Annotated in this window: 52 protein-coding genes (2 of these 52 only partly in view); 23 read left to right on the forward strand and 29 right to left on the reverse strand. The window is 64.0% G+C overall.

What is annotated here, in order from left to right; translation table 11 throughout:
* A protein-coding gene (locus ACYCVF_RS04285) for a c-type cytochrome (protein ID WP_459597286.1) crosses the window boundary here: on the reverse strand, positions 1-222 show its 5' portion. It extends 96 nt beyond the left edge of the window; only the first 222 of its 318 coding nucleotides appear in the window; it begins with the start codon at positions 220-222; the stop codon falls past the left edge of the window.
* Between the two features lie 154 nt (positions 223-376).
* On the opposite strand from ACYCVF_RS04285, the gene ACYCVF_RS04290 reads away from it, so the two are divergent.
* From ACYCVF_RS04290 to ACYCVF_RS04300, 3 genes are all read left to right on the forward strand, one after another.
* The gene (locus tag ACYCVF_RS04290) at positions 377-1,090 is read left to right on the forward strand and encodes a helix-turn-helix domain-containing protein (protein WP_459597287.1); all 714 of its coding nucleotides are present in this window, start codon (positions 377-379) and stop codon (positions 1,088-1,090) included.
* A gap of 89 nt (positions 1,091-1,179) precedes the next feature.
* Entirely contained in the window at positions 1,180-1,308 is a 129-nt protein-coding gene (locus tag ACYCVF_RS04295; RefSeq protein WP_459597288.1) for a hypothetical protein, read from the forward strand.
* A 280-nt stretch (positions 1,309-1,588) separates the two neighbouring features.
* Entirely contained in the window at positions 1,589-2,314 is a 726-nt protein-coding gene (locus ACYCVF_RS04300) for a Crp/Fnr family transcriptional regulator (protein ID WP_459597289.1), read from the forward strand.
* 4 nt (positions 2,315-2,318) lie between these two features.
* Here the strand turns inward: ACYCVF_RS04300 and ACYCVF_RS04305 are convergent, their stop codons facing one another.
* Positions 2,319-3,101 (reverse strand): cyclase family protein, encoded by a 783-nt coding sequence (locus ACYCVF_RS04305; protein WP_459597290.1) that lies wholly within the window; start codon positions 3,099-3,101, stop codon positions 2,319-2,321.
* Between the two features lie 303 nt (positions 3,102-3,404).
* Between ACYCVF_RS04305 and ACYCVF_RS04310 the strand changes: the two genes are divergently transcribed.
* The 5 genes from ACYCVF_RS04310 to ACYCVF_RS04330 all read left to right on the forward strand — a co-directional run bounded on the left by ACYCVF_RS04310 (position 3,405) and on the right by ACYCVF_RS04330 (position 9,409).
* Entirely contained in the window at positions 3,405-4,376 is a 972-nt protein-coding gene (locus ACYCVF_RS04310; RefSeq protein ID WP_459597291.1) for a TRAP transporter substrate-binding protein, read from the forward strand.
* Between the two features lie 65 nt (positions 4,377-4,441).
* Positions 4,442-4,990, forward strand: coding sequence for a TRAP transporter small permease (locus tag ACYCVF_RS04315; RefSeq protein WP_459597292.1), 549 nt, complete (start codon positions 4,442-4,444; stop codon positions 4,988-4,990).
* Positions 4,981-6,273, forward strand: coding sequence for a TRAP transporter large permease (locus tag ACYCVF_RS04320; protein WP_459597293.1), 1,293 nt, complete (start codon positions 4,981-4,983; stop codon positions 6,271-6,273). The genes ACYCVF_RS04315 and ACYCVF_RS04320 overlap by 10 nt, the downstream gene beginning before the upstream one ends.
* 22 nt (positions 6,274-6,295) lie before the next feature.
* Positions 6,296-7,102, forward strand: coding sequence for an SDR family NAD(P)-dependent oxidoreductase (locus ACYCVF_RS04325; RefSeq protein ID WP_459597294.1), 807 nt, complete (start codon positions 6,296-6,298; stop codon positions 7,100-7,102).
* A 216-nt stretch (positions 7,103-7,318) separates the two neighbouring features.
* The gene (locus tag ACYCVF_RS04330) at positions 7,319-9,409 is read left to right on the forward strand and encodes a molybdopterin oxidoreductase family protein (protein WP_459597295.1); all 2,091 of its coding nucleotides are present in this window, start codon (positions 7,319-7,321) and stop codon (positions 9,407-9,409) included.
* Here ACYCVF_RS04330 and ACYCVF_RS04335 read toward each other — a convergent pair.
* Complete coding sequence (locus ACYCVF_RS04335) at positions 9,406-10,815, reverse strand: caspase family protein (protein WP_459597296.1); 1,410 nt, start codon at positions 10,813-10,815, stop codon at positions 9,406-9,408. The genes ACYCVF_RS04330 and ACYCVF_RS04335 overlap by 4 nt on opposite strands.
* Before the next feature lie 168 nt (positions 10,816-10,983).
* On the opposite strand from ACYCVF_RS04335, the gene ACYCVF_RS04340 reads away from it, so the two are divergent.
* On the forward strand, positions 10,984-11,766 hold the full coding sequence (locus tag ACYCVF_RS04340; RefSeq protein WP_459597297.1) for an enoyl-CoA hydratase/isomerase family protein: 783 nt from the start codon (positions 10,984-10,986) through the stop codon (positions 11,764-11,766).
* A 312-nt stretch (positions 11,767-12,078) separates the two neighbouring features.
* Here ACYCVF_RS04340 and ACYCVF_RS04345 read toward each other — a convergent pair whose 3' ends face one another.
* A complete protein-coding gene (locus ACYCVF_RS04345; RefSeq protein WP_459597298.1) occupies positions 12,079-12,507 on the reverse strand; it encodes a GlcG/HbpS family heme-binding protein in 429 nt (142 codons plus the stop codon).
* Entirely contained in the window at positions 12,500-15,508 is a 3,009-nt protein-coding gene (locus tag ACYCVF_RS04350; protein WP_459597299.1) for an FAD-binding and (Fe-S)-binding domain-containing protein, read from the reverse strand. Before ACYCVF_RS04350 ends, ACYCVF_RS04345 begins: the two co-directional genes overlap by 8 nt.
* A 204-nt stretch (positions 15,509-15,712) precedes the next feature.
* Between ACYCVF_RS04350 and ACYCVF_RS04355 the strand changes: the two genes are divergently transcribed.
* From ACYCVF_RS04355 to ACYCVF_RS04380, 6 genes are all read left to right on the forward strand, one after another.
* The gene (locus tag ACYCVF_RS04355) at positions 15,713-16,912 is read left to right on the forward strand and encodes a pyridoxal-phosphate-dependent aminotransferase family protein (RefSeq protein WP_459597300.1); all 1,200 of its coding nucleotides are present in this window, start codon (positions 15,713-15,715) and stop codon (positions 16,910-16,912) included.
* A gap of 63 nt (positions 16,913-16,975) precedes the next feature.
* Complete coding sequence (locus ACYCVF_RS04360) at positions 16,976-17,773, forward strand: enoyl-CoA hydratase/isomerase family protein (protein ID WP_459597301.1); 798 nt, start codon at positions 16,976-16,978, stop codon at positions 17,771-17,773.
* Positions 17,774-17,923: 150 nt separating this feature from the next.
* The gene (locus ACYCVF_RS04365) at positions 17,924-18,904 is read left to right on the forward strand and encodes a Bug family tripartite tricarboxylate transporter substrate binding protein (RefSeq protein WP_459598003.1); all 981 of its coding nucleotides are present in this window, start codon (positions 17,924-17,926) and stop codon (positions 18,902-18,904) included.
* A 179-nt stretch (positions 18,905-19,083) separates the two neighbouring features.
* Positions 19,084-19,626 carry a tripartite tricarboxylate transporter TctB family protein gene (locus ACYCVF_RS04370; RefSeq protein WP_459597302.1) on the forward strand — a complete coding sequence of 181 codons (543 nt, stop codon included), beginning with the start codon at positions 19,084-19,086 and terminating at the stop codon, positions 19,624-19,626.
* Between the two features lie 12 nt (positions 19,627-19,638).
* Entirely contained in the window at positions 19,639-21,156 is a 1,518-nt protein-coding gene (locus tag ACYCVF_RS04375) for a tripartite tricarboxylate transporter permease (RefSeq protein WP_459597303.1), read from the forward strand.
* Between the two features lie 166 nt (positions 21,157-21,322).
* Positions 21,323-22,189: an outer membrane protein gene (locus ACYCVF_RS04380; protein WP_459597304.1), complete on the forward strand. Its 867-nt coding sequence runs from the start codon at positions 21,323-21,325 to the stop codon at positions 22,187-22,189.
* 74 nt (positions 22,190-22,263) lie between these two features.
* Here the strand turns inward: ACYCVF_RS04380 and ACYCVF_RS04385 are convergent, their stop codons facing one another.
* Both ACYCVF_RS04385 and ACYCVF_RS04390 read right to left on the reverse strand, forming a co-directional pair.
* On the reverse strand, positions 22,264-23,457 hold the full coding sequence (locus ACYCVF_RS04385) for a CaiB/BaiF CoA transferase family protein (RefSeq protein ID WP_459597305.1): 1,194 nt from the start codon (positions 23,455-23,457) through the stop codon (positions 22,264-22,266).
* Positions 23,458-23,576: 119 nt separating this feature from the next.
* On the reverse strand, positions 23,577-23,891 hold the full coding sequence (locus ACYCVF_RS04390) for a hypothetical protein (protein ID WP_459597306.1): 315 nt from the start codon (positions 23,889-23,891) through the stop codon (positions 23,577-23,579).
* A gap of 224 nt (positions 23,892-24,115) precedes the next feature.
* Between ACYCVF_RS04390 and ACYCVF_RS04395 the strand changes: the two genes are divergently transcribed.
* Both ACYCVF_RS04395 and ACYCVF_RS04400 read left to right on the forward strand, forming a co-directional pair.
* On the forward strand, positions 24,116-27,097 hold the full coding sequence (locus ACYCVF_RS04395; RefSeq protein WP_459606472.1) for a M10 family metallopeptidase C-terminal domain-containing protein: 2,982 nt from the start codon (positions 24,116-24,118) through the stop codon (positions 27,095-27,097).
* A gap of 468 nt (positions 27,098-27,565) precedes the next feature.
* On the forward strand, positions 27,566-29,143 hold the full coding sequence (locus ACYCVF_RS04400; protein WP_459597308.1) for an MATE family efflux transporter: 1,578 nt from the start codon (positions 27,566-27,568) through the stop codon (positions 29,141-29,143).
* Positions 29,144-29,153: 10 nt separating this feature from the next.
* On the opposite strand, the gene ACYCVF_RS04405 is transcribed toward ACYCVF_RS04400, so the two are convergent.
* From ACYCVF_RS04405 to ACYCVF_RS04435, 7 genes are all read right to left on the reverse strand, one after another.
* Entirely contained in the window at positions 29,154-30,362 is a 1,209-nt protein-coding gene (locus ACYCVF_RS04405) for a glycosyltransferase (RefSeq protein ID WP_459597309.1), read from the reverse strand.
* The gene (locus tag ACYCVF_RS04410; RefSeq protein ID WP_459597310.1) at positions 30,359-31,126 is read right to left on the reverse strand and encodes a class I SAM-dependent DNA methyltransferase; all 768 of its coding nucleotides are present in this window, start codon (positions 31,124-31,126) and stop codon (positions 30,359-30,361) included. Before ACYCVF_RS04410 ends, ACYCVF_RS04405 begins: the two co-directional genes overlap by 4 nt.
* Positions 31,123-32,244: a DegT/DnrJ/EryC1/StrS family aminotransferase gene (locus ACYCVF_RS04415; protein ID WP_459597311.1), complete on the reverse strand. Its 1,122-nt coding sequence runs from the start codon at positions 32,242-32,244 to the stop codon at positions 31,123-31,125. The genes ACYCVF_RS04410 and ACYCVF_RS04415 overlap by 4 nt, the downstream gene beginning before the upstream one ends.
* Entirely contained in the window at positions 32,241-32,687 is a 447-nt protein-coding gene (locus tag ACYCVF_RS04420; protein ID WP_459597312.1) for a cupin domain-containing protein, read from the reverse strand. Before ACYCVF_RS04420 ends, ACYCVF_RS04415 begins: the two co-directional genes overlap by 4 nt.
* A 126-nt stretch (positions 32,688-32,813) precedes the next feature.
* Positions 32,814-33,992, reverse strand: coding sequence for a CgeB family protein (locus tag ACYCVF_RS04425; protein ID WP_459597313.1), 1,179 nt, complete (start codon positions 33,990-33,992; stop codon positions 32,814-32,816).
* 4 nt (positions 33,993-33,996) lie between these two features.
* Positions 33,997-35,301, reverse strand: a complete 1,305-nt coding sequence (locus ACYCVF_RS04430) for a hypothetical protein (protein WP_459597314.1) — start codon at positions 35,299-35,301, stop codon at positions 33,997-33,999.
* Positions 35,302-35,341: 40 nt separating this feature from the next.
* Positions 35,342-36,304, reverse strand: a complete 963-nt coding sequence (locus ACYCVF_RS04435; protein ID WP_459597315.1) for a UDP-glucuronic acid decarboxylase family protein — start codon at positions 36,302-36,304, stop codon at positions 35,342-35,344.
* Between the two features lie 204 nt (positions 36,305-36,508).
* Here ACYCVF_RS04435 and rfbF point away from each other — a divergent pair, with 204 nt between their 5' ends.
* Both rfbF and rfbG read left to right on the forward strand, forming a co-directional pair.
* Positions 36,509-37,279 carry a glucose-1-phosphate cytidylyltransferase gene (rfbF, locus tag ACYCVF_RS04440; protein ID WP_459597316.1) on the forward strand — a complete coding sequence of 257 codons (771 nt, stop codon included), beginning with the start codon at positions 36,509-36,511 and terminating at the stop codon, positions 37,277-37,279.
* Positions 37,276-38,340, forward strand: coding sequence for a CDP-glucose 4,6-dehydratase (gene rfbG / locus ACYCVF_RS04445; RefSeq protein ID WP_459597317.1), 1,065 nt, complete (start codon positions 37,276-37,278; stop codon positions 38,338-38,340). The genes rfbF and rfbG overlap by 4 nt, the downstream gene beginning before the upstream one ends.
* Here the strand turns inward: rfbG and ACYCVF_RS04450 are convergent, their stop codons facing one another.
* On the reverse strand, positions 38,341-39,231 hold the full coding sequence (locus ACYCVF_RS04450) for a phosphotransferase family protein (RefSeq protein WP_459597318.1): 891 nt from the start codon (positions 39,229-39,231) through the stop codon (positions 38,341-38,343).
* Positions 39,221-40,174, reverse strand: coding sequence for a sulfotransferase family protein (locus ACYCVF_RS04455; RefSeq protein ID WP_459597319.1), 954 nt, complete (start codon positions 40,172-40,174; stop codon positions 39,221-39,223). The genes ACYCVF_RS04450 and ACYCVF_RS04455 overlap by 11 nt, the downstream gene beginning before the upstream one ends.
* A 155-nt stretch (positions 40,175-40,329) precedes the next feature.
* Here ACYCVF_RS04455 and ACYCVF_RS04460 point away from each other — a divergent pair, with 155 nt between their 5' ends.
* From ACYCVF_RS04460 to ACYCVF_RS04470, 3 genes are read left to right on the forward strand one after another with little or no spacing between them, the layout of a single operon-like run.
* The gene (locus ACYCVF_RS04460; protein ID WP_459597320.1) at positions 40,330-41,247 is read left to right on the forward strand and encodes an NAD-dependent epimerase/dehydratase family protein; all 918 of its coding nucleotides are present in this window, start codon (positions 40,330-40,332) and stop codon (positions 41,245-41,247) included.
* On the forward strand, positions 41,225-42,043 hold the full coding sequence (locus ACYCVF_RS04465; protein ID WP_459597321.1) for a transketolase: 819 nt from the start codon (positions 41,225-41,227) through the stop codon (positions 42,041-42,043). Before ACYCVF_RS04460 ends, ACYCVF_RS04465 begins: the two co-directional genes overlap by 23 nt.
* A complete protein-coding gene (locus ACYCVF_RS04470) occupies positions 42,040-42,963 on the forward strand; it encodes a transketolase family protein (protein WP_459597322.1) in 924 nt (307 codons plus the stop codon). Before ACYCVF_RS04465 ends, ACYCVF_RS04470 begins: the two co-directional genes overlap by 4 nt.
* Before the next feature lie 13 nt (positions 42,964-42,976).
* Here the strand turns inward: ACYCVF_RS04470 and ACYCVF_RS04475 are convergent, their stop codons facing one another.
* The 12 genes from ACYCVF_RS04475 to ACYCVF_RS04530 all read right to left on the reverse strand — a co-directional run bounded on the left by ACYCVF_RS04475 (position 42,977) and on the right by ACYCVF_RS04530 (position 55,980).
* Complete coding sequence (locus ACYCVF_RS04475; RefSeq protein WP_459597323.1) at positions 42,977-43,939, reverse strand: glycosyltransferase family 2 protein; 963 nt, start codon at positions 43,937-43,939, stop codon at positions 42,977-42,979.
* Between the two features lie 28 nt (positions 43,940-43,967).
* A complete protein-coding gene (locus ACYCVF_RS04480) occupies positions 43,968-45,347 on the reverse strand; it encodes a DUF6056 family protein (protein ID WP_459597324.1) in 1,380 nt (459 codons plus the stop codon).
* Between the two features lie 211 nt (positions 45,348-45,558).
* Positions 45,559-46,308, reverse strand: coding sequence for a glycosyltransferase family 2 protein (locus tag ACYCVF_RS04485; protein WP_459597325.1), 750 nt, complete (start codon positions 46,306-46,308; stop codon positions 45,559-45,561).
* 11 nt (positions 46,309-46,319) lie between these two features.
* The gene (locus ACYCVF_RS04490) at positions 46,320-47,723 is read right to left on the reverse strand and encodes a capsular polysaccharide export protein, LipB/KpsS family (RefSeq protein WP_459597326.1); all 1,404 of its coding nucleotides are present in this window, start codon (positions 47,721-47,723) and stop codon (positions 46,320-46,322) included.
* Between the two features lie 4 nt (positions 47,724-47,727).
* Positions 47,728-49,116, reverse strand: coding sequence for a surface carbohydrate biosynthesis protein (locus ACYCVF_RS04495; protein ID WP_459597327.1), 1,389 nt, complete (start codon positions 49,114-49,116; stop codon positions 47,728-47,730).
* 25 nt (positions 49,117-49,141) lie between these two features.
* The gene (locus ACYCVF_RS04500) at positions 49,142-50,074 is read right to left on the reverse strand and encodes a phytanoyl-CoA dioxygenase family protein (RefSeq protein ID WP_459597328.1); all 933 of its coding nucleotides are present in this window, start codon (positions 50,072-50,074) and stop codon (positions 49,142-49,144) included.
* Entirely contained in the window at positions 50,071-50,961 is an 891-nt protein-coding gene (locus ACYCVF_RS04505) for a class I SAM-dependent methyltransferase (protein ID WP_459597329.1), read from the reverse strand. The genes ACYCVF_RS04500 and ACYCVF_RS04505 overlap by 4 nt, the downstream gene beginning before the upstream one ends.
* Positions 50,962-52,485 (reverse strand): MATE family efflux transporter, encoded by a 1,524-nt coding sequence (locus ACYCVF_RS04510; protein ID WP_459597330.1) that lies wholly within the window; start codon positions 52,483-52,485, stop codon positions 50,962-50,964.
* 10 nt (positions 52,486-52,495) lie between these two features.
* A complete protein-coding gene (locus ACYCVF_RS04515; protein ID WP_459597331.1) occupies positions 52,496-53,317 on the reverse strand; it encodes an SDR family oxidoreductase in 822 nt (273 codons plus the stop codon).
* A 13-nt stretch (positions 53,318-53,330) separates the two neighbouring features.
* On the reverse strand, positions 53,331-54,032 hold the full coding sequence (locus ACYCVF_RS04520) for an acylneuraminate cytidylyltransferase family protein (RefSeq protein WP_459597332.1): 702 nt from the start codon (positions 54,030-54,032) through the stop codon (positions 53,331-53,333).
* Positions 54,029-54,934: a Gfo/Idh/MocA family protein gene (locus tag ACYCVF_RS04525; protein WP_459597333.1), complete on the reverse strand. Its 906-nt coding sequence runs from the start codon at positions 54,932-54,934 to the stop codon at positions 54,029-54,031. Before ACYCVF_RS04525 ends, ACYCVF_RS04520 begins: the two co-directional genes overlap by 4 nt.
* Positions 54,931-55,980 (reverse strand): nucleotidyltransferase family protein, encoded by a 1,050-nt coding sequence (locus ACYCVF_RS04530; RefSeq protein ID WP_459597334.1) that lies wholly within the window; start codon positions 55,978-55,980, stop codon positions 54,931-54,933. The genes ACYCVF_RS04525 and ACYCVF_RS04530 overlap by 4 nt, the downstream gene beginning before the upstream one ends.
* 199 nt (positions 55,981-56,179) lie before the next feature.
* On the opposite strand from ACYCVF_RS04530, the gene ACYCVF_RS04535 reads away from it, so the two are divergent.
* Positions 56,180-56,791 (forward strand): acetyltransferase, encoded by a 612-nt coding sequence (locus tag ACYCVF_RS04535; RefSeq protein ID WP_459597335.1) that lies wholly within the window; start codon positions 56,180-56,182, stop codon positions 56,789-56,791.
* Here the strand turns inward: ACYCVF_RS04535 and neuB are convergent.
* Positions 56,788-57,671 carry the 3' portion of an N-acetylneuraminate synthase gene (neuB, locus tag ACYCVF_RS04540; protein ID WP_459597336.1) on the reverse strand. It continues 187 nt past the right edge of the window, so 884 of the gene's 1,071 nt are visible here — the last part of the coding sequence; its start codon lies off the right edge, out of view; it ends in the stop codon at positions 56,788-56,790. The two genes, ACYCVF_RS04535 and neuB, sit on opposite strands and share 4 nt — an antisense overlap.

Below are 57,671 nucleotides of genomic sequence, written 5' to 3' on the forward strand. Positions count from 1 at the left end.
GGCCAGCGCCTCGCCAAGGCTGTCGATCGGATAGCGCCGATGCAGCGTGCGCAGCGGAGGCGCCATCGCGAGCGGGCTCTTCGAGACGCGGTCGATGGCGTGACAGCGTGCGCAATTGGCCTGAGCAAACGCCTTGCCGCGTCGTTCGGCCGTGGGGGCCGCCAGCGCAGGCGTCATCAGAAGCAGCCCAATCAGGCCGTAACGCAGTGCGCTTTGCAGCATGGAAAAGTAGCCCCGTCGAATTGTGTAGGCAGAATATGACTGGGATGCCACTCGAATTTGATCTGAGTCAATCGGCTGTGGCGCGGTGCAGTAAAATGCAGCCGCGCGGTGGACTCGGCCTGGTGTCGGGCGCAGCCGGCGCGGGGAGCGGTGGATGAAGCCTTCCGTGGTCACGATTGAGCCGAACGGGCATTTTTGCGACGATTGCGCCGTACGCGGAGCTGCGGTTTGTTCGTCGCTGGATACGGCCGAGCTCAGGGAATTCGAGCATCTCGGCCGCCGCGTTCATTTTGGCTCGGGCGACACCGTGTTCTCCGAGGAGGACATTACGACCTCGTTCTACAATGTCCTCGAAGGCGTCATGCGGCTGTACAAGCTGCTGCCCGACGGCCGACGGCAGATCGTGGGTTTCGCGCTGCCCGGCGATTTCCTTGGGATGAATCTATCCGGCCGGCACAATTTTTCGGCCGACGCAATCGGCGCCGTGACCGTGTGCCAATTCGCAAAGGTGCCGTTCAGCCGTTTCATCGAGGATCGGCCGCAGCTGCTCAGGCGGATCAATGAGCTGGCTATTCGCGAGTTGAGCCAGGCTCGCGACCATATGGTCCTGCTTGGCCGCCGCTCGGCCGAGGAGAAGGTTGCGACCTTTCTGCTGGGCTGGCGTGAGCGGCTGGTCGCGCTCAAGGGTCTATCCGACACGGTACCGCTGCCGATGAGCCGTCAGGACATCGCCGATTATCTCGGCCTAACCATCGAAACCGTCAGTCGCACCTTCACCAAGCTGGAGCGTCAGGGCGTGATCGAGATCATTCACGGCGGCATCAGCCTGCTCGATCCGGCTCGAGTCGAGGCCATGGCCGCAGCCTGACATCCCATCTACAACGCCCCCGTATTTGATCCCGATCAATGACGCCTGCCGTGTACCGCAAATAATGCTCCAAACAATCAGGGAGGAGCATGATGCCTGTTGACGCGCTGGTGGTGACCATTGTCGTCGTCGCGATCTTCGTCGGATTCGCCGCAGTTCTGGTCTGGGCAGATCGACAAACAGGCGCGGGCCGGCTCGGTCCGGATTCCAAGCGCTGACGCTCCTCGGGTCCTGGCCCGCCTTCAGCGCGCCAGCGGTCGATGCTTGCCTTGCCGGGTGCTGGCCGCTCGGCAGCGCCTCAACGCAATCGCGGCTCGCGGCGCCTGCAACTCTGCATCGACCGAGGTGCGCCGGCGCATCCTTCGGATGCAAAACTCGGGCTTGCCACGGTCTCTTCGTGGCAATTGCCTCAAATCGCGCGCGTGCTTTCCGGTTGAAAAGCCTGATAACGTTGACTACGCAGGACCCAGTGCCTCGTAGCCTTAGGAGCCCCGCGGCGTGCCTCAGGACAAGACCGGCGATCCCCGACAGTCGGCGGGCAACAAACTATCGGTCCTGCGCAAGCACCCGATCTTCTCGGATCTGGAGCCGGAGGCGCTCGATCAGCTCTGCCGCTACGCCAAGCATACCACCGTCAAGCGCGGCGCAACGATCGCCGCCAAGGGCGATCCCGGCAACAGCCTGTTCGCAGTGATCGCGGGGACGGTGAAGATTTCCTCCTCGTCGCCCGACGGCCGGAACGCGATCCTCAATCTGATCGGTCCGGGGGAGATTTTCGGCGAGATCGCGGTGCTCGACGGCGCGCCGAGGTCGGCGGATGCGACCGCCAACACCAATTGCGAGCTCTACGTCATCGATCGCCGGGACTTCCTGCCCTTCGTGAAGAGCCAGCCGGCGCTGGCGATGAAATTCATCGAGCTGCTCTGCGCGCGTCTGCGCTGGACCAGTCAGCAGGTCGAGCAGGTGATCCTCCAGAATCTGCCGGGTCGGCTTGCCAGCGCGCTGCTCGGTCTCACCGAAGAGCGCAAGCTCGACTCCGGCAGCGGCACGCTCGCCATCACCCAGCAGGAGATCAGCGAGATGGTCGGGATGACGCGCGAGAGCATCAACAAGCAATTGCGCGCCTGGTCTGGCCGCAACTGGGTTCGTCTCGAGCACGGCGCCATCGTCGTGCTGGATATGGAAGCGCTGCGCGAACTCGCCGAGAGCGGGCTCGACCAGTGATGCCTCAGGCCTGATCGTCGATGATGGCGACCGCGCGGGTCCATCCGGCGGACGCGCGCTCGATCTTCACCGGAAAGCATGAGACCGTGAAGCCGGTCGAAGGCAATTGATCGAGATTGTGCAGCTTCTCGAGATGGCAATAGCCAATGTGCCGTCCCGCCTTGTGGCCTTCCCAGATCAAGCCGGCATCTTTCGTCTCGGCATATTTCCTTGCGGTATAGACGAACGGCGCGTCCCAGCTCCAGCCGTCGGTGCCGGTCAGGCGCACGCCGCGTTCGAGCAGGTACATGGTGGCTTCATAGCCCATTCCGCAGCCGGAGTTGACGTAGTCGGCCTGGCCGAATTTCGCCCCGGCGCTGGTGTTGACGACCACGATCTCCAGCGGCGACAGCGTGTGCCCGATGCGTTTCAGCTCCGTCTCGACGTCGTCGGCGTTCGCGACGTAGCCGTCGGGCAGATGCCGGAAGTCGAGCTTCACGCCGGGCTGGAAGCACCATTCCAGCGGCACCTGGTCGATAGTCCATGACCGTTCGCCGCGGTTCATGGTCGGATGAAAGTGCCAGGGCGCATCGAGATGCGTCCCGTTATGGGTCGACAGCGAGACCTGCTCGACGGCCCAGCCCTGACCATCAGGCAGATCCTGCGCCTTGAGGTCGTCGAAGAACTGCAGCATGCGCGGCAAGCCCTGTTGATGATCGATATATTGGATCGTCGGGTGATTGCCCGGCGGATCGGCGGTCACGTCATTTGCGAGCGGCACCGAGATATCGATCAGCTTCCGCGGCATGAGCATTCCCTCGAGATGGTCCGGCGTTTCTGGCATCTTGTGGGGCCGCCATTGCCAGCGTCAAGTCACGTGCTGGCGACGTCCAACCGGCCCGCCATACCCTCGTCGTGCGAATTGCGCCAGGAATTGATCGATGCAACCCCTGCATCGATCGATGCCGAATTTGGCTTGGACAGACAATGCCGCCCGCCCTAGGGACGACATTGGCGCTTGACTTCACACCTGAAGTGAAGCGACCCAAGGCGCCCTCAGCCGGCCCGACAACGATATAATCAATTCAATCAATCCAGGAGGAAAGCCCAGATGAACACGCTCACCGGTATCATCGCAGCCGCTGTGCTGGCGGTCTCAGCGCCCCTGGCGACCGCACGCGATTTCCGCTCCGCCGACGTTCACCCCGCCGACTATCCGACCGTCGAGGCCGTCAAGTACATGGGCAAGCAGCTCGCGGCGGCGAGCGGCGGCAAGCTCGGCGTGAAGGTGTTTCCGAACGGCGCCCTGGGCTCGGAGAAGGACACGATCGAGCAGCTCAAGATCGGTGCGCTCGACATGATGCGGATCAACGCATCGCCGCTCAACAACTTCGTGCCCGAGACCATCGCCTTGTGCCTGCCTTTCGTCTTCCGGGATACGCAGCACATGCGCACCGTTCTCGACGGCCCGATCGGCGACGAGATCCTGGCCGCGATGGAGCCTGCGGGACTGGTCGGCCTCGCCTACTATGACAGCGGCGCGCGGTCCATCTACACCGTCAAGGCGCCGGTCAAGTCGCTCGCCGACCTCAAGGGACTGAAGATCCGCGTCCAGCAATCCGACTTGTGGGTCGGCATGATCCAGAGTCTCGGGGCCAATCCGACGCCGATGCCGTACGGCGAGGTCTATACCGCGCTCAAGACCGGCCTCGTCGATGCCGCCGAGAACAACTGGCCCTCCTATGAGTCCTCACGTCATTTCGAGGCCGCCAAGTTCTACAACATCACCGAGCATTCCCTCGCTCCCGAAGCTCTCGTGATGTCGAAGAAGGTCTGGGACACGCTGAGCAAGGATGATCAGGCGATGGTCCGAAAGGCGGCCAAGGAATCGGTGCCGGTCATGCGCAAGCTCTGGGATGAGCGCGAGCAGGCTTCCCGCAAGACCGTCGAGGCGGCCGGCGTTCAGGTCGTCACCGTCGCCAACAAGGCGGAATTCGTCGATGCGATGAAGCCGGTGTACCAGAAGTTCGCCGGGGACGAGAAGCTCCAGAGCCTCGTCAAGCGCATACAGGACACGAAGTAACACAGCGGCGTCGGGTCCGGAGTCGCCGGCTTGCGGCACCGGCCCCCTCGCGAGGGAGCCGCGGGATGACTGACCCACACGTCGCAGAGCACGAGCAGGAGGCGTCGGCACGCCCGTCCACCGGCTTGCTGTCGCGGATCAATGCCCCTGTGGCGCGCGTCGGCATGTACCTGTCCGTGACTGGACTGCTCGTCATCGTGATCATCGTGTTCTACCAGGTGTTCGGACGTTACGTGCTCAATTCCAGCCCGACCTGGACCGAGAACCTCGCGCTGGTCCTGATCCTCTATGTCACGCTGATCGGCGCCGCCGTGGGCGTGCGTGATGCCGGGCACATCGGCATGGACAGTCTGCTGGTGATGCTTCCGGATCACATGCGGGAGAAGACCGAGCTCGTGATCCACGTTCTGGTCGCGGTGTTCGGCATTGCGATGGCCTACAACGGCTGGATCCTCGGTGCGTCGGTTGGAACCGTGAAGATCCCAAATCTCGGCCTGCCCGAGGTCATCCGCTACGTGCCGCTGATCGCCTCCGGCGTCCTGATCGTCTCCTTTTCAATCGAGCACATCATTGCTCTGCTGCGCGGCGAAGAGGTCGTCCCGTCATGGAACTGATCATTCTCGGCGCGACTTTCTTCGGCTTCCTCATTCTCGGCGTGCCCGTCGCCTTCGCAATCGGCCTCGCGGCGATCTGCACGATCCTCTATGAAGGCCTGCCGGTCGCGGTCATCTTCCAGCAGATGATGTCGGGGATGAACATCTTTTCCTTTCTCGCCATCCCGTTCTTCGTCTTCAGCGGTGAACTGATGCTGCATGGCGGCGTGGCCGACAAGATCGTGCAACTCGCCAAAAATCTGGTCGGGCACATCCGCGGCGGGCTCGGCATGTCGAACGTCGTCGCCTGCACGCTGTTCGGCGGCGTCTCCGGCTCGCCCGTGGCCGACGTGTCGGCGATGGGGGCCGTGATGATCCCGATGATGAAGAAGGAAGGTTTCGACACCGACTACGCCGTCAACGTCACCACCCATGCCTCGCTGGTCGGAGCCTTGATGCCGACCAGCCACAACATGATCATCTATGCCCTTGCCGCCGGCGGCAAGGTCTCGATCGGCGCGCTGATTGCCGCCGGCCTCCTGCCGGCGCTCGTATTGATGGTCTGCATGCTGGTTGCCGCCTATGCGGTCGCGGTGAAACGCGGCTATCCGGCCGGCAAGTTTCCGGGGTGGACCGAGGTCTTCCGCTCGCTCGCGGCCGCGCTGCCCGGTCTCCTGATCGTCGGCATCATCCTGGCGGGTATCCTGTCCGGCGTCTTCACCGCGACCGAATCGGCGGCCATCGCGGTCACCTACACGATTCTGCTGACATTCCTCGTCTATCGCACCATGACCTTGCAGAACTTCCTGCGCGCCGCCGCAAAGGCGGTGAAGACGACGGGCGTGGTGCTGCTGCTGATCGGCGTCTCCACCATGTTCCAGTATCTGATGGGACTCTACGAGGTGGCCGACCTCGCCGGCACGATGATGAGCAGGATCTCCACGCAACCCTGGGTCATCTTCCTACTGATCAACGTCATTCTGTTCGTGCTCGGCACGTTCATGGACATGGCCGCGACCATCCTGATCTGCACCCCGATCTTCCTGCCGATCGCGATGAAGGCGGGCATGGACCCGGTGCAGTTCGGCATGCTGATGCTGATCAATTGCGCCCTGGGGCTCAACACGCCGCCGGTCGGAACGACGCAATTCGTGGGCTGCGCCATCGGCGGCATCTCGGTGGGCGCGGTGATGCGCACCATCCTGCCGTTCTATGCCGCGCTGATCGCAGCATTGATGTTCGTGACCTACGTCCCTGCATTCTCGCTGTGGCTGCCTCGCCTGCTGATGGGATACAAGGGTTAGCAGCACCAGGGAGACACTATCAGTGACGGACTATCGCAAGCTCTTCGATCTCACCGGCAAGACCGCAGTCGTGCTCGGCGCCGCATCCGGCATCGGAAAGTCGTCGGCCGAGGCTCTGGCCGGGCTCGGCGCCCGTGTCGTCTGCGCCGATCGCGCGCTTGACGCCGCGGAAGCGACCGCCGCCGGCATTCGAGGCAAGGGCGGCTGGGCGGAGTCAGCGGCTTGCGATGCCGCAAGCGCCGCGGACGTCAACACGCTAGCCAACACCGTGATGCAGAAATTCCCCCGGCTCGACATCGCCGTGACGACGCCCGGGCTCAACATCCGCAAGACCATCCTCGACTACACCGAGGAGGATCTCGACCGCGTCCTGAATCTCAACGTCAAGGGCACGGTCTGGTTCTTCCAGGCCTTTGGCCGCATCATGGTCGCGCAGAAGGGCGGCAGCATCATCGCCTGCTCCTCCGTGCGCGCGGTCACCATCGAGCCCGGCCTTGGCGTCTATGGCTCGACCAAGGCGGCCATCGGCCTGCTGGTGAAGGGCTTCGCCTCCGAGGTCGGCCATGCCGGCGTGCGCATCAACGCGATCGCGCCGAGCATCGCCGAGACCGCGCTGACCGGCCCGTTCAAGCAGCGCCCCGACATCTACAATCTCTATGCCGGCCATACCGTGTTCAACCGTTGGAGCAGTGCCGACGAGGTTGCGACCGCGGTGGCCTATCTCGCCTCGGACGCCGCGAGCTATGTCAGCGGCAGCACGCTGTTCGTCGATGGCGGCTGGACAGCGGTGGACGGCCCCCCGACCGGGCTCACCCAGCTGCACAAATAAGGCCTTGGCACCGCGCCGATAGAGCCCGCGCGCCGGCGCAGCTCGCCCCGTCCGCGCCGGTCAACCACGCGATCAAGTCAGCGCCCTTTCGGTGTGGTGGGACCGCTTTTCGCAGGTGCGGCAACGGGTTCCAGCGGGCACGGCTTGTGCAAATTGCATGGGCCGTGCCGGATAAATGCGCTCGGCCGGCTGGTATTTTGGTGTTACCAGTTTGACATGAACCAGCACGCCAAGATCGAGATCCGCCATTCGACCTGTCCGCATGACTGCCCCTCGGCCTGCGCCCTCGATGTCGAGGTGATCGAAGGCCGCAGCATCGGCCGCGTCCGCGGTTCGAAGCAGCAGACCTACACGGCCGGCGTCGTCTGCGCCAAGGTCGCCCGCTATGCCGAGCGCATCCATCACCCCGAACGGCTGATTTATCCGATGCGCCGCACCGGGCCGAAAGGCTCGGGGCAGTTTGCGCGGATCTCCTGGGACGAGGCGCTGGACGAGATCGCGCACCGCTTCAACGCGGCCGAGCGGGAGTTCGGTGCGGAATCGATCTGGCCCTATTACTACGCCGGCACGATGGGCCTCGTGATGCGCGACGGGCTCAACCGTCTCACCCATGTGAAGAAATATTCGCGCTTTTATCAGACCATCTGCGCCAATGTCGCGCGCATCGGCTTTGCGATCGGCACCGGCAAGATTGCCGGCGTCGATCCGCGCGAGATGGCGCTTTCCGATCTCGTCGTGATCTGGGGCACTAATCCCGTCAACACCCAGGTCAACGTGATGACGCACGCCGCGCGTGCCCGCAAGGAGCGGGGCGCGAAGATCGCCGCGGTCGACATCTACGACAACGAGACCATGAAGCAGGCCGACATCAAGATCATCCTGCGGCCCGGCACTGACGGTGCATTTGCCTGCGGCGTGATGCACGTCCTGTTCCGCGACGGCTATGCCGATCGCGCCTATATGGACAGGTACACGGACTGTCCCGCCGAGCTCGAGGCGCATCTGAAGTCGCGCACGCCGGAATGGGCCTCCGCCATCTGCGGCGTGCCCGTAGCGGAGATCGAGGCCTTCGCCAAGGCCGTGGGCGAGACCAAGCGGACGTTCCTGCGCCTCGGCTACGGCTTCACCCGCTCGCGCAACGGCGCGACGCAAATGCATGCGGCGCTCTGCATCCCAGCGGTGACGGGCGCCTGGCAATATGAAGGCGGCGGTGCGTTCTTCAACAATTATGCGCTGTGGCACTTCAACGAATCCATCATCGAGGCTCACGACGCGGTCGACAAGGCGACGCGCGCGCTCGACCAATCGCAGATTGGACGCATCCTCACCGGCGATGCCGAGGCCCTGCAGGGCAAGGGCCCGGTCAAGGCGATGCTGATCCAGAACACCAATCCGATGACGGTGGCGCCTGAGCAGGCGCTGGTCCGGCAAGGCTTCGCGCGTGAGGATCTGTTCGTCGCTGTGCACGAGCAGTTCATGACCGAGACCGCCGAGATGGCGGACATCGTGCTGCCCGCGACCATGTTCATGGAGCACGACGATCTCTACTACGGCGGTGGCCATCAGCACATCTCGGTCGGGCCGAAGTTGATCGACCCTCCCGGCGAATGCCGCTCCAACCACGAAGTGTTGCAGGCGCTGGCCCCGCGGCTTGGCGCGAAGCATCCAGGTTTCGAGATGACGCCCCGCGAATTGATCGACGCGACGCTGAAGCTGAGCAATCACGGCGACATCGCCGGCCTCGAAGCCGATATCTGGCGCGACCTCCAGCCGGATTTCCGCACTTCGCATTATCTCGACGGCTTTGCCCATGCCGACGGGAAATTCCATTTCAAGGCTGACTGGGAGCATCCGCCGTTCGGCGTGACGATGGGCGATTTCGACAAGATGCCTGCGTTACCGGACCATTGGGCGGTGATCGAGCACACCGATCAGGCGCACCCGTTCCGGCTCGCGACCAGCCCCTCGCGCAGCTTCCTCAACACCACGTTCAACGAGACGCCGTCCTCCCAGGCGCGCGAGGGCAGGGCCAGCGTGATGATCCACCCTCTGGATGCGGCCGCTCTCGGCATTGCCGATGGCGATGCGGTGACGCTCGGCAATGGAAGAGGCGAGACCACGCTGAGCGCGACCCTGTTCGAGGGCGTGCGACGCGGCGTGCTGATCGCCGAATCCGTTCACCCGAACAAGAATCATGTTGGCGGCCGCGGCATCAACATGCTGACGGGCGCGGACACTGTCGCGCCGATCGGCGGGGCCGCATTCCACGACAACAAGGTCTGGATCAAAAAGGCGGCCTTAGCCTAGGGCACGCATTCCGTAACGCCGTAACCCGCGAACTCCTTCGCGATGTTCGGATTCATCGACTTCGCCTGCGCGATGTCGGCGGCGCCGTCGCCGCCGCTCTTGCGGGTGGCCATGCCGCGGCCAAACAGCGAGGATGAGGACCGCGGGTTGCGCTGGATCGCATCGGTGTAGTCCTTGATCGCCTCGGCGGTTCGTCCGAGCTTCAGGTTGACGAGCCCGCGGCTGTCGAGCGCATCGCTCAATCCGGGGTCGATCTGGAGCGCCAGACTGCAGTCGGCGAGCGCGCCTTGCAGGTCGCCGGTCGCAGCCCGCGTCCAGCAGCGATTGTTCAGCGCTTCCGCATCCCTGGGAGCGCGGCGGATCACCGCGTCGAAATCCTGCATGGCGAGTGCGTAAGCGCGCTTGATCGCGTAAACTTGGCCGCGCTTGTAGCGAGAGGCGACATCGTTGGCATTGGCCGCGGTCTTGCGGCTGAGATCGACGATGACAGGATCTCTTGCAAGATCGTTCGCATTCGGGGCGGGTTCTGCCTGCGGCACCTCGCAGACCGGCTTCTGCGGCTCCGGCTTCTGAGACTCCTGTTTCTGAGATTCGGACTTCGTCGGCGTCGGGTCGGCGGCCTTGTCGCCCGGTGGTCGCGTCACGAGGCCTGCGAACGAGAATTCTGTCGTCAGCGAAGACGACAGCCACGGCACCTGCTCGCGATTGGTGGCGGCGACCACGCCATTCTTTGTGTTGGTCAGGGCCTGCTCGGCGGTGATGTTCGGCGCGCGCATCTCGCGCAGCAGCTCGGCGACGAACAGGCTGCGGTCGGTTTTCCCGCCGGCAGTGACCGCGCCGAGTGCGGCGGAGTAGAGCACGAGCGAATTGCTCGGGGCGATCGCCGGCGCAAGGCCCGCCGAATTGCGACGGAAACGCCGTTCGAACGGGTTGCGGCGAGAGGCGTCGATCAGCGCGATCTTGATCGTGGCGCCGCGCGTGTTCATCTCGGCGAGTATCGTGTCGAGGCTGAAGCCGTCGCGCGAGACGTCCGGCTCGGTCCAGATCTGCGCGTCCACCGGCAGCAAATAGGTCTGACGGTTGGATTGGATGGCAAATCCGCCGAAGAAGATCAGGGCCACCGTGCCGCGCTCGATGCGGGCATAGAAGCGATCGAGCACCTGCCGCATGGCATCGCCCGTGAGGTTGCTCTGCCTGTCGACGGCGAAGCCGTCACGTTTCAGTTCCTCGGCGACGTCCTGCGCATCGTTGGCGACTTCGCTGAGCAGGGCTTGGTTGTCGGGATATCGCGCATTGCCGATCACGAGCGCGATCTTCGCGCCGTCGGCCGCATGGCCTGCGCCTCCGCTCAGCACGACCAGGCCTGCCAGCAACAATATGAGTGCGGCGCGCATGAAATGGCTCATTGGTGATCAAAATCTCCTGTCAGGATAGCGGCCGCGACCCATAATTCAATCGACAAGCGAAGTTGCGCCCACACGCTATGGTGACAGGGCGTCGCAGATTGCCCTTGCACGCGCCGCCCGACCTGCCGCAAATGACGGCGAAGCCGAAGCCAAGGAAGCGAGCGGGCCATGACCGACACCAAAGCCGTTGTCACCGAGAAGCGTGGGCAGGCGCTCTGGATCACCATCAACCGGCCGGAGAAACGCAATGCGCTGAACGGCGACGTGATCGCCGGCATCAGCAAGGGCTATCGCGATGCGCATGACGACAAGGACGTCCGCGTCATCGTGCTGACGGGCGCGGGCGACAAGGCGTTCTGCGCCGGCGCCGATTTGCAGAATTCCGGCGCGGCTTTCGCGATGGATCATTCTAAACCAAATGTCGACTACGCCGATCTGTTACGTTTGTCACAGAACGCCACCAAGCCGGCGATTGCGCGGGTCGGCGGCGTCTGCATGGCCGGCGGCATGGGCCTGTTGTGCATGACCGACATGGCGGTCGCGGCCGATCACGTCGTCTTCGGGCTGCCGGAGGTGAAGGTCGGCGTATTCCCGATGCAGGTGCTGAGCCTGCTCCAGAGCATCGCGCCGCCGCGCCTCGTCAACGAATGGGCGCTCACGGGCGAGCCGTTCGACGCCAGGGCCGCACAGGCCGCGGGCCTGCTCAATTACACCGTGCCCACCGCCGAGCTCGACGCCAAGGTCGACTGGCTGATCGGCCGCATCGTCGACAAATCGCCGACTGCCATCCGCCGCGGCAAATACGCCATGCGCGCGATCGCCTCGATGTCGTTCGACGAGAGCATCGCCTACACCGAAAGCCAGATCGCGCTGCTGGCGATGACCGAGGATGCCAGGGAAGGCCTGAAGGCGTTCAGCGAGAAGAGGAAGCCGGTCTGGACGGGACGGTGAGGAGCGCGCGCTCTCGTGTCCCGGACGCGCTGCAACGCGTAAGCGTTGCTGCGCAAAGCCGGAACCCAAGGGCGGCACGGGACATCCGGTGAGATGGGCCCCGGCTCTGCAGCGCACCGCTAAGGCGCTGCGCTGCGTCCGGGGCACGAGCAGAGTTTACCACCTCAGTTCGATTTCAACGTGAATGTAGCCTCATCCTCCGCCGTCATTCCGGGGCGCGCGTAGCGCGAGCCCGGAATCCATCGTGCAACAAGCAATACGGAGAAATGGATTCCGGGCTCGCGCCAAGTGGGCGCGCCCCGGAATGACGGTCTACCCCGCGTTGGCCTTCAGCCCCGCCGCCTGGATGCCGGCGATTGCGCAGGCTTCGTCATTGTCGGAGGTGTCGCCGGAGACGCCGACGGCGCCGAGCAGTGTTGTGCCGTCCATGATCAGCACGCCGCCGGGAACCGGAACCAGCGCGCCTTTGGCGATCGTGTTCACGGCGTCGATGAAATAGGCCTGCTCCTGCGCGCGCTGGAACAGGGCCCGCGAACCCATGCCCATCGCGAGCGCGCCATAAGCCTTGCCGTGTGCGATCTCGGCGCGCATCAGGCTGGTGCCGTCCTGGGCGGCCGCGAGCTTGAGAACGCCGCGTGCGTCCAGAATGGTGACGACCAGCGGCTTCAGCTTCAGCTCGCCGGCTTTCGCGAAGGCGGCGTCGAGGATCTTGCGGGCGGTGTCGAGGGTGAGGTCAGCCATGACTGGTTTCCTTTGCAGCTTGAGAGGAGGAGCGGGTTTCGGACTTATCAAGGCTCATCGCCAGCACGCGCGCGACGTGAAGCGCCTCACGTTGCGTGCCGTCGTGGATCTGGTGCCGGCACGAGGTGCCGTCGGCGACGACGAGTGTCTTTTGGTCCGCACGCCGCACAGCCGGCAGCAGCGAAAGCTCGGCCATCTCGATCGAGGCCTCATAGGTGTCCGCGCCATAACCGAACGCGCCCGCCATGCCGCAGCAGCTGGACTCGATGGTCTCGACGTTCAGGCCGGGGACGAGGCGCAGCACCTGCTCGACCGGCTTGAAGGCGCCGAAGGATTTTTGGTGGCAATGGCCGTGCACGATGGCTTTGTCGGCGACGGTCCCCAGCGGCAGTTGCAGACGGCCGGCCTCGGCCTCGCGCACCAAAAATTCCTCGAATGTGAGGGCGTGGGCGCCGACCGCCTTGGCGTCGCGGTCCTTGCGCAGCGAGGCGAGCTCGTCGCGCAGCGTCAACAGGCAGCTCGGCTCGAGACCGACGATCGGCACGCCGCGCCCAGCAAAGGGCGCGAAGGCAGCCACGAGGCGATCGAGCTCGGCCCTGGCTTCCTCGACGAGGCCGGCGGAGAGAAACGTGCGGCCGCAGCAGAGCGGCCGGCCGCCACGCGCAGGCTGCGGCAAATGCACGCGATAGCCGCCGGCCACCAGAACGCGTAGCGCCGCGTCGAGATTCTCGCGCTCATAGATGCGGTTGAACGTGTCGGCAAACAGAACCACCTCACTGCCGCTCTCCGGTCCGACGCTGTCGGCCGGCGGCACGAACACGTCGCCGCGAAAGGCGGGCAGGGCGCGGCGCGCGCTGATCCCGGCAAAGCGCTCGAACAGCTTTCGCAAGAGCGGGCTGCGGTTGCGCAAGTTCGCCAGCGGCGCGAAGCGCGACGCGAGGCCGGCATAGCGCGGGAGGTAGCCGACCAGCCGATCCCGCAACGTCAGGCCGTGCGAGGCCGCACGCGCGGCCAGCACCTCGATCTTCATCTTGGCCATGTCGACGCCGGTGGGGCACTCATGCCGGCAGGCCTTGCAGGAGACGCAGAGCTTCAGCGTTTCCATCATCTCGTCGGATGATAGTGCATCGGGGCCGAGCTGGCCGGAGATCGCGAGCCGCAAAGTGTTCGCGCGCCCTCGCGTGACGTCCTTCTCGTTGCGTGTGGCGCGATAGGATGGGCACATCACGCCGCCCTCGAGCTTGCGACAGGCGCCGTTGTTGTTGCACATCTCGACCGCGCCCTGGAAACCGCCGCCCGCGCCGGGCCAAGCCGACCAGTCGAGCCTGGTCTCGAGCTCAGTGATGCGATAGTCCGGCCGGTAGCGGAACAGCGAGCGGTCGTCCATCCTCGGCGCATCGACGATCTTGCCGGGGTTGAGGATGCACTCGGGATCGAAGCGCTGCTTCACTTCCTTGAAGTCGGCGACGAGACGCTTCCCGAACATCGTCTCGTGAAATTCGGAGCGAACCAGCCCGTCGCCGTGCTCGCCGGAATGCGAGCCCTTGTATTCGCGCACCAGCGCAAACGCCTCCTCGGCGATGGCGCGCATCGCCTTGACGTCCTTCTCCAGCTTCAAATTCAGCACGGGCCGCACATGCAGGCAGCCCTCGGAGGCATGCGCATACATCGTGCCGCTGGTGCCATGCCTGGCGAACACCTCGTTCAGCCGCGCGGTGTAATCGGCCAGATGCGGCAGCGGCACGGCGCAATCCTCGACGAACGAGACCGGCTTTCCCTCCTGCTTCATCGACATCATGACATTGAGGCCGGCGGCACGAAAATCGGCAATGCCGCTCTGCAGTGCCGGCTCCGTGACCTCGACCACGCCGCCCCATTTGCGCGTCTCGTTGTTCCAGCCGAAGCCGAGATCGCCCATGAGTTCGCCGAGTTGCCTGAGCCGCACCAGGTTGTCTGCCTGGTCTTCTTCGGCGAACTCGACCACCAAAACTGCATCCGGATCGCCCTTGATCGCCGCGGAGATGATCGGCCTGAACATCGCGATGTCCCGGCCGAGCGCGATCATGGTGCGGTCGACCAACTCGACCGCGATCGGCTTCAGCTTCACCAGATGCTGGGCCGCGTCCATCGCCTCGTAGAAGCTGCCGAAATGGCAGACGCCAAGCGCCTTGTTGCGGATCACCGGCCACAGCTTCAGCTCGACCTTGGTGGTGAAGGCGAGGGTGCCTTCGGAGCCGACCAGAAGATGCGCCATGTTGTTCGGCGCGTTGCGCGGCACCAGCGCATCGAGATTGTAGCCGCCGACGCGCCGCTGCACTTTTGGAAACCGCGCCGCGATCTCGTCGGCCTCGCGGGCGCCGAGATCGAGCATGTCGCGGAACAGGGCGCGGGTGCTGTCCCCGATATCGATATCGGAGAGATCGCACGACACCTCGCCAAACCGGCTCAGCTTTCCGTCGGCGAGCGCGGCCTCCATCGAGAGCGTGTTGTCGCGCATGGTGCCGTAGCGCAGGCTGCGGCCGCCGCAGGAATTGTTGCCGGCCATGCCGCCGATGGTGGCGCGTGAGGCCGTGGAGACGTCGACCGGAAACCACAGGCCGTGCTTCCTGAGCTGGCGGTTGAGGTCGTCGAGCACGATGCCGGGCTCGACCACGCAGGTGCGGCCTTCGATGTCGAGCGACAGGATGCTGTTCAGATGCTTGGAGAGATCGACTACCAGACCCTCGTTGACGGTCTGGCCGCATTGTGATGTGCCGCCGCCACGCGGGGTGACCTTGCACCCCTCGTCACGGGCGATCGCCAGCGCCCGCAACGCCTCGTCCATGGACCTCGGCACCACCACGCCCGCCGGCACGATCTGGTAGAACGAGGCGTCCGTGGCGTAGCGGCCGCGATTGAAGGCGTCGAACAGAACGTCGCCCGTCATCTCGCGGGCCAGGCGTGCCGCCAGACGGTCCGCTTGGACCGATTCCGGTGATTTTCCAGCCACTTCCGCCGCCATGGTCCGCTCTCGCCTGTTCGCCGGCACCGTCTTGCCTCCCGTCGCGGCCCTTGGCAAGCGAGCCCTGCTTGTTGTGCATTGACGGACCCTGCGGGGCGAGGGACAAGCCGGACGAATAGTGATATGCGAGCGGCTCGCCGCAGCCCTCGTGCGGGCCCACGGACGCTCGAACCAAGACAGCCTCAAAGACCGGGAAGGACGCCGATGACCGTGCATACTGGAAGGCATTTCCTACAGATTCCAGGACCGACCAACGTGCCCGACCGGGTGCTGCGGGCGATGGACATGCCGACCCTGGACCATCGCGGTCCGGAGTTCGCCGAGCTCGGCTTCGCGGTTCTCGCTGCGATGCAGCGCGTGTTCCGTACCAAGCAGCCCGTGATCATCTTCCCTTCCTCCGGCACCGGCGCCTGGGAAGCGGCGATGGTCAATGTGTTCGCGCCCGGCGACAAGGTCCTGATGTGCGAGACCGGCCAGTTCGCCGTGCTCTGGCGCGGCATCGCCGACAAGTTCAAGCTCGACGTCGATTTCATCCCCGGCGACTGGCGCCATGGCGCCGATCTCGCCGAGATCGAGACGCGCCTTGCCGCCGACAAGCAGCACGCGATCAAGGCGGTCTGCGTCGTTCACAACGAGACCTCGACCGGCTGCGTGACGCCGCCGCTGGAAGTGCGCAAGCTGCTCGACCGCGTCAAGCATCCGGCGCTGTTGATGGTCGACACCATCTCCGGCCTCGGCTCGATGGAATATGAGCACGATGCCTGGGGCATCGACGTCTCGGTCGCGGGTTCGCAGAAGGGCCTGATGCTGCCGCCGGGTCTCGGCTTCAACGCCGTCTCGGAGAAGGCGCTCAGCGTTGCGAAAGCCAATCCCGGCATGCGCTCCTATTGGGACTGGCAGGAGGTCATCAATTTCAACAAGCTCGGCACCTTTCCCTATACGCCCGCGACCAACCTGCTTTACGGCCTGCGCGAGGCGGTGAAGATGCTCGAAGAGGAGGGGCTGGAGAACGTCTGGTCTCGCCACAAGCGCCACAGCGCGGCGACCCGCGCCGCGGTCAAGGTCTGGGGCCTGGAGACGCAGTGCGCCGACCCCGCCGCACATTCGCCGGCGCTGACTGGCGTGCGCGTGCCCGAGGGGCACGATGCCGACGCCTTCCGCAAGGTCGTGCTGGAAAACTTCGACATGTCGCTCGGCACCGGCCTCAACAAGGTCAAGGGCAAGGTATTCCGCATCGGCCATATCGGCCATTTCAACGATCTGATGCTGATGGGCACGCTTGCCGGCGTCGAGATGGGCCTCGATCTTGCAAAGATCCCGCACCGGAGCGGCGGCGTGCTCGCAGCCATGGACGTCCTGAAGGGACGCGACGTGGTGCCGATGGCCAAGGCTCAGGTGGCTTAAAGGCTCAGGTGGCCTAAAGGCTCAGATAGCTTGATCCATCCAACTTGAAGAAGAGAGCGCGCGATGAACGCACCGACGACGACCAACGAAGACTTGCTCTACTCCGTCCAGGAGGGCATCGCGCGGATCACCTTCAACCGCCCGCAGGCGCGCAACGCCATGACGTTCGCCATGTATGACCGCATGGCGGAGATCTGCCAGGAGATCAACGCCGACCGCTCGATCAAGGCGCTGATCCTGACCGGCGCCGGCGACAAGGCGTTCGCCTCCGGCACCGACATCTCGCAGTTCCGCGCGTTCAAGACCGCGCAGGACGCGCTCGACTACGAGGCGCGCATCGACCGCGTGCTCGGCACGCTCGAGCAGTGCCGCGTGCCCGTGATCGCGGCCATCGCCGGGGCCTGTACCGGCGGCGGCGCTGGCATTGCCGCCTGCTGCGACCTGCGCATCGGCACCGAGACGACGCGGATGGGCTTTCCGATCGCGCGCACGCTCGGCAACTGCCTGTCGATGTCGAACATCAGCCGCGTCGTCGCGCTGGTCGGCCCCGCCCGCACCAAGGATATGATCTTCAAGGCGCGCCTCGTCGAGGCGCAGGAAGCGCTGGCGCTCGGCCTGCTCAACGAGGTCGTGCCCGACGTCGAGACGCTGCAGCGCCGCGCGGACGAGACCGCGAAGCTCGTCGCCAGCCACGCGCCGCTGACCCTGGAGGCGACCAAGGAAGCGGTGCGCCGCATCCGCCGCACGCTGTCGCGCGAAGAGGGCGAGGACCTGATCCTGAAAGCCTATATGAGCGAAGATTTCCGCGAGGGTATGGACGCCTTCCTCAACAAACGCGCGCCCGTCTGGAAGGGCAAGTAAAGCTCATGCGCTCTCGACGTCGTCCGTCGAAAGTCATATGCGCCCAATTGCCCGGCTGCTTGCACTCGTCAGCTTTAGTCCGCACAATGCAGGGATAGAAGTTTTCCGCACTACAACTCAAAAAAACATCAGGGGACGAAACTCGTGCGAATTCCAGTGAAGGCCGTCGGCGCTGCGACGGCGCTGTTGTTGAGCACGCCGGCCTTCGCCGGCTGGGAACCGGCGAAACCCGTCGAGATCGTGGTGGCGGCGGGCGCGGGCGGCGCCTCTGACCAGATGGCGCGGATGATGCAGGCCGCGATCCAGAAGAACAATCTGATGAAGCAGCCGGTGGTCGTCTCGCTCAAGGGCGGCGCCTCGGGCGCGGAAGCGCTGATGTACATGAAGTCCAGCGAGGGCGATCCGAACAAGGTGCTGATCGCCTATTCGCTGATCTACATGCTGCCGCTGTCGGCCAAGATCCCGTTCAACTGGCGTGAGCTGACCCCGGTTTCTGTGGTGGCGCTCGACCAGTTCGTGCTCTGGGACAACAGCGCCGGCGCCAAGACGGTGAAGGAGTTCGTCGCCGCCGCGAAGGCCGCGAGCGCGCCGTTCAAGATGGGCGGCACGGGCTCCAAGCGCGAGGATCACGTGCTGACCGTGTTCCTCGAGCAGAAGACGGGCGCGAAATTCTCTTATCTGCCCTACAAGTCCGGGGGCGAGGCTGCGACCCAGCTGGTCGGCAACCACACCGAGGCCAACGTCAACAACCCATCCGAAAATCTCGAAGTCTGGCGCGCAGGACAGGTGCGTCCGCTCTGCGTGTTCGACAAGGAGCGCATCTCCTACACCAGCAAGGTGACGGACACCCAGTCCTGGGCCGACATCCCGACCTGCAAGGAGGAGGGCGTCGACGTGCAGTATCTGATGCTGCGCGCGATGTTCCTGCCCGGCAAGGTGTCGCCGGAGCAGCAGGCGTTCTATGTCGATCTGTTCCACAAGGTGACGCAGACCTCGGAATACAAGGAATACATGGAAAAGCAGGCGCTGAAGCCGATCTTCCTCACCGGCAAGGACATGGTGAAGTTCCTCGAGGAGGATGATGCACTGAACAAGTCGCTGATGACGGAAGCCGGTTTCGTCGCGAAGTAGCGGTCTCGCTCTTCTCCCTCTTCCGTTCTGACCGGCAGGAGGGAGCGGGGGGAGGGGCTCTCTCCTCGAAGATGGTGACAGATGGACTCGCGGAGAGTCCCCGTCACCCAGCGCTTCGCGCCGACCTCTCCCCGCAAGCGGGGCGAGGTGATGTAACGCAGACTTTTGCAGATCAGCCCATGTCCCAAACCGATCTTGAAATCGTCGTCGACGATCCGACCGCGCCTGAAGACGACTCCCCGCCGGTCGTCTCGACCGGCACGATCGAAATCGTCGTCTGCCTGCTGCTGCTCGGGCTCGCCCTCACGCTCGGCCACGACAATTGGCGCACCGGCGCGTCCTGGGATGCGACCGGGCCCGAGCCCGGCTATTTCCCGTTCTATCTCTCGGTCATCCTCGGCGGCGGCAGCCTCTACGGCCTGATCGCGGCGCTCGTGTCGCATCGCGCGGCGCGCGAGACCTTCGTCACGCGCGCGCAGGCACGCCGCGTGATGGCGGTGTTCGTGCCGACGCTGCTGTTCTGCCTGGGGACGCAGTTCCTCGGCCTCTATGTCGCGAGCTTCCTGCTGATCGCCGGCTTCATGCGGCTCGTCGGCAAGATTGCACTCTGGAAGTCGCTGCTCACCGCTCTCGTGTTCACGGCGATCATGTTCGTCACCTTCGACATCGCCTTCGACGTCATCATGCCGAAAGGGCCGCTCGAAGCGGCCTTCGGGCGCTAGGCGGGCTGCGCGATGGAAGCTTTCGGTCTCCTGATTCACGGCTTCGCCGTGCTGCTGACGTGGAAGACCCTGCTGCTGATGATGGTCGGGCTGGTGCTCGGCATCTTCGTCGGCGTGCTGCCGGGGCTCGGCGGCCCCAATGGCGTTGCCATCCTTCTGCCGCTCACCTTCACGATGGATCCGACCTCGGCGATCGTGATGCTGTCCTGCATCTATTGGGGCGCGCTGTTCGGCGGCGCGATCACCTCGATCCTGTTCAATATCCCTGGAGAAGCCTGGTCGGTGGCGACCACCTTCGACGGCTATCCAATGGCGCAGCAGGGCCGGGCGGCGGAGGCGCTGACCGCGGCGTTCACCTCCTCCTTCATCGGCTCGCTGGTCGCGGTGCTCCTGATCACCTTCCTCGCGCCGATGATCTCGTCCTTCGCATTGAAGTTCGGTCCGCCCGAGTTCTTCGCGGTCTATCTCCTGACCTTCTGCTCCTTCGTCGGCCTTGGGCGCGAGGCCAAGCACAAGACCGTCATCTCGATGTCGCTGGGGCTGCTGCTCGCCGGCATAGGGATGGATACAGTGTCCGGCAGTCTCCGCATGACCTTCGACTCACCGGAACTGCTCCGCGGCATCAACTTCCTGGTCGCCGTCATCGGCCTGTTCGGCATCAGCGAGATCCTGCTGACGATGGAGGAGCGGCTGGCGCTGCGCGGACACGCGGCGGGCATCTCGCTGCGCGTCGTGCTCGGCGTCTGGAAGGACCTGCCGAAATATTGGGTGACGCTGCTGCGCTCCTCCTTCATCGGCTGCTGGCTCGGCATCACCCCCGGCGGCGCGATCGCGGCGTCATTCATGGGCTACAACCTTGCCAAGCGCTTCGCCAAGGAGCCCGAGAGCTTCGGCAAGGGCCGCATCGAGGGTGTGTTCGCGCCCGAGACGGCGGCGCATGCCTCCGGTACCGCGGCGCTACTGCCGATGCTGGCGCTCGGCATTCCCGGGTCCGGCACGGCTGCGATCCTGCTCGGCGGCCTGATGGTGTGGGGGCTCAATCCGGGCCCGCTGCTGTTCGTCGAGCACAAGGATTTCGTCTGGGGGCTGATCGCCTCGATGTATCTCGGCAACGTCGTCGGCCTCGTGCTGGTGCTGACGACGGTGCCGATCTTCGCCTCGATCCTGCGGGTGCCGTTTGCCGCCGTGGCGCCGATGATCGTGGTGTCCTGCGCGATCGGCGCTTATGCGATCCAGAACGCGATGTTTGACATCTGGCTGATGCTCGGCTTTGGCGTCGTCGGCTACGTCTTCAAGAAGATCGGCATTCCCTTGGCGCCGTTTACCCTCGCGCTCGTGCTCGGCAACCGCGCCGAGGATGCCTTCCGTCTGTCGATGATTGGCTCCGGTGGGACCTTGAAGGTGTTCTGGTCGAACGGCTTGGTTGGCTCGATCACAACCCTGGCGATTCTGCTGCTGTTCTGGCCTGTGATCGACAGTTTGCTCGCGCGTGTCGGATTGACGCATAAGACCAGGGCGACATCGGACTAGGACGCTAGAGCAATCTCTTTTGATATCAATTGTTTGGCGGCCAGGTAGCGCTGTGGTCCGGACACTACCGCGAGATCGATTGTCTCTGAATGTTGCTGCTGCGGCACAGCCCTTCGGCGGCCAAGCACGTATATTTTGATCACAAGATTGTGCAGGGGAATTCTCGATGAAGCGGATAGTGATTGGAATGGCGGCGGCGATGTCGCTGTTTGCGACGGGCGCGTTGGCCGCCGATCTCGCGGCAAGACCCTATGTCAAGGCGCCGATCGTCGATCCGGTCTGGAACTGGACCGGCTTCTACGTCGGCGCCAATGGCGGATATAGCTGGGGCCGCTCGCGCACGGACGTTTCCTACTTCAACTCGGTCACGGGTGCAGCGATCGCGCCTCCGGCGGGATCCATCACCAGTGGCTCGTTCGACATGAACGGCGCTGTCGCCGGCGGTCAGGCCGGTTACAACTGGCAGAACGCCAATTGGGTGTACGGTATCGAGGGCGACCTGAACTGGTCCGACGAAAAGGGCCGCGCGACCTTCAATTGCGGCGGCGTCGCGCCTGCCGGCGGGCCCTGCCTTCCGGGCCTGACATTCATCCCCCCGGGCGGTCTGACCGGCACCACTCTGACGGTCGATCAGCATCTTCAATGGTTCGGCACGGTTCGCGGCCGCATCGGCATCCTGGCAACCCCCAAGGTGCTGTTCTACGGCACCGGCGGTCTCGCGTTTGGCGAAATCAAGACCACGGGCACGATGACCGGCTTCACCCCCGCGGGTGTGGCGATCGCCTCTGTCGGCTCGAACTCGACGACGCGCGCCGGCTGGACCCTTGGTGCGGGTGTCGAAGGCAAGATCACGCAGAACTGGAGCGCCAAGCTCGAATATCTCTACATGGATCTCGGGCGTTTCTCGTCCGGTCCTTTCACGCTGGCACCGGCCGCTGCCATCAGCGCCAACGTCTCGTCGCGCTTCACCGATCACATCCTGCGGGCCGGCATCAATTATCAGTTTGGCGGCCCGGTGGTTGCCAAGTACTGAGATCAACAAAGGCGTCAATCACAAGCAAAGCCCGGCTCGCGCCGGGCTTTGTCGTTGGAGACCGTGCGCGAGGTTCACACCACCTTGGCGTCCCTGAGCCCCGCGATCTCGTCTGCGCCGAAGCCGAACTCTTTCAGTACCTCCTCGGTCTGCTCGCCGAATTCGGGCGGCCGCGCCACCATCCTGCTCGGCGTGCGCGACAGCGTGACAGGCTGGCCGACCAGACGGATGTGGCGGCCCTCGTCGTTCGGCACGTCCTGTGCGATGCCGAGATGCTTGACCTGCGCGTCCTCGAACATCTGATCGATGGCGTAGATCGGCCCGCAGGGCACACCGGCGTCGTTGAGCTCGCGGACCCAGGTTTCGGTCGACTTCGTCACGGTGCGCTTCTCGATCTCGGCGTTGAGCGCGTCGCGGTTCTTGGAGCGGGCAGGGGCCGTCGCGTAGTCGGGATGGGCATAGAGCTCCGGCGCGCCGATCGCCTGCGCGCAGCGCTCCCAGATCCGCCCGCCCGTGGTGGCGATGTTGATGTAGCCGTCCGAGGTCTTGAACACGCCGGTCGGAATGCTGGTCGGGTGATTGTTGCCGGCCTGCTTAGCGACCTCCTTCTCCATCAGCCAGCGCGCGGCCTGGAAATCGAGCATGAAGATCTGGGCCTGGAGCAGCGAAGTCTGCACCCATTGGCCCTTGCCGGAGACCTCGCGTTCGAGCAACGCGGTGAGGATGCCCGTGGCACAGAACAGGCCGGCGGTAAGGTCGGCGACGGGAATGCCAACCCGCATCGGGCCTTCGCCCGGGGCCCCGGTGATCGACATCAGCCCGCCCATGCCTTGCGCGATCTGATCGAAGCCCGGCCGCTTGTGGTAAGGGCCGTCCTGGCCGAAGCCGGAGATGCTGCCGTAGACGATGCGCGGATTGAGCGCAGCGAGGCTGTCGTAGTCGATCCCAAGCTTCTTCTTCACGTCCGGGCGGAAATTCTCGACCACGACGTCGGCCTTGGCGGCGAGGCGCTTGAACACGGCGAGCCCGCGCTCGTCCTTCAGGTTCAGCGTCATTGCCCGCTTGTTGCGGTGCAAATTCTGGAAGTCGGAGCCGACCCGCGGTCCGCCCGGCTGCTCGCCGCCGGCATCCTCGGTCAGCGCGTCGATCTTGATCACGTTGGCGCCCCAATCCGCGAGCTGCCGCACGCAGGTTGGTCCGGAGCGGACGCGGGTCAGATCGAGCACGGTAAAGCGCGACAGGGCTTCCGAGGCATGCGGAAAGGGCATCTTGAAGGGCTCCGGGACGGATTGCGGGCCTACCTTAGTGCCGAAAGACCAAGCGACAACCCCGGCCGGGCGCCGATGCCGCCTTCCAAAATGCCATGTCTGATGCGGTGCCCGACGGATCAGCGTGAGAGGCGTTCCAATTCCGCGCGCGCCTGCTCGGCGAGGGGGGCATCGCCGTGGCGCGCAATGAAGAGCTCGAAGGCCTCCCGCGTTCCCTTCCGGCGGGCGGCTTCGTATTCCTCTGCCACGGCAACGGCAGGATCGCGGGCCATCGGCATGGAGGGCGCGCGGCCCGCCTTGTCGCCGCTCTTGTCGCTTTCGTCCGCATGGGCTTTCCCGACCATGACAGGCTGTTCTCCGATGGGTAGACGATCCAGCCCGGTGACGACCACAGCGAGGACGCCGATGAGACCGGCCGAGGAGCCAAGTTTCATGATTGCCCTCCGAGATCATCAATCACGCGAAATCGCGCATCCAGTGCCCGGCTCCGTATGATTACGGAGATATCCCGCCCGGATGACTAGGGTATTTGATGGCTAACGCGACATTGTGAAAGGGGCCGCGCGCAGACGCCTCGTTTTAAGCGAAACGTTTACCTCTGAAGCTAGAATCTCGCGGCTTCGCCCGAATCGCATGGTGGGTTGCTCCGGAGAGTCCATTGGCCAGCTCTGTTTACGTCAGTGCCACCAACAACGCCGAGATCGACGGCCTGTTGTCCGGCTACAAATGGTCCGGCGCGATCACCTACAGTTTTCCGGACGCGCCGAGCGACTACGCCAATCCCTATAGCGGCGGCTACGGCGAGCCGACCACCTCGGGCTTTGCCTCGGTGCCCAGCCAGATCCAGGCCGCGATCAACTACGCCATCGGACTGATCCTCGGCTACACCAACGCCGATATCCAGTATGCGGGCACGAACGGCGCCGACATCATGATCGCGCAGTCGCCTGCGGCCAATCCAACCGCCTACGCCTACTATCCCGGCAATTATGCATCCGGGGGCGACATCTGGTTCGGCACTCAATACAATTTCTCGCTGGCCAAGCTCGGCAACTATTACTTCACCACCGCGCTGCACGAGCTCGGCCATGCCTTGGGCCTCAAGCACAGCCAGGAGGCCGGCGGGCCCGCCAACGTTGCGGTGCCGAGCGCGCATGACAGCAGCGAATACACCGTCATGAGCTATCGCAGCTATGTCGGCGCTTCGACCACCGGTGGCTATACCAACGAAGCGTACGGATATTCGCAGACCTACATGGCCAACGATATCCTAGCGCTCCAGACGATGTACGGCGCGGACTACACGACCCAAAGCAGCAACACCGTCTACACCTGGAATCCGATCACGGGGCAGCAGTTCATCAACGGCGTCGGGCAGCTCGCACCGGGCGGCGGTGTCGGCGGCTCGGCCAACCGCATCTATGAGACCGTCTGGGACGGCGGCGGCGTCGATACCTATGACCTGTCGAACTACACGACGAACCTGAGCATCAACCTCAATCCCGGTGCCTCGTCGATGTTCTCCGCGGTGCAGTTGGCCTATCTTGGCAACGGCCACTATGCGTCGGGCAATGTCTACAACGCCTATCTCTACAACGGCGACGCGCGCTCCTACATCGACAACGCCACCGGCGGGTCCGGCAACGACACGATCCTGGGCAATGCCATCGCCAACACGCTGAACGGCGGCGGCGGCAACGACACGATCACCGGCGGTGCGGGTAGCGACACCATCGTTGGCGGCGCGGGCACGGACACAGCAGTGTATTCGGGTAACCGGGCCAATTACACGGTGTCCTACAACGCGACGACACAGACGTTCACGCTGACCGACCTGCGCAGCGGCTCACCAGAGGGCACCGACACCGTCGCTGGCGTCGAATATTTCCAGTTTGGGAGCTCGACGATCGCCAGCTCCAGCCTCGTGCCGAGCGCGATCGAGGCGTTCGGATCGACCAGCTTGGTTCTGGCGAACGGCAACTATTACCTGAACAGCATCTCGACCGGCAGCGGGCCGACCCTGAAGTATGGCGGCTCTGTCGTGAACGCGGCCAATTACAGCACGTGGTCGGTGATTGGCGCCGAGCAGGTGTCGGGCGGCGGCTACGACGTGGTCTGGAAGAATTCGGCGAACGCGCACTACTCCGTCTGGAGCACGGACAGCAACGGCAACTTCCTGACCACACTGGCCGCGGCCCCCGAAGTGCTGGGCACCGATCCGTCCCTGCAGGCGCTGGAGCCGACGCTCCATCAGGATCTCAACGGCGACGGCACGATCGGCGCCACCGTTGGCTCCATCAGCGGGGTCACGATCGAGGCGTTCGGATCGACCCGTACGGTACTTTCCAATGGCTACTACTATTTGTACGATTCCGCCGGCACCGGGCCTACGCTGAAATACGCGGGCACTTCGGTGATCGCTGCCAATTACAGCACGTGGTCGGTCGTTGGCGCTGAGCAGGTGTCGGGCGGCGGCTACGACGTGGTGTGGAAGAATTCGGCGAATGCCCACTACTCCGTCTGGAGCACGGACAGCGCTGGTAACTTCCTCACGACTCTCGGCTCGGCTCCCGAGATGCTTGGGACAGATGCATCTCTGCAGGGGCTGGAGCCGACGCTCCACCAAGATATCAACGGCGACGGCACGACCGGCGTCCCCGTTGCCCCTCTCGTCAGCGGGGTGACGATCGAGGCGCTCGGATCGACCAGCGTGGTCCTGTCTGGCGGAAACTATCACCTCGACAACATCTCGACCGGCACCGGCCCGACCTTGAAATATGGCGGCTCCGTCGTGAACGCGGCCAACTACAGCACCTGGTCGGTGATTGGCGCCGAGCAGGTGTCAGGCGGCGGTTACGACGTGGTGTGGAAGAATTCGGCGAATGCCCACTACTCCGTCTGGAGCACGGACAGCGCTGGTAACTTCCTCACGACTCTCGGCTCGGCTCCCGAGATGCTTGGGACAGATGCATCTCTGCAGGGGCTGGAGCCGACGCTCCATCAGGATATCAACGGCGACGGTACGATTGGCGCCTCCGTCGTCGTCCCCGTCAGCGGCGTCACCATCGAGGCGTTCGGATCGACGCGTGCGGTTCTGTCCAGTGGCTACTATTACCTGTACGACGCGGCTGGCACCGGGCCCACCCTGAAATATGGTGGCGCATCGGTGATCGCAGCCAATTACAGCACGTGGTCGGTGATTGGCGCAGAGAAAGTGTCCGGGGGCGGCTACGACGTGGTCTGGAAGAACTCGGCGAACGCCCACTACTCGGTCTGGAGCACCGATGCCAACGGCAACTTCCAGACGACCCTGGCCGCGGCCCCGGAAGTGCTTGGGTCCGATCCGTCTCTGAAAGCGCTGGAGCCGACGCTGCAGCAGGATCTCAATGGCGACGGCACCGTCGGCGCTGCGCCGCTCGCGACAGGGACCTCAGGCGATAGCTTCGCGTTCAACTTCACTGAGGGCCAAACCGCTTCGGCCGTTTCGTCCGAGCCGCCTGACCTGATGCCCGCGCCAGCGGATCCGCAGGCCACGCAAGAGCAAGGGACTCAATTGCCGGAAAGTCTCGACACGGCCGTCCCGGACATTCTGACCGACTTCCTACACAGCTCGCACGGTTCCGGTTTCCTGCTGAGCTGACGTGTGGGTCTCGTCGTGTCGAATCGAGCTGCCGCGGCATGCAATTGCATCGCACCGGAGCGCCGGCGGATTGAGGGGTGAGACCGGATCGCCGGCCTTTAAAGGCCTGTTCTGTCGAATATTAGCCGCTTCGACGACACCTTCCGCGCCAGGCGACGCCCGACATCGGCGCTTCGCGTGATATTGTACTGCCTCAGGCAAACCAGATGATGAGGGGGGACGAAACGGCACCGTCTCCATCGTTGAATAATGCTCCTGTTTTGCCCGACGAGTCAAATCGCTTCGTAAAATCCGCAGCATTCTTGGGCGCGGGAGCTAAGTCATTGACAAAGCTGCATCCGTCTACTTTGCATGGGGTTGTTTTCGCGTTTTTTGTGAGCTCGGCCTTGGATAGGACGATTTGCGCGTGGGTGAAATGCCAGGAGCCGTCGATCGGCGAGGTCAATTGCTTGACGGGAAGGACGCGGCTTGACCGACAAGCAGATTGACGTGCCGGGAACGGACGACGGCGCGAGCAGACCCGGCGTCGGCCGTGCCGGCCGCCTCTTGCAGGGATGGTCCGCGAACGTCGTCCAGATGGCGCTGGGACTCTCGCAGCAACTTCTGCTCATTCCCGCCTTCCTGCACGTCTGGACCGGCGACACGCTCGCGGCCTGGCTCGCGATCTATGCTGCGGGTAGTCTCGTCGTCGTCGCGGATGCCGGATTGCAGCTTCGCGCGATCAACCGCTTTCTCGCCTTCAAGTCCTGCGCCGATTGCGACGGCCGCACGGCGAACTTCTATTCAGCCCTGCTGCGAATCTATTTCGTCATCATCGCAGTCCTCGGTGTCCTGTTGAGCGTGGCCGTGGTCCTGGTACCGCCGTCGGCCGTGCTCGGCTTTCACGCGACATCGACATTCGATGCCGCGATGCTGGTGATGGTGCTGGGCATGCTTCTGACCTTGCCCGCCAACCTCGTTTCCGGCCTCTATCGCGTGCGCGGCCGCTATGGCCGGACTGTCTGGCTGCAGAACGCCGCGCTGCTGCTCGGACAGATCGCGCAGCTTGCGGCGCTCGCCTTGTACGGCAGCCTGCTTGCGGTTGCGATTGCCTTCGTGTCGATGCAGCTCCTGTTCGCGGTCGCGCTCGCGGCGTTCGATGCGCCGCGATTGTTTCCATTCCTGCGCCGTGCCGGCAAGCCGCCGCTGGTGGCGCCATCCCTGCGCTGGAGCGTCGGGCAGCTTGGCCGTGCGATGCCTTTCGCGGTCGCCAACATCACCGAGCTTGCGCTCGTCAACGTCCCGGTGCTGCTCGTCTCCGCCCTGGTCACAAACCGCGTCGCGGTAGCGCAGTGGGGCCTGACCCGCGTGATCGCCAGCCTGGTGCGCGGCCTGTGCCTTCAGGTGGCGCTGCCGCTCGCCGCCGAACTCGGCCATGACCACGCGGTCGGCGACAAGGATCGGCTGCGCCGGCTCTATGCCCATGGCTCGGTGTTCGTGACCGGACTTGCCTGCCTGATCGTCGCGGGCCTGCTGCCGTTCTGGCCCGACTTTTTCGCGTTATGGACTCATGGCAGCATCCCCTATGACGCGCCGCTCACCGTGACGCTGCTGCTGGGCTCGGCGGCCGTCGCGCCGTCGCTGTTGGCGCTGGCTTTTGCCAATCACAGCAATCGCGGCGATCTCCTGATCCGGACCAAGGGCCTTCAGCTCGTGGTCTTCCTGGCGCTGTCCTTCGTCCTGATTCCGCGGTTGGGGCCGTTGGGAGCCGCGCTCGCCGTGGTGGCAAGCGATATCCTCGTCCAGTTCGGGCTGCTCGCGCTGATAGTCATGCGCCAGACCCTGCATCATCCGTTCCGGCACATCGCGCTCCTGATGGTCATGGCCGTCGGCATCGTAGCGTCGGGGTGGCTGATCGGGCAGGCGATCATCCTGCTCGTGCCGGGAAGCGGCCTCGTGCATTTCATCGTGGAATGCGCGATCTGGCTGCTCGCGGTCGGCGGGCTCGCAAGCCCACTGTTGAACACAGCTCTGCGCGAGCGCTTGCGGGCGCTGATTCCGGCCTAGCTGCTGCTGTTCAACGCGCCATCAATGCCAGACGGTGCTTCAACCGTTCGAGGTGACGGGCGAACTGCTGGTGACCGACTTCGGTTTCCGCCGCAAATTGCGTGAGCCTGACATGACCGGCCGCGCACAGCCGCTCGCGCGTTCCCTCGATGCGGAGCGCGACGATCGCATCCGCAAGGGAGCGCGGATCGTCATAGTCGAACAGGAGCGCGGCGTCGCCGGCCTGGGCCTCGAACGCCTCGGGATAGATCACCGGCGTGCCGACCGCCCAGGCTTCCAACGGCGGAAGATTGGTCGGACCGAAATAGCTCGGCATCACCAACGCCGCGGCGCTGCGGTAGAGCGCGCCGAGCTCGGCGGACTCGACGAAGCCGATGATGGAGATCTGACCCGACAAGCCGTAGCTGCGGATCGCCGCATCGATCTTGTCGCGGCCCCCGCGATCCGATCCGCACAGCACCAGCCGTTCCGTGATCCCCCGATCGCGCAAGCCTGCGAGCGCAGCGAGCAGCGTCATGTGATTCTTGTGCGGCCAGAACTGCGCCGGATAGAACAGATAGCCGGGCTCGAGCCGATATCTCGCCAGCACTGTCGCATCGTCAGAGGCGTCGGGCGTGGATTGGCTGACATAGGTGGAGGGCGAGAACGGGATGCACACCGCACGATCGCGTTCCATGGCATAACGGCGGCAGAGGTCGTCGACCAGCTCCGGCGCATTGACGATCACGACCGCGGCCTTGGTGCTCGCGAGACCGAACAGGATCTCGCGGCGCTCGAATTCTCCGAACGTCCTGACTTCCGGAAACTCTGGCGCGTCGCGATGACAGCCGTCGAAGATCGTGATGATGAAGGGCAACTCATAGAGCAGGAGGTGCCGCTTCGAGGTCGAGGTGAAGTGTACGACGTCGATGCCGTCGCGGATCAGCGCGCGCTCGAAGGTCGATTTTAGCTTCAGCGCGATCTGGACGAGATCGAACGGCCGGCAATATTTGAGGAACAGGAAGATATGGTCGAGCGGGCCGAACTTGAGGAGGCGGGCTGTGACACCGAACTCCTTCAGGATGTCCAGCGTCTTCGGGTAGGGCGAGTAAACAACGATCTCGTTGCCCGAACCGGCCGCCCAGTCGCGCAGCCAGAGCAGGTCGTTGAGGGGCTGCTGAAAGCCGCCGCCGACCTCTAGCGCTTGTTCCAGCATCACGGCGAGCCGCAGCGGTCTCACGGCGTGACGCTCTTTCTGGCGACCGCATAGGCTGCCCAGCTCTTCGAATTCGGCGCGTCCTGCGTCAGCCATGCGGCGTGGGCTGCGGGCTGGAAGCCGCTCGCGACAAGCGCGGCGTCGATCTCGAAAGGAAACCAGTAGCGCATGTGGTGCGCTTCGTCGACGCGCCGGATCGTGGCGCGATCCATGTCCTCGCAGAACAGCGTGTAGTTCACGGTGACGGTCGCGGCCTGTTCGTCATGATCGGATTTCGCAATGCGGGTGAGGCGCAGCGGCTTTTGCTCGATCACCTTGACGCGCGTCTCGACGCCCTGCGCCAGTACGGCGCCACCGTACCAATAGTCGAAGAAGATCACGCCGCCCGGCTTCAGCGCCGCATGGGCGGTGCGGAACATTGCCGCAAGCGCGTAGCCGCTGGTCTGGTAGCTCGCGACGTGGAAAAGCGACACCACCGCGTCGAAGTCGCGCTCGGGACCTGCTTCCCGTGCATCGCCTTGCCGGAACGCAATCGAGAGCCCGGTCTGCTCGGCGCGTGCTTTGGCGCGCGCGATCATCTCGTGGCTGAGATCGATGCCTGCAACGTTCCACCCCCGGCGAGCGAAGGCGAGTGCATGCAGGCCAGTGCCGCAGCCGAGATCGAGCAGCTTGCCTGGGGCAACGCCGTGGTCGCGCAGCTGCGCTTCGACGAACGCCGTCTCCTCCGCGTAATCCTTGTCCTGATAGAGAAGATCATACCAGGGCGCGTAGTCGGCGAAAACCGTCACGCCAGGATCTCCTTGAGAGCCTCAGCTGAACGCGCGATATCGTCGTCAGTCAGCGCGAGCCCGCTCGGCAGGTAGAAACCGCGCCGGGCGATGTATTCCGCATGGGGGTGGCTTTCGTCGAGCATCAGACCCATCCGGCGCAGCACCGGCTGCTCGTGCATGCACCAGAAGAACGGCCGCGTCCCGATGCCCTTTTCGCCGAGACGCCGCATCGCCTCCCTGGCGTCGTACGGGACGTCGTCGTTCAGCACGATTCCATAGACCCAGTAGATGTTGTCAGCATACGAGGTGCGGGCGACCGGGCGGCGGATTTGGTTGAGCCCTGCGAGATGTTCGTCGTAGAGCCGGCCGATCCGGCGCTTGATCTCGACCGTGCGCGGCAGGCGCTCGACCTGGGCGACGCCAAGCGCGGCCTGCAGGTTGGTCATGCGCGCGTTCCAGCCGAGTTCCTCGTGGACGAAGCGTTGTTGCGGCTGGAAGCAGAGATTGCGGTAGGATTGCAGCCGATCGGCGAGCGCATCGTCGTCGGTGAGGATCATGCCGCCTTCACCGGTCGTGACGTGCTTGTTGGGGTAGAAGCTGAAGGTCGAGACGTCGCCGAAGCTACCGCAGGGCGCGCCGCGATAGGTCTGGCCGTGCATCTCGGCGGCATCCTCGATCACCTTCAGATCGTGCTTGCGGGCGAGTGCCAGAATCGGATCGAGATCGACCGGCAGGCCGTAGATATGGACCAGCATGATCGCGCGCGTGCGCGGCGTGATCGCGGTTTCCACGCCCTCCGCCGTCATGTTCCAGGTCGCGGGATCGCAATCAATCCCGACCGGCGCGAGGCCCGCCCGCACCACGGCGGCGGCGCAGCTGATGATCGTGAAGGTCGGGATGATGACTTCGGAGCCCTTCTCGAGCCCGAGCGCATGGACCGCGATGTCGAGCGCGACCGAGCCGTTGGTGACCGCGATGCCGTGCCGCCGTCCGGCGGCCGTGGCCATCGACTGCTCAAAGCGCTTGATGAACGGTCCTTCCGACGAGATCCACCCAGTCCGGATGCATTCCGCGAGGTAATCGGCCTCGTTGGCGTCGAGCAGCGGCGTATTGACGGGAATGAAAGGTGCGGTCAAAGGCCCGGACCCTTGATCCGGATTTCGCAAGGCGGTGCTTCGGAGAACCGGGTCTTGTCGTTCTCGCCGGAATAGGGACCTTGCTTCACCTCGAACATCTCGAGCGGTTCGAGCACGTGGAAGCCGTGGGCACCGCTGCACAAGAGGATGATGTCGCCGGCACCAAGCACGCGGCTTTCGAGATACTCTTCTTCGACCGTGTAGAAGTCGACCTGGAGCTTGCCTTTCTGGATCAGCAGGACCTCCTGGGTGTAGTGCACCTCCCGCGTCACCTTGTTGTGGCGATGGGGCTCGATGGTCTTGCCCTGCGGATGGCTCATGAAGGCGAGCTGCTGCGACAGCTCCGGAGTCGAAAAGAAATGGATGCCGGGCTCGCGAAACGAGGCCCGCACGATGATCGCGTAGAGCTGGTCGCCGAATCGAACATGTTCGACGTGTTGCATCGTGGGCCTCGAAAAATCGCTGCAATTAGAGTGAGATAGCTGTCTCGCTGTGCACTTTGGCGATTTTGGCAGGGACCGTCAAGGGCGCACGGAATGTGACGATTGCTGCGCCCCGCCCACCGGAATTCAGCCGACGTGAGCGAGGATCTCCTCGACACGCTGGCGGAAGGTGTGGGCAGCCAACGTCCTGGCCTGTCCCGCCTCGGCAATGGACTGGCGCGCGGGCTCGTCGGCAAGATACCGATCAATCATTGCGATGCAGTCCTCGACGTTGCGCCAGGCGACGACTTCGCGCTCGGGGGCGAATAGCGTGTCGAGATTGTCCTTGAAGTCGGTGAGCAGGAATGCGCCCACGCCGGTTGCTTCGAACAGACGCGCATTCCCGGCTTCGCGGCCGGCCATGTCGATATGCGAATTGAGTGTGATGCGCGAGGCGCGAAGGGCCTGATACATCTCCACTCCCCACACCTCGCCCTGATAACAGCGGTGCAGCGGCGAGGCGGCGGGAAGGGAGTGCAGGCCGCTGCCGAACAGTTTGAGATCGTAGCGTTGCGCCACCGCTTCGAGTTGCGCCACGCGGAGCTGGTGATCCGCCGACACAGCCCCGACGAAAGTGACATCGAATTCTTGTGCGGGCGGCGGAGGCAGAGCGTCGAGAATGCCTGTCTCGAAGGCGAGATGGACGACTTCGGCGCGCGCTCCGTGGGCACGGAAGTAGTCGACCACGGCGGCCATCTGAGAGATCATGAGGTCGTAGACAGACCAGTCCTCGCCGCGCGACGGCGAGATGCCAACTTGACCGATCAGGATCGGACGGCCGATCGCCTTGATCCTGCGCGCGAGTCGCGTGTCGACATGAAATAGATCCTGGTTGAGCACGAGATCGGGCCTGAAGTCCTCGATCTGCGCCAGAAGTATCTTTTCCGCTTCGGCGTCGAGGCGCGGGCTGAGGCCGACCTTGCGCGCGAGCGGTCGCAGCACCGGCTTGAACGGCGCGACTGCGCGTTGCAGCCAGCCGGGAACGGCATCGCGCGCCGCCGGCGCGCCGGGCGGCGGCGGCTCGTCGAAGGCAAGGCCGTGCTCGCGCGCCCAGGCTGCGCGCATCCAGGGATTGTTGACGTGGATGTCGGCGGCGACGTGCCCGAGGGCGCTGAAACTGCGCGAGTAAAAATCGGCGACGCCGAACAGGCTGGCGTTCCGCGCTGCCATTTGCGCCGGATAAGGCTCGGTCTCGAGGCCGGGCCGCCGCCGATACAGCCAGGAGAGGAAGCGCGGATAGTCGGCGTTGAGGATCAGGATTCGCACGGCGTCACGGCCTCGGTTCGAGCAGGCTGCGGGGCATTAAGTACCAGAGCAGGAACAGGAGGGCGGTGCCATGGGTGAGCATGGCCACTGAGAGCGGGACGTTGAGCAGGACGTGCGGCAGCACTCCGGCGGACATCAGGACGAACCGGGGCGGCAGGCCTGCGGAGGCGCGGTTGCCGAGCGCCAGCACGAGGCCTGCCGCGAGTGCGGTCAGCGGTGCGAGCCAGGGGCCGACGGACGCGATACCTTCCGTCGCAAACAGCGAAGCGTTCAGATTGCCGAATTCGTAGGTGTTCTGCATCACCACCGCGAGCGGCTCCTGGTAAGGACAATGCATCAGCGGCTTGAGGACGGATATCTGGCAGAACCAGGTCAGCGGATGGCTCGCGAAGAAATGATTGTAAATGTCGAGGGCGCCCGACGCGGTTGCGATCATCCTGATGTTGACGATATCGAAATATCGGCCGGGAATGCTCCTCAGACTTGCCTCTGTCAACCAGATCACCAGCAGCCCGACCAGCATCGGACCGAAAATCGAGACGATGGCCGCTGGTCTCGCCTCCAGAAGCCGCGATAGCATGGCCAGCGCGATCAACCAGGCCGGGGTGAAGAACGCGAATTTCGTCAGCGTGATGGGATAGAAGAGCAGGAGCAGGACCAGCACCAGGACGGCGCGCCAGCGATAGCCGAGCAGCCAGTAGCAGGCGAAGGCAAACGGCAGCAGCGTGCTGGAAATCCAGCCGATAAGATATCGCAGCGGTCCCGGAAATTCCAGGGTGTCGCGGTAGTCATAGATGTTCGAGATCGAAACCAGCCGGAAATTGTAGGTCGCGCCCGCTGCGATGGTGGCCACAGAGATTGCCAGGATGAAGGTAAGCAGACGCTCGAACCGAGCATCTGATAGCGTCACGAATGGCCGCAGCGGCGCTCTGAGAAACAGCATGGGCATCAGAAAAAGCAGCAGCGCCAAGGCCGCCGACACTCCGGCGAGCAGTCGCGGGTAACTGTATCCGGAGAAGACGTCGATCCACAGGAAACCCAGGATCATCGTGTAGAAATAAAACCCGACGAAATAGCCGAAGCAGAAGCGGACAGAGACGAACAGCAGCGAGACCATGGAGAAGCCGGTCGCAACGATGACCGCGATCCACAAACGCCTGGGGTTGAAGTCGATGGAGAGCTGGAAGGTCGCGACCTCGACCAGCGACAGGCAGGTGACGGCACTGTGCAGCAGTACCAGGGTCGTCAACCCGGCTTTCGAATCCAGGTAGGCGCGCAAATCGCTGATGATGCCGGGCGGTGCGCTCATTGCCGAAGCTCGCTGCGGACGCTTAAGGTTGCGAGCGGGATCAGGCGATTTCGAGCGAATGCTTAAAGTAGGCGATCGTCTCCTTCAGGCCGTCTTCGAGCGCGACCTTCGGCTCCCAGTTCAGCACCGCCTTCGCCTTGGCGAGGTCGGGCTGGCGCTGACGCGGGTCGTCCTGCGGCAGCGGCTTGAACTCCAGTTTGGAGCGCGAGCCGGTGAGCTTGATGACCTTCTCGGCGAGCTCGCGGATGGTGAACTCGGAATTGTTGCCGAGATTGATCGGGCCGGTGACGTCCTCCGCAGTCACCATCAACCGCATGATGGCTTCGACGAGGTCGTCCACATAGCAGAACGAGCGAGTCTGACCGCCGTCGCCGAACACTGTGATCGGCTCGCCCTTGAGGGCCTGGACGATGAAGGACGATACCACGCGGCCGTCATTTGGCTGCATGCGCGGACCGTAGGTATTGAAGATGCGCGCAACCTTGATCGGCAGGCCGTGCTGACGCCAATAGTCGAAGAACAGCGTCTCGGCGCAGCGCTTGCCCTCGTCATAGCAGGAACGGACGCCGACCGGGTTGACGTTGCCCCAGTAATCCTCGGTCTGCGGATGTATCAGCGGATCGCCGTAGACCTCGCTGGTCGAAGCCTGGAAAATTCGCGCCTTGAGCCGCTTGGCGAGCCCCAGCATGTTGATGGCACCGTGCACCGAAGTCTTGGTGGTCTGCACGGGGTCGCGCTGGTAGTGGATCGGTGAGGCCGGGCAGGCCAGGTTGAAGATCGCGTCGACCTCGATGTAGAGCGGAAAGGTGACGTCGTGACGGACAGCCTCGAACAGCGGATTTGCGATCAGATGAGCGATGTTGCGCCGGCTGCCGGTGAAATAATTGTCCGCGGACACCACCTCGGCCCCCGCGTCGAGCAGTCGCTCGCAGAGGTGCGATCCGATGAATCCGGCGCCCCCGGTCACGAGGATGCGGCTGTTCCTGTAGTTTTCAAACGGCATGATCGGTTCCAGCGGGGGTCTCGGGAGGGGCTCGTCCGGATGGGTCGGCAGAGTGGTATCGGCTACGGGCGGAAACGCCAATAGCTTTGCATCTAGGTAACTAAATACCTATAAAACTTGCGGCCGAATGTTTTCCAGGCCTCCCCAGTTCGTATAGAAGCCGTGTGAAATACGCGGGAAGCGTGCCCCGTCTGGAGCAGGTGAATGAAAGTCGTAATTCTTGCGGGAGGCCTGGGCACCCGAATCGCGGAAGAAACCAGCACGCGGCCGAAGCCAATGGTGGAGATCGGCGGACGCCCCATTCTTTGGCACATCATGAAGATCTACAGCCATTACGGCTTCAACGACTTCGTGATCTGCCTTGGCTACAAGGGCTACATGATCAAGGAGTACTTCGCGAATTACTTCCTGCACATGTCCGACGTGACGTTCCATCTCGCCGAGAACCGGATGGAAGTGCATCGCGAGACCGCCGAACCATGGCGGGTCACGCTGGTGGATACCGGGGAGGACACCCAGACCGGTGGCCGGCTGAAGCGCGTGCTGCCTTACGTCAAAGACGACTCCTTTTTTGCGCTGACCTATGGTGACGGCGTTGCTGACATCGATCTCGCCGCCGAGATCGCTTTCCACAAGGCGCATGGGCGCCGCGCCACCGTCTCGGTGGTGCGGCCCGCCAAGCGCTTCGGTGCGGTCGCGATCGAGGGCAATCGGGTCGTCAATTTCGAGGAGAAGCCGAATGACGACGGCGGCTGGATCAATGGCGGCTTCTTCCTGCTGTCACCATCTGTCGGCGACCTGATTGCCGACGACAAGACGATCTGGGAGCGCGAGCCGATGGAGCAGCTCGCGCGGGGCGACGATCTGCGCGCCTATGTGCATCCCGGTTTCTGGCATCCGATGGATTCGCTGCGCGATCGCAATTTCCTCGAAGGTGAGTGGGCGGGCGATCGCGCCAAGTGGAGGATCTGGTGACGGATCCGGCATTCTGGCGCGGCAAGAAGGTCTTTCTCACCGGCCATACCGGCTTCAAGGGAGCCTGGGCCTCGCTGCTGCTGCGCCGTCTCGGGGCTGACGTCTACGGCTACGCGCTGCCGCCGACACACCAATGCGCGTTGTTCGTCACCGCGCGCATTGCCGAAGACATCAAGCATCGCCTCGCCGATGTTCGCGATCTCTCAACCTTGCGCGCTGCGATGGCGGAGGCCGAGCCCGACATCGTCATCCACATGGCGGCGCAAGCGCTGGTCAGGCCTTCTTATGAGGAGCCGGTCGAGACATTTGCGACCAATGTGATGGGGACGGTGCATGTGCTGGAAGCCGCGCGGCATCTCCGTTCGGTGCGGGTGATCCTGAACGTCACCAGCGACAAGTGCTACGAGAACAACGGCATGGGCGCCGCCTTCCGCGAGGGCGACCGCCTCGGCGGCGACGATCCCTACAGCAACAGCAAGGCGTGCGCCGAGCTCGTCACGCATTCCTATCGCCACAGTTTCTTCAAAGCCAACAGCGCGGCGCGCGTTGCGACCACGCGCGCCGGCAACGTATTCGGCGGCGGCGACTGGGCCCGCGACCGCCTGGTGCCGGATGCGATGCAGGCGTTTCTCGCCGGTGAAGCGCTGCGTATCCGCAATCCCAGTTCGGTACGCCCGTGGCAGCACGCGCTCGACCCGGTGCTCGGCTATCTCTCGCTGATCGAGCGGCTGGCGAGCGATGAACGTTTCGTCGGCGGCTGGAATTTCGGACCGGATACAGCAAGCGAGGTGCCGGTGGGAACTGTGGTGGATCATCTGATCACGCTGTGGGGCGACGGCGCGCGGTGGACGGCAGATGCCGGCCCGCATCCACACGAAGCCGCCTATCTCAGGCTTGACTGCGCGAAGGCGCGGAGTGAACTCGGCTGGGCGCCGCGGCTCGATCTGACGCAGGGCCTTCGCCTGACCGTCGAATGGTACAAGGCGCTGCGCGAAGGGCGCGACCTGCGCACGCTATCGCTCGATCAGCTCGATCAGGTGGCTGGCACCGCGCAAGCTTGATCAGCGCGGCAGGTCGAGAATCTCGGCGATGCGGGCCTGTGCCGACACTGCGTGCGTCAGATGCGCGCCGGACAAGACCGCCAGATAGGATTTGAGCAGGACGACGAGCGCGAGGATGGCGCGCTCGAGGTCCGGTGAAAGGCCGGTTCGGCCGAAGGCAGCCCTTTGCAGGAAGGTCCGGTTCTCCATGAACGTCAGCCAATAGAGATAGTCGTACCCGGCGATACCGCGGAATGCGTCTTCCCAGTCAATGACGCGCGGCGCGGCGCCTTGGAGCATGATGTTCTTGGGGCCGAAATCGCCATGGCAGAGCGCTGCGGGCAAGTCCGGAAGACGGTCGCCGAGCAGCGCGATCAGCCGGCGCGTCTCCGCTGAGACGGCCTGGTCAAGCAGGCCGCGCTCCGAAAGAGTTTTCAGGGCCTGGGCGGCGGATGCCAGGTAGTGTTCAAGCGATGCAAGTCTGCCCGGTTGCCAATCCTTGAGCCGCTCACCGTAAGCGTCTGCGATCGCGGCGGCATCTGCGGCCTCCATCGGGGCGGCCAGCGGTACGAGTGTGGGCATCATGAGGCAGAGCCGGACCGTTCCATCCGCGAGCGCTATTTCGAAACGGTCGAGCACGATCGACTTGCCGTAGAGCTGGTCGAGGATGTCGGCTTCCTTGGCGAGGCTGGCGTGCGCGCTCGCGCCCGGGAGATGTGTCTTCAGAAAGCGCTTTTCGCCGGAGATATCCGCGTCATAGCAGGCGCCGAGCGTGCCGCCGCGCGCCGGCGCGACGGTGACGTTGCGGCCGACGGATTGCAGATGCCGTCGGAGCACCGGCAGGAGGCGCGCGCGGTCGGCGGCGATGTCGGCTCGGTCGTCGGCTTCGAAGAACGCAATCTTACTCAGCACGATAGAGTGGGCTCAGATAGTCGATCCGATCGTAGCCGAAATGACGGGCGAGCGCCGCGGTGCCCTGCGCGATCTGCTTCCGCTCCTCGTCCGAGAGTTCCTCAATGACGGCCTTGTTGTAGTCCTTGGTACTCTTGAGCACGGTTCCCCAAGGGGCGATGGAGTCCTTGATCTCGACGCCGTTCCAACTCGGATAGAGCATTGCATCGGCGAAGGGTACGCCGATGAATTCGGCCGCTTCGGTCATGAATTTGCGCTTGTCTGCAACGAGGTCCTCGTACCGCAAAATTCGCACGTTCTCCGGATACATCCTGGCGAACATCTCGACCGTCGAGTGGTAGATGTTCCAGGTGATCAAGTATTTGGTCAACGGCTGCGGGAATGGTCGACGCTTGGTGTCGCGGTAGGCCGAGAACGGATTGCGCACGATGTGCAGGATGCGGATGTTCGGAAAGTCACGCACCATTCGGTCTGCATCGATCCCGATGGCCGGCGAGTAGCCGACATGGACCATGCCAGGGCGCGGCCTGGTGTAGTAGTTCTCCCAGGCCGTGAAGGTCGCGCGAAAGAAGGCCTCGATCACCTGGCGGCGGAAGATTGGCGGCTGGCCGAGAATCCGGGCGAACTCGGCGACGCGCTTCTTCTCGTCCATCACGCAGTCCGCATCGCGGAACTTAGAGCCGTTGCGCTTGCGCAGGAAGGTCTTCAACTCCTCGTCGATCATCTGCTCGTAGAGCTCGATCGCCGTCAGGCCTTCCGGGAATTCGGGATAGCGGTACTGGACGCGCTCGACGGAGGCCAGGAAGTCGTTGAAGTTCCGGTTCCCGAGCTGAGACTCGAAGGGGTAGACGAGCAAGTCGGGATGGCCGTCGAAATGGCGATGGGTGACATTTCCACCGTGCTCGAAGCCTGCGGAAACCATGGCCAGCCTGAAATCGCTCATGCATCTACCCCTCTAAAGCCAAACCCGATCATGGCCCTCGTTTAGCTGCGTGGGCCGGATAATCAAGTTCGGATCGGTCCCATGGGTCTGGAACGCGGGTGGGCCTTCCGCAACGCGACATTGACGGGCCCCGGCCGCTGATCTACCCGGGGCGCATGCGTATTTTCGTGACCGGCGCGAGCGGCTTTCTGGGGTCCTATCTCGTTGCTGACCTCGTGGCACTGGGGCACGAGGTGGCCGTCCTGCTGCGGCCGCCAGGCACCGCCTGGCGCCTCAGGGAGGTGCACGACCGTCTGCAGGTGATTCCCGGCGCTCTGGAGCATCTGGACGGGCTGCGCCGGGCGCTCACGGCCTTTGCCCCGGACGCGGTCGTGCACATGGCCTGGCGAGGCGTCGCAGGCAGCGAGCGCAACAGCCCGGTTCAGGCCCTCAATGTGGCCGACACGGTGCGCCTCGCCGAACTCGCAGCCGAGACCGGCGCCAGGATCTTCGTCGGCGCCGGATCGCAGGCGGAATACGGGCCGTACGATCGCGCGATCCGGGAGGACGACGGGCCACGTCCGACGACCTTGTACGGCATGGCCAAGCTTGCGGCCGGATCGATGGCGATACGCCTGTGCGAGGAGCGTGGGCTGCGTGCGGCTTGGCTCAGGATCTTCTCGACCTACGGCCCGAGGGATGCCGACCACTGGCTCATCCCGAGCATGATCCGGAACTTGCGCTCCGGACAATACATGGCACTGACGGCTTGCGAGCAACGCTGGGGGTTTTTGCACGCGCGCGACGCTGCGAGTGCTTTCCGGCTGGCGATCACACATGAAGCGGCGAGCGGCATCTTCAACGTCGGCAGTGCGGGCGCGCCGCCGCTTCGCGAGACGGTGACGCGGCTGCGCGACCTCGTCGACCCCGGCGCCGCGCTCGGCTTCGGCGAGTTGGCGTATCGGCCCGATCAGGTTATGGTCCTGGCTGCGGACGTTTCGCGCATGCTCGCCCTGGGCTGGAAGCCCGAAGTGCCGTTGGATGAGGGACTACGCGAGACGGTAGACTGGCATGACGCGACCAAATCTTCCTGAGCCGAAAGAATTCGCGCGGCGGATTCGTGCGCACGCCTTGCGCATGGTGCATGCTGCCAAGGCTTCCCACATAGGCGGCTGCCTCTCGATGGCGGACATACTGGCGGTGCTGTACACGCGGATCCTGCGCATCGATCCTGCCGACCCGCAAGCCGCGAGCCGCGATCGCTTCGTGCTCAGCAAGGGCCACGCCACGGCGATCATGTACGCAGCCCTCGCCGAATGCGGCTTCTTTTCCCTGGCCGAGCTCGACACCTATTGCCGCGACGGCTCGATCTTCACCGGGCATGTCAGTCATGCCGTTCCCGGCGTCGAGGTCTCGACGGGCTCGCTCGGTCATGGCCTGCCGATTGCGATCGGCATGGCGCTCGCGGCGCGCTCAGCAGGGGATGGCAGTCGTGTGTTCTGCCTGCTCAGCGACGGCGAATGCGACGAGGGCTCGAACTGGGAGGGCATCTTGTTTGCGCCCCATCACAAGCTCGACAACCTCTGTGTCATCGTCGACTTCAACAAAATCCAGAGTTTTGGCTCGGTTGCCGAAGTGCTAAACCTCGATCCTTTCGCCGAGAAATGGCGATCGTTCGGCTGGCAAGTCGAGGAGATCGACGGTCATGATCTCGCCGCGCTCGAGCGCGTGCTGCGCGATGTGCCGGCACCATCGGGCCAGCCGACCGTCGTGATCGCCAACACCGTGAAGGGCAAGGGCGTGAGCTTCATGGAGAACAAGCTCGAATGGCACTATCGCTCGCCTTCGGATGAGCTGCTCGCGCAGGCCCTGGCCGAGGTCGGCGCATGAGGACGACGTTCATCGAGAGCCTGTCGCAGGTTGCAAGCGAGAATCCCGACATCTGGCTGCTCTGCGGCGATCTCGGCTACTCAGTGCTGGAGCCGTTCGCGGCGAAGTTTCCCGACCGCTATCTCAATGTCGGCGTTGCCGAGCAGAACATGGCGGGGATCGCCGCCGGCATCGCTCTGTCGGGCAAGACGGTCTTCATCTACTCCATCGGCAACTTCCCGACCTTGCGATGCCTCGAGCAACTTCGCAACGACGTCTGCTATCATGGTGCCGACGTCAAGGTCGTGGCAGTGGGCGCCGGCTACGCCTATGGCAGCCAGGGCTACACCCACCACGCATTGGAAGACGCAGGCATCATGTCGATGCTGCCGGGCATCGAGGTGTTCGTGCCGTGCGATCCCATGGAGGTGCGCGCCGCGACATGTCTAATCGCAGGAAGCGGCAAACCGTCCTACCTGCGGCTCAGCCGGGCAGGGGAGCCGAACCTCGGCTCCGTCGTGACCGACCTGCGCACGCCGCGCGTGCTGCGCGAGGGGCGGGAGATCGTCATCCTCGCGTCCGGACCGATTGCCTCGCGCGCGCTGGAGGCCGCCGGCGAGCTCGCTGGGCGCGGCAGGGACGTCGGTGTGGTCAGCGTCTCCTGCCTGAAACCGCTCGACGAAACTGCGATCCGAAGCGCCGCGCGCGACGCCTCGCTCATCGTGACGCTCGAAGAGCACATTTTGCGTGGTGGATTGTTCAGCCTGGTGGCGGGGATGTTTGCCGGCGATGCAGTCCGGCCGCCGATCGCGGGCATTGGCATTCCCGAGCAGGGCGGCAAGACCTCGCATGCGGGGTCGCGCGAAGCGCTGCTCGATGCCGCGGGCCTCTCGGCTCTCGCGATCGTCGCGCGGATCGAGCAATCACTGTCGAAGCGCTGACGCCGCCTGCGTATCACGTCCCGGACGGCGGCGAGGGATCGAAATTGACGCGCTCGCGCTCGAACACCACGGGCTTCTCGCGCACCTGCCCGTAGATCGCGAGGACGTACTCGCCGATCATGCCCATGAAGAACAGCTGCACGCCGCCGAAGAAGAACATGGCGACGATCAGCGTGAGGATGCCAGGTTCGGCGAGCTTTTGATAAAGCACCAAGCCGATGATGAAGTTGACGATCGCGTATGCGATGCTCGCGGCCGATATCAGAAAGCCCGCGAGCAGCCCGAACCGGACCGGCGCCGTTGTAAAGGATACCAGCCCGTTGAGGCCCTGATCGATCAGCGCGCTGGCGCGGTTCTTCGAAAGCCCCTTTTTGCGTTCGCGCCAGGTGTAGGGCACGCCGACCATGCGACCGCCGCACTCGAATGTCATCATTCGCATGAACGGATAGGCGTCCCGAACGTGCCGCATGGCCTCGACAACGCGCCTGTCAACGAGTTGGAAGTCACCGACGCCCGGAGGCACCTTGAGCTCGGAGAATCTGGTCAGCAGGCGGTAATAGGCGTTGCGGACGCCGCGCATCAGCCGCCCTTCCTCGCGCGCGGCACGAATGCCGTATACGATCTCATAGCCGGCTTCCCACAGCTTGACGAATTCGGGAAGCAATTCGGGCGGATCCTGAAGGTCCGCCGGCATGAATAGCAAAACGGCGTCGCCGCGCGAGGCCATCACGCCGTTGTAGGTGTTGCGCAAAGGTCCGAAGTTGCGTGCGTTGACGATGATCTTCACCGCAGGGTCTTGTGCGGCGATCTCGCGCAGGATCTCCACGGTGCGGTCGTCGGAGGCGTTGTCGCAGAAGATGTGCTCGCGCCGGTAGCCCTGGAGCTCGCCGTCGAAGATCTTCCGGATCGCCTCGTAGCAATCCCTGACATTGAGCTCTTCATTGTAGCAGGGTGTGATGACGCTGATTGTTTTCACGTTTGCATCTCTGGAGCAGGGCAAGTCGTCATCGCGGCATGTCGGCAGCGTAGACGGCGGACTTGTGGTAATATCTGGCGATGCAGTCGTTAGGCAATCGGTCGGCGTTGGCCGTCACGTCGGCGGTCATAAGCAGGGACGGCGTCCATCTGTGCCGGGGAACTGTGACGACCGGCTCGGGGCTGGTCGTCAGGAGAGCATGTCGCTCAGCGCTCTCCCGCCAGTACGGGTACAGGTCCTGCCACTGCGCGCGCAGCTGGAATGCCGTCGAGCTCAGGCACAGCGAGCCGATCGTGAGCAGCGTCAGGCTCGCGGGCATCCCGATCGGACCGAGCAGGCCACGAAACGCGCCCGCCGCCAGCCGTTCGCGCAATTGCGCGCGGTAGGCGCCGGCGAGCATCTTGACCCCCAGCGTCGATCCGAACAGCAAGAGGATCAACGCCTGATTCTGCGCTCTTTCGACGAGCCGCATGCCTGTCGCATAGCGATGAGCGAAATATTCGAGATAGCCGCACGCCAGGCAAATCGCGATCGTGCCGAGAGCCAACAGCCTGCTCTTCTGCGGCGCTTGGGGCGTCGGATCAGGCTCGATCAATGCAATTAGGCCAACGGCGGCAAGCCAGACGACAATTGTGGGCTCTCGCAGGAAGCGGCCGAGGCCGGCGAGCGAATCGAGAAGGGCTTGAACAACCGACAACGTCACGTGCCCGCCGTTCGGGAGCTGCTCCATGCGCGTGCCGTTGCCACTGGCCGATATGACGATGATCCATCCGATGGCGATGGCGGCTGCGATCAGGATGTGATGCGAGATCTGGCGCGGCTGGCCGAAGAGATGGCGGGCGCCCAATGACGCCGAGACGATCAGCAGGAGCCAGATGCCAGTGAATTCGTTGCACAGCGCAGCAGCGAATCCACCCAGAGACATCGCAAGGCTGAGCGCCCCCGAGAATCTGGTTTGCCGGTCAAGCGCCCGGATGCACTCCCCGAGGATCAGGATGGTGACCAAGGCGGGAGGGACGTAACAGGCCACAGCCGACAGCCAATAGAGCAGATCCCGGACGCTCGGGGTCGCGCTGACGACGGCGCTCGCAAACGCAAATGTGAGAAAGGTCAATTGGAGAGCAGCAGTGTGAGGCCAGGCACGGACCATGGCCAGGGCCGTGGCAGCCAGGAACAGCGCCGCGCTCACAGCCATGGTCAGGGAATAGGCCGATAGCAGGCCGACCCCCGCCGCGGCAGAGATCGCGGGCGGAACCTGTGTAAGCCACAGGGCCAGCACCCGGCCTGATTGCGAATGATAGAAGAGCGATACGGTGTCGACGAACCCGTGACGGGCGTACAGATCTGCGAAGCAGAAGTCGTCATGCTCGGGCGCGCTGAGCAAGGTCAGCGCAAACAGAAACAGCAAGAAAACTGCAGGGAACAGGCTGCACAACGTCCAGCCTATCCAGGCCCGGCGATCGGCGAGGGGATGCGCTGCCAGTGGAATAACACTTTGATTGTACACGCAAAGCCCCCTCGATCAGATCCAGACTAGAGACAACGGACCGAGCTCGCAATGTGCATTTCCGCCGTTGCGGGCGGCCCGTGGCGCTTGTGCGGCGAGCCAACGACCGTCGCTAGAATTCCCGCCGCTTCTGCCACGCCCGCGCACCCCAATGGGCGAAGCACCAGGCCGATCTGATCAGCGAGAGGTGTTCGACATTGCGGTAGATCTGCCAAACCCATTTGGCGGAGCGCATCGGGCGGCTCGAGACCGACGAGCCCCTGACGCGGTAACGCGCAAGATCCTCGTTGAGGCCATATGCGGTATGGCCGCGCTTGAGAATCGACAGCCAAAGGCAGAAATCGTCATACCCCTCGTTCTTCATTGCGATGGGACCAGCGATCTCGCGGTCAACCATCGCGGTCAGCGTCGCGATCGCGGTGTTCTTCAGAAGCTGATCATAGTTGAGCGAGGTCGGCACCTCTATGAGCCGACCGGTGACCGTGTTGGTCTCGTTGATGCGGCGAAAAGCAGTGTAGCTCAGCGCGGCCTGTTTCGCCTTCGCGAAGGCGAACTGCCGCTCCAGCTTCTCGGGCAGCCACAGATCGTCGCTATCGAGAAAGGCGAGATAGCGGCCCTGCGCCCGGTCGATCGCGGCTTGGCGCGCCAGCGCCGGCCCGCCGTTCTTCGTCTGCCGGATCAGCTTGACGCGAGGGTCGCGCTCGCCGATGTCAGCAATGATCTGCGGTGTCCTATCGGTCGAGCAGTCGTCGGCGATCAGGAGCTCCCAATCGGCGAATGTCTGGCTCTGCACCGAGCGGATCGTCTCCTCGATCAGGCCTTCCACGTTCCAGGACGGTGTGATGATCGAAACGAGTGGCATGATGGATCCGTTCAGTTCACGCGCACCGGCTCGGCGATTGCGGCACGTAAGGAGGCCGTGAACGTGTCGAGCAGTTTGGGATCGCTGACATAGAGCTCGCCCGGATAAGACCGCCGCCAGGCAGACTCGAAATAGGGCGCGCCCCTGCCTGAATCGAACGGCCCGGCGGAGAGCGCCTCGCGCAACCGTGCGGGGACATCGGCCAGACGATTGACCGCATAGACCAGCGGACAGGAGCGGTAGAACGCATCGCCCATCACCACGACCGGTTTCCCGAGCAGCAGTGCCTCGGCGCCCGACTTGCTGTTGACGGAGACGACGGCATCGGCGCGATCGAGCACAGTGTAGTTGTTGGTCTGGGGCGGCAGCAGCACGAAATTGTCGAACCGGCGCGCGAGTTCGAACAGGCGGGTGGCCGAGATTGCGCCGATCTGGGCGGGGTGTTCCTTCACCACCAGCACATGCGAGTCCGGGATCGTCCGCAGCAGGAAGTCGACGGTCGCGACCTGGTCGAGAAAGTCGGGCGAGCGCAGCGTCAAGGCCATGTCTGCCGGAACGTGGAACGGATAGTAGACGAAGGGCGTTTCGGGGAGCGGCCGGTAGAGTCTGCGCAACCGCGTTGCGTTGAGCGCCATCGCCGCGTGCACGCGGGCATGGCGCAGATTGTGTCCGAACTCCTGGTGCTTTCCGAGCGCGAACTGGTCCCACAGTTTCTCCGTGAGGCGGCGGGCGTTGCGCAGGTTCACGACCTTCTTGAAGGCTGCCGAATAATGATGCTGGTCCTTCTGGGGAATGACGATCGCGCGCTGCTTCAGCGTGTCGTCCAGATAGGCGCGTACCTCTGCCGATACCGTATCCGCCGGTGCCGGCATCACGTCGGGCGCGGCGAGAGTGTCGGGCGTGAAGTACATCCGGCCCCGAAAGAACGAGGGCTCGATGAACCAGTTGCGGATGTTGCGACGCCTGGCGGCGTAGAAGCTCGCGATGACGGAGAGGAAGCCGCCGAGTTCCTGAACCAGTTCGACGCGTTTGCCCTCAGTCTCCAGGCGGTAGAGCAACGCCTCCATGGCGTTCGCATAGATCATGAAACGCCGACGCAGGGCGGCAGTATCCCTGATGCCGAAAGTGAAACGCTCGTGGCTGAACAGGAAATTCGTCCCGTCGAGTCCGTAAGATGCGACGCGGGCGTCGAATGCCTGCCGGTCATCGGACGAGGGGCCGGCCTTGAGACCTTCGCGATACATGTTCGTGACCGGAACGCCTTGCGCGGTCGAGATCTCTGCACTGCGATCGTCGAAGGCAAGTAACTCGACATCATGGCCTGCCGCACGCAGCCGCTGCGCAACCGGAATCCAGAACCTGGTCTGGTATTCAGCAAGCGTGGTGATGAGAATTGTCTTTGCAGATTTCGTCATGGGGTTACTGGGCTTGTTCGATCGCAATGCTGGCGAGCGGCAAGCCCGTCATCGCGCAATGCGCGCGTCTTGCCGTAAACTGCGATGGGCTCGCCTGATCGTGAGCGGCGATACGCTGAAGCAGGGGCTGAACCACGGACGGCGCGATCCGCTTGTCGCGCCGGGCCGGATTGAACTGGCTGCGCAGCCGTTCCGTGACTGCCGAGCCGAGCGCGGCGCTGGCGGCGCCCTTGAGGATCTGGCCGACACTCGGCTTGTCGCGCGTGCCCTTGACTGTCGCCAGCAGGGAAACGTACGGCGGGCGAGAAATCGTTGCGCGGGTCAGGACATCGGCGACACGTTCGGCGGCTTGCCCGTCGTTGAAATGGAAGAAGGCCTCGATATCGGCGGCGTGAACGCTGGCGAAATCGAAGGTCTCGGTCTCGCGCTCGATGTGATCGATCGCGCCAAGCAGCTCTTCGAACGAGTCGACCGGCCGGCTCACGCGTGCGGGCAGCGCGGCATGTCCGGCGGTTGTCGGCGTGTTCAGGTACTCGAGCTGGAGCGGGAGCTTCCCGAGCAGGACCGATTCCACAGCCGTGCCGCAATTGAGATGAATGACGGCGGCTGCATTGCGGATGCGATCGAGCACGCTGCCGGTGCCGTCGATCAGGACGTTGGCGCGGCGCGAGAGCGCATTGCGATAGACCCCCTCGCTCTCGAAGGGATGCGGACGCACGAGAATGTTGCGGTCGGGCCGCGCTGCGGCGAGCCGGTCGATCTCGGCGAGATAGTTGGCGAAGACCTGCTGCAGGTCCGCGATGAAGCGATCGACATAGGCGCCGTCCCAACCGGCCCGCACCATTGCTTCGCGCTCGCCGCCCGGCTTGCCGGTGAAGCGTGAATTGACCAGCGGAAAGTTGGCGTTGACCAGCAGATAACCACGCGGCTCGCCGTCGAGCAGCGTGCGCCAGCGTGGAGCCGCAAAATCGAAGCGCGGGCATCCGGTGAGGTGAAGCTGCTCCGGCTTCATGGTTCCGGCAACGACGAAGGCGTCGTGCAGCCGGCTGCCCCAGAAGAAATAGCCCGTCAGGATGTCGGCGTAGCCGCTGCCCTTGATGTGGGCCGCCATGGCCGGTGGTGAATTGCCGCCCTTTTCCGCGAGCACGCCGCCTTCGGTATCGAGCACGTATAGCGCCAAGCCGGCTCTGGCAAAGCTACGCATAAGGTCGAGATTGACGGGACGTGCGTAGTTGACGACCAATGCGTCCAGCCCGAGCCGCGGGACGTCGACTGCCTGTTCGTACATCGGCACTAGCATGACGGAAACGCCACGCCGCGCGAGCTGATAACCGAGCATGACTGCCCCCGGCAAGTCACGCTTGGGGTGATCGACCACCAGGCCTATGCGCAAGATGTGAGCTCCCGGCAGGTCCGCGTCAGAGCCGCATCACGGCGCGCTCGAACTCCGTCAGGGTACCGGCCGCGCGGAAGCGCGCCGGCGGTTCGGGAAAGATGCGCGGCTGCTGGATATAGGTTGCCGTGTACAGCAAGCGGTTCCGATCCGACTGGATCCGGCTTCCCATGTGCAGGCAGCGGGCCGTGTTGACGATGAAGGACGACAGGCGGGGCGCGATCATCTCCTTGACGGCGTCGGGGCCGGTCTTGGCGAACACCTGAGCGTCGCTCATGTGGCTCTTGAGCGTGTTGCGGAACGCCTTCGACGGACCGGCCGGAATGAAAGTGAACGGACCGTCCGCGGTGTCCTGAACGTCGGTCAAATAGATGAAGAGCTTGCAGACGCGCTTGTCGTCGTGATCGAGGTGCCATAATTGCGAGAAGCTCAGCGCCTGATTCGGAGTCGGTTGCGACAACGTCAACACCACGTCCGACAACTGCGGCAGATCGTGCATGAAATCCCCGATGATGCGCAGTGCGGCCGGTTGCAAGGCGTAGCGCACGAACGGATGGTCGGTCGCGAAGGAGCCGTTGACGAGATCTTCATCCAGCAGGCTGACCCAGAATGATTTGTGCCGTTCCTTCTGCTGGCCGACGAGTTCGTTGAGGCGCCTCACCTTGCCGTCGGCGAACGACGCGACCGCTTCCGCGAGGCTGCGATCCACGAGCGTGGATACGTCGACATAGCCGTCTTCCTTGAGCTTGCGGCTCGCCTCGGTCCATTCGGGCTTCGTTGGAAGCTGTTTCAGAAGCGCGACACGCCTCGAGCGGGCAGGCAATTGCAGCGCGGTCAGAGCCGCCTTCACCCCCCATCCAAGATCGGTGCGGTTGACGTGCCACAACAGGCGGCGGAATTGGCTGATCTTCGCCTTCTTCGGCGCAGGCTGGTCAGCCGTCGTGTTGATGGTTGTCATGTTGGCTCCCAGCAGTACAAAAAACCATCATTGTGGATCGTTGGAGCAAACGGCATCCGTTCGCGCGCCAGGACGCGGACGCGGCCCTGCCGCTCGTAATCGTCGAGCGTCGAGAACAGTTGCGTCTGGTAGTCGACCGAGCGGATATAGAGGAGGCTGACGATATCTCGCGGACTCGATAGGTTCAGCAGTTCCGTCGTCGGCTCGATGTTGATGACACGCTTTGGCCTCGCAGCAATGATGTTGTCCACTACCTTGCGCACGTCGTAGGGAATCTGCTCGATGCAGAAGTAGGTGAAGACGACCTGATCCCCGATGGCAGAATAGCTCGGGTCGTTCCCGTCGGTCAGGTCGATCCTGTCGAGCGATATCCGGTCGGACAGGTCATAATGCGCTGTGATCTCGCGACCCGCGGCGATTCCGTTCGGCGCGATGTCGAATCCGCGCAGCTTCCAGTCGGGATGATTGAGATGCAGCGACAACAGATTGATGCCGCAGCCAGCGCCGAGCTCGATGATCTCCGTGGCCCCGCCCGTGTGCCGTGCGAGCAGGTCGCCGAGGGCTCTGGCACGATAGCGATAGTAGTCGTCGGCCGCGATTCTGCAAATCTGATTGTCAACCTTGCGAAGACCCCGCACGGGATTCTTCGGGATCAGGAACTCCTCGATGGTCGCGGCCTTCGTCCAGCTCTTTTCCGACAGCATCCGCTGCCAATGCGTCAGATTGTACTCGGAATCCACGACATCGGCAGTGCGCTTCACACGACGCAGGACCAGACGGCCAATGCTCCTTGCCGCGTCGATGGCATAAGTCGTAGCCTTGTCCGACAACGACGCCGGAGCGAAACCTGTGGTGACGGCTTTCGTGTCTGTCGCGTGGATGTTCATTCAGCTGCTTTTGGATGTCAGTCCCATCAGTTGTCCGACTGCAGGAAATACAGTCCGATGGCGCTTGTCGAGCACCAGAAAGTACTGGAGCACCCAGGTCACCAGACAGAAAACCATGGAACCGAACGCGAGCTTTAGCACGCTGTCAAACCGAATGTAACCTGCAATTGTTGCTAGAAAAATGCTTGCCAGGAGTAGGATTGCGAGTTGGGTTCCGATCGCCTTCGCGAACTGATTGCGATCGAGCTCGAGCGCACTCCGCAACTCTTTCAGCTGCCAGGGCAGCACGGCGACACTGCCGATGACCTGGCCAAGTATCAGGGCGCGTTCCGCGAACAAATGCAAGGTCCCGGCCGAGACCGCCGCCCAGATCAGAAGTTGAATTGCTACCAGCCTGTTGAGCCTCGCCTGCACCTCGGTCCGCGTCAGGAAGATCAGGCTGCCGATCGCCACGTATTGCGTGCAGATCGGAACCAGGAAGCTTAAGCCCATCCAGAGCGCGTAGGGGGCGAGAAGGGGGCCGATCCAAATAGTCATGATCTCCGGTGAGAGGATCGCGGTGGCGGCAAGCGGCGGCACCACCAACATCGGCATCATGACAAGGCCGAGGTCGCCGAGGCGCTGGAACGATGTCGCGCTGCCGCGCTCATCGAGGCGGCTGGCAACGGGAAGCAAAGCGGATGTCAGGAGGCTGACGACGACTTTGGAGACCCGCGATAATCGAACGAGCGCGTCGTAGGTGCCGACGGCCCTGGGCCCGAATAGCAATCCGATCAGGAAGGGTTGAAGCGGTCCGGAAATGCCGCCCATCAGCTTGCCTTGCAGAAGCAGCAGACAGCGATGCAGGATGTCCCGCCGGATGTCCGGGGTCCATGGCAGCAATCGCACGTGCTTGTGCCGCAGCGCGACGAAGGCGGCAATTCCAATGACGACGGCGCGGGCCACCAGCGTGGCGAGATAGACGTAGGCGACCACTTCGAATCCTGCCGCCGCCCACGAGGCCGCAAATGTCAGACCGACATAAGCCGCCGTCGACGTGACTTCCGCGAGGCGGAGCAGGTTGTACCGCTCGAAGCCTTTGACGATACCCTCCCACACCAGCGCCGGAACGAAGATCAGATTCGCGAGGGCTGTGTAATGCATGATCCGGGTGAACGTCTCCAGGTGCGCGGCGTCAACCTTCATCACGCTGACGAAGAGCGGCGCCGCGAGCCAGATGGCGGCGCTCAGGATCAAGGCGAGGGCGATGGAAACCGCTCCCAAGAAAACGATCTGACGGCTGGCCTGCGTCCAATTGCGGTGCTCGCGCGCACGCGCGACGATCTGGGTGGCCACCTCGGACAGACCGAGGTCCAGCACCGCCATCATGCCGCTGGGAAGCAGCAGTCGCGAGATGACGATGAGGCCGAATTCGGTTACCCCCCAGGTCCCGATGATCAGCGGAATGACCGCGAGGCCCAGCAATGCGGCCACACCGAAGGCAAACGCCGAAATCACCGTGTTCTGGATCAGGCGCTTGATCATTGGTGTTTTGTTACCAGGCGCTCAGGCCGCCGTCGACGGCGATGTTCTGCCCGGTCACGTAGGACGAAGCATCGGACACCAGGAACAGCACGGCCCCCACCATCTCGTCCGCGTGAGCCATGCGGCCGAGCGGGATACGGGCGCCATAGCGTGCCTTGAAGGTCTCGTTTTGCCCGCTCTGCACCCCGCCCGGGGTGAGCGTATTGACGCGAACGCCCTTCGCCGCCCAATAGGTCGCGAGATGCTTGGTCAGGCCGATCACACCGGCTTTGGACGCGGTGTAGACCGCGGGCGTGTTGATGGCGCGGCCGAGATACTCGGAGCCTTCGTAGATGCGTTGGTCGGGCGCCATCAGGCCGTAGATCGATGCGGTTTGCACGATGGCGCCGTAGCCGCGCTCGGCCATTCGTCCGCCGAACACCTGCGCGACCGTGAACATGCCGTCGAGATTGACAGCCATGATCTCGCGCCAGGTCTCCTGCGAGAATTTCTCGACCGGTGCGAAGAAGGCGTCGACGTCGCGGGTCTTGCTGGCGGCGTTGTTGAGCAGGATCGAGACCGGTCCGAGGTCGGCCTCGATCGCATCGGCTATGTTGCGTACCGCATCCGGGTTGGTGATGTCGCAGCCGTAGCCTCTGGCGCGGACGGCATGGCGGGAAGCGACGTCGGCTGTCGCGGCATCGGTTGCGGCCTGATCCAGATCGACAATCGCAACGTTGGCGCCGAACTCGGCAAGGCCCTCGGCAAAGCGACGACCGAGAATGCCGCACCCGCCGGTAACGACGGCGGTGCGGCCGGTCAGATCGAACAGAGCCTTGAAGCTCGTGGTCATCGCTTGCGCCTCCTCAGGCCGGCAGTCGTTGGCGGAGCAACATTTCCACCAACGCAAAATCGAGATCGGAATCGATGTCGATCGAACGCTCTTCCGGCATTTCGAACAGACGCGTGTCCGGATAGAACACCGCGGGCTGCGCCAGGAACGGCGCGACGCGCCAGACATAGATCGACGCGTTCATGTCGAAGCAGCGCGGCGCATCCTGCCGTCGCATGACCGGAGGATTGGCGGATTTGGACAGGCCGACACTGCCATCGGTGCGCTGCTCGACCAGGTTGAAATAGGGCGACCGGCGCGCCGGTGCACCGGTAATGACATTGCGCGCACCGCTCTCGCGCAGCAGTGCGACTGCGCCGGTGATGTCGGAGGCCAGCCTGAGCGGCGAGGTGACGTCGAGATCGACGAAGATATCCGGCGTCCTACCGGTTTGCGCCATGGTCTGCTCGAGACAGTGGCGGATCGCCGGTAGCTTCGGCGCGGTATCGGTCGCCATTTCGTCCGGGCGCTTGACTGCAATGTCGGCGCCGGCCTTCACTGCCGCATCAAGCAGGGCGTCCGAATCGCTGCTGAAGGCGATCGCATCGAACAGGCCGGTCTCGCGCGCCTGCGCGATACTCCACGCGAGCACGGGCCTGCCCAAGAGATCGCGTGCGTTCTTGCCGACAACTCCCTTCGAGCCGCCTCGCGCGCAGATGGTGCAGAGGAGGCTCATGGCGACACCCAGGTCTTGGTGCGCAGCGCGCGCTCGCTGGCGTCGATCAGGTGCACGACGCCGAGCGCCTCGGGCAGCGAGCAGGCCGGGCGCGCGCCACGCATCGCCGCGACATGCATGTCGCGGTAGCTCTGGTCGCGCTCGTTGGGGATCTCCCTTGTCCTGCCGTTGACCGTGAGACGGCTGCCGACGAGATCGGCCTCGATGGTGTCGTCGTCGACATTGATGCGAATGCGGCGGACGCCCTGACGGTCGAGATAGTCCATATGGACGTGGACCGATGGTGCCCGCTGCAGGTCGAGCAGCAGGTCGAGGTGGTCGTCGACGTCGATGTCGCGAGCGCCGGAGGCGCCGCCCAGAGCGGCGACGCGATGCCACGGTCCGAACAGCCACAACAGATAGTCCAGTTCGTGGCTCAGATCCCGCAGCACGCCGCCGCCGGCGTCAGCCGTGGCCGATGCGGTCGCGCGGTGATCGCGGTCCGGCCGCCAGTCCCTGATGTCCTGCCCGACATAGGCGCCGACCGTGATCACCTCGCGCCCGCGCAGTGTTTCGGCAAGAGCCATCATCACGGGATGAAAACGCAGGTTGTATCCGACGCTGACATGGGAAAACGGATATTTCGGGGGCGGTGCAGGTGTGGCGAATAGCGGCTTTTCGACGAGGACTTTGCCATCGAAGCCGGTCTGCGCGAGCTCTTGCAGATTCCCCGCATGGCGTGCCGTCTCGGTGGCGATCACCACGTAGTCTGGATGCGCCGCCGCGACGGCCTGCCCGATCGATCCGTAGTCGCCGCCTTCGCGCCGACTGACAGTCGCGACCCGAAGACCAAGCTCGCGCAGGACGCGTGCATGCCTCGCGCCGATCGAGCCGAGGCCAACCACGACGGCGGTCGAGGTCACGAGAAGACCTCGTGAAACTCCGCATGCGCCTGCTCGAAATCCTCCAGGCGGCCGATGTCGAGCCAGTACTCGCGAATGGGATAGACCGCGACCCGTCCCTTGCCGGCGATCACGCGCTCCAGCACGGTCGGCATATCGATGCTGAGGCCGGGCGTGACATGGTGGAAGACGGACGTGCCGATCACATAGATGCCGGCACTGACGAACCAGCTTTCGGTCGGCTTCTCGCGAATGGTCTGGAGAAAGCCCTCCGATGTGGAAACCACGCCATAGGGGACGTGCACCTTGTGCTCACGAACGGCCATCGTCGCTTCCGCCGGCGTTCCGTTGTGGAAGTCGAGAAGGGCTCCGTAGTTGATCGTGGTGAGGATGTCGCCGTTGGTGACGATCATCGGCAGATCCGGTGGTGTCGCAAAAAGCCCCAGCGCACCGGCGGTGCCCAGGCGTTCGGCCTCGTGCACGTACTGGATGTTGGCGCCGAAGGCTGCGCCATCTGCAAAGTAGTCCTTGATCGTCTGGGCCTTGTAGTTGACCGAGATGAAGATGTTGCCAAACCCCTGCTGTACGACGTTGCGGACGATCGTCTCGAGCAGTGGTCGGCCGCCGACATTGAGCATCGGCTTTGGCACGTCGCGCGTTAGCGCGCCCAGGCGCTCGCCGAGACCGCCGGCCATGATCAGCACGGGGTTTGGATATTGCCGCGGTTCGAGCAGCTCATCGAGCGTCTCGACCACGATGAGATGGCCGCCCTCGTCAACGAGCGGGAGCTGCTTGATCGACCGCTGCCGCATCAAATGCAGGCGATCCTCGCGCGGCAAGGTCGCAGGGGCCGATACCGGCGTCCGGTTCATGATGTCGGTCGCAAGTCCGGTGAGCGCGATGCCGCGCAGCAGCCCGCGTCTGACGTCGCCGTCAGTGACCACACCGAGCAGGCGGTTCTGGCCGTCGAGCACCAGCGCAATCTGAATGCTCCCGCTCTCGATTGCGGCAATAGCCTCGCCCACGGTCGCCTGGGTACCGACGACGGCTTTGCGCCAGGATTTCATGGCAATCTGCCTCGTATAGCGCCAGATATTGGGGGCGGCCCACGGCTGAGAGTGCTATATCGCGGCTGCGAGAGGCGGCGTCAACCCCGCCAGGGGGCCCCGGCGGAGACCTTGTTGATGCCCGCATTTTCCGGTCGAGTCTGGCGGTTTGAAGTGCCGCTGCCCAGTCGCTAAGATCGGTCTGTGCAGGGGAATCGCGATGGACGATCTGATCATCATTGGCGGCGGCGAGCACGCCTTCATGGTCTATGAGGCCGCCCTCCTGTCGGGTCAGTTCAACGTCGTCGGTTTCCTCGACCGTCTGCCGGGAACACTGGGCGATGCGCGCTATCTCGGAACCGATGACGTTGCCCCGGACTATCCGGGTGCCGCCTTTGTGGTCGGGGTTGGAACGATGCAGGCGGGGCCTGCGCGCCGGCAGATGATCGCCCGGATGCAGCTCAAGCGCTGGGCGTCGGTGATCCATCCGCGGGCGGTCGTCTCACCGTCGGCAACAATCGGTCCGGGCAGCGTCATCATGCCGGGTGCGATCGTCAATGCACGAAGCATGATCGGTCAACACTGCATCATCAATTCCGGCGCGATCGTCGAGCACGATGTGCGAGTCGGGCACTGCACGCATCTGTCTCCCGGAACGGTAGTCGGCGGCGGTGCGGAGATCGGCGACAACTGCTTTGTGGGGCTCGGAAGCCGTGTCCGCGATCACATCTCCATTGGCAACGATACGCTCGTGGCGATGGGATCTGTCGTCACGGGGTCATGGCCGCCCGGGTCCGTGCTGCGCGGCGTTCCTGCGAAGCCTCGTCGTTAAACCGGATCGTCCGGTTCGAGCGTCCGCGGCGCCGCCGTGCCGATCAAGGACCAATAGTCGATCGGCGCCCGGCCGGCGCCCGGCCGCTTGGCGGTGATGTCGGCAGGGCCAATAATCTCGCCGGCTTTCAGTGCACGTGCTGCCACGATGCTCTTGCGCGCGACAGGCACATTCCTGATTTCAGACTCTTTTGGTGCCTTCACGCCATCGCCGAGCGCAGCTTCGACGTTGCGAACGGCGCTCACCATCCGCTTGAAGTCGTCGGGCTCGAGTGACGCTGCGTGGTCGGGGCCGGCCGCTTTGCGATCCAGCGTCAGATGCTTCTCGATGATCGTGGCGCCGAGGGCAACCGCGGCCACCGAAATTTCGAGCCCGTCGGTGTGGTCGGAATAGCCGACTGGGAGGTGGAACGCTGATCGCATCGTCGCCATCGCGCTGAGGTTCACGTCCGCGACGGGGCAGGGGTACTCGGTCGTGCAATGGAGCAGGCTGACGTGTCGCGCCAGCGCGGCGCGTGCCGCCGGATCGCGCCATGCCGCACGGAATGAAGCGCCCCCTGCAGGATCGCTGCGCTGCGCGTAGCCATGCGCCAACACGCCCAGCGCCTCCTCCACCTCGCCCAGCGTCGCCATGCCGGTCGACAGGATCAGCATGGTGCCGGCCCTTGCCGCTGCATGCAGCAGCGGGGCATTGGTGAGATCGCCCGAACCGATCTTGATGCGCGGCAGCTTGAGCGACAGCAGGAGGGCGAGCGAAGCGTCGTCGAAAGGCGTCGACAGGAATTCGATGCCGCGCTCCTTGGCGCGCGCAATCAGCGTGTGATGCGCAGCGTGCGGCAGCTCGAGACGTTCCAGCATGGCCAGCTGGCTCTCACCGGCAT

The organism is Bradyrhizobium cedriense (assembly GCF_054602315.1).

Excerpts from the sequence above, each read along its gene's own strand:
- ACYCVF_RS04370 (WP_459597302.1), top strand. The coding sequence starts at position 19,084 with ATGTCCCAAACCGATCTTGAAATCGTCGTCGACGATCCGACCGCGCCT.
- ACYCVF_RS04320 (WP_459597293.1), top strand. The coding sequence starts at position 4,981 with ATGGAACTGATCATTCTCGGCGCGACTTTCTTCGGCTTCCTCATTCTC.
- ACYCVF_RS04485 (WP_459597325.1), bottom strand. The coding sequence starts at position 46,308 with ATGCCACTCGTTTCGATCATCACACCGTCCTGGAACGTGGAAGGCCTG.
- ACYCVF_RS04520 (WP_459597332.1), bottom strand. The coding sequence starts at position 54,032 with ATGAGCCTCCTCTGCACCATCTGCGCGCGAGGCGGCTCGAAGGGAGTT.
- ACYCVF_RS04435 (WP_459597315.1), bottom strand. The coding sequence starts at position 36,304 with ATGCCGTTTGAAAACTACAGGAACAGCCGCATCCTCGTGACCGGGGGC.
- ACYCVF_RS04345 (WP_459597298.1), bottom strand. The coding sequence starts at position 12,507 with ATGGCTGACCTCACCCTCGACACCGCCCGCAAGATCCTCGACGCCGCC.
- ACYCVF_RS04355 (WP_459597300.1), top strand. The coding sequence starts at position 15,713 with ATGACCGTGCATACTGGAAGGCATTTCCTACAGATTCCAGGACCGACC.
- ACYCVF_RS04515 (WP_459597331.1), bottom strand. The coding sequence starts at position 53,317 with ATGACCACGAGCTTCAAGGCTCTGTTCGATCTGACCGGCCGCACCGCC.
- ACYCVF_RS04350 (WP_459597299.1), bottom strand. The coding sequence starts at position 15,508 with ATGGCGGCGGAAGTGGCTGGAAAATCACCGGAATCGGTCCAAGCGGAC.
- ACYCVF_RS04385 (WP_459597305.1), bottom strand. The coding sequence starts at position 23,457 with ATGCCCTTTCCGCATGCCTCGGAAGCCCTGTCGCGCTTTACCGTGCTC.
- ACYCVF_RS04305 (WP_459597290.1), bottom strand. The coding sequence starts at position 3,101 with ATGCCGCGGAAGCTGATCGATATCTCGGTGCCGCTCGCAAATGACGTG.
- ACYCVF_RS04465 (WP_459597321.1), top strand. The coding sequence starts at position 41,225 with ATGACGCGACCAAATCTTCCTGAGCCGAAAGAATTCGCGCGGCGGATT.
- ACYCVF_RS04460 (WP_459597320.1), top strand. The coding sequence starts at position 40,330 with ATGCGTATTTTCGTGACCGGCGCGAGCGGCTTTCTGGGGTCCTATCTC.
- ACYCVF_RS04310 (WP_459597291.1), top strand. The coding sequence starts at position 3,405 with ATGAACACGCTCACCGGTATCATCGCAGCCGCTGTGCTGGCGGTCTCA.
- ACYCVF_RS04330 (WP_459597295.1), top strand. The coding sequence starts at position 7,319 with ATGAACCAGCACGCCAAGATCGAGATCCGCCATTCGACCTGTCCGCAT.
- ACYCVF_RS04335 (WP_459597296.1), bottom strand. The coding sequence starts at position 10,815 with ATGAGCCATTTCATGCGCGCCGCACTCATATTGTTGCTGGCAGGCCTG.
- ACYCVF_RS04535 (WP_459597335.1), top strand. The coding sequence starts at position 56,180 with ATGGACGATCTGATCATCATTGGCGGCGGCGAGCACGCCTTCATGGTC.
- ACYCVF_RS04530 (WP_459597334.1), bottom strand. The coding sequence starts at position 55,980 with ATGAAATCCTGGCGCAAAGCCGTCGTCGGTACCCAGGCGACCGTGGGC.
- ACYCVF_RS04490 (WP_459597326.1), bottom strand. The coding sequence starts at position 47,723 with ATGACGAAATCTGCAAAGACAATTCTCATCACCACGCTTGCTGAATAC.
- ACYCVF_RS04430 (WP_459597314.1), bottom strand. The coding sequence starts at position 35,301 with ATGAGCGCACCGCCCGGCATCATCAGCGATTTGCGCGCCTACCTGGAT.
- ACYCVF_RS04340 (WP_459597297.1), top strand. The coding sequence starts at position 10,984 with ATGACCGACACCAAAGCCGTTGTCACCGAGAAGCGTGGGCAGGCGCTC.
- ACYCVF_RS04455 (WP_459597319.1), bottom strand. The coding sequence starts at position 40,174 with ATGAGCGATTTCAGGCTGGCCATGGTTTCCGCAGGCTTCGAGCACGGT.
- ACYCVF_RS04290 (WP_459597287.1), top strand. The coding sequence starts at position 377 with ATGAAGCCTTCCGTGGTCACGATTGAGCCGAACGGGCATTTTTGCGAC.
- ACYCVF_RS04390 (WP_459597306.1), bottom strand. The coding sequence starts at position 23,891 with ATGAAACTTGGCTCCTCGGCCGGTCTCATCGGCGTCCTCGCTGTGGTC.
- ACYCVF_RS04500 (WP_459597328.1), bottom strand. The coding sequence starts at position 50,074 with ATGACAACCATCAACACGACGGCTGACCAGCCTGCGCCGAAGAAGGCG.
- ACYCVF_RS04505 (WP_459597329.1), bottom strand. The coding sequence starts at position 50,961 with ATGAACATCCACGCGACAGACACGAAAGCCGTCACCACAGGTTTCGCT.
- rfbF (WP_459597316.1), top strand. The coding sequence starts at position 36,509 with ATGAAAGTCGTAATTCTTGCGGGAGGCCTGGGCACCCGAATCGCGGAA.
- ACYCVF_RS04510 (WP_459597330.1), bottom strand. The coding sequence starts at position 52,485 with ATGATCAAGCGCCTGATCCAGAACACGGTGATTTCGGCGTTTGCCTTC.
- ACYCVF_RS04420 (WP_459597312.1), bottom strand. The coding sequence starts at position 32,687 with ATGCAACACGTCGAACATGTTCGATTCGGCGACCAGCTCTACGCGATC.
- ACYCVF_RS04295 (WP_459597288.1), top strand. The coding sequence starts at position 1,180 with ATGATGCCTGTTGACGCGCTGGTGGTGACCATTGTCGTCGTCGCGATC.
- ACYCVF_RS04470 (WP_459597322.1), top strand. The coding sequence starts at position 42,040 with ATGAGGACGACGTTCATCGAGAGCCTGTCGCAGGTTGCAAGCGAGAAT.
- ACYCVF_RS04380 (WP_459597304.1), top strand. The coding sequence starts at position 21,323 with ATGAAGCGGATAGTGATTGGAATGGCGGCGGCGATGTCGCTGTTTGCG.
- ACYCVF_RS04315 (WP_459597292.1), top strand. The coding sequence starts at position 4,442 with ATGACTGACCCACACGTCGCAGAGCACGAGCAGGAGGCGTCGGCACGC.
- ACYCVF_RS04360 (WP_459597301.1), top strand. The coding sequence starts at position 16,976 with ATGAACGCACCGACGACGACCAACGAAGACTTGCTCTACTCCGTCCAG.
- ACYCVF_RS04375 (WP_459597303.1), top strand. The coding sequence starts at position 19,639 with ATGGAAGCTTTCGGTCTCCTGATTCACGGCTTCGCCGTGCTGCTGACG.